Raw genomic sequence first — 57,671 nt, forward strand, 5'->3', positions numbered from 1 at the left:
GCGACCGCCTCCTCCTCGTGACAGCCGAGGCTGCGCAGCAGGTCGGTGGCGACGGTACGGATCTGGGCCACCACCACGCTGCCGGAGAAGCCGACCCCCTCGTCGTACGCCTCGGCCGCCCGGTCGACCGCCTTGAGGACCAACTGCTCGGACCGGTTCGTGTGGTGTCCGCTCTCCGCCTCGACCTGCAACAACGCCAGGGCGTCCCCGAAGTAGTGCACCGCGGCCGCCAGCCCGGCCGGGATCGGTTCGTCGTCGTGGACCGCGGTGGCCGCCCGGCGCAGCATCTCCTGGCCGCCCCCGACGGCCAGGTCGAGGTAGCGCGTACCACGTTGGTAGTGCTCGAACTCGGCTCGGCGGTGCCAACGGGCCGGCGACACCGCCACCGCCTCCCGGGCTCCGGAAACCGCGTCGTTGAGCAGGGCGAGTTGGGGGCCCAGCCCGTACAGCCCGTCCCGGGCCCCGGCCACCACCGTGGCGTCGCGCCGGGACATCCCGTCCGCGGCGTTGTGCAGGTGCTCGATCAGGTCGCCGAAGAGCGGGCGGGCGGCCCGTTGGATGATGCGCACCGGGTTGACCGGCAGCACGGCCACCACCACCACGGCCGAGACGGCGCCGATCACCGCGTCGATCACCCGCGGCACCTCCAACCCTCGCTGGATCGGCGAGAGGGTGGCGATCAGCACCGCCGTACCGCCGGCCTGGGTGACGACCGCGCCACCCCGGCTCATGGTCAACGCGAGCAGGATGGCCAGGGTGACCACGGTGCCGATCTGCCAGGGACCGGTGCCGATCACCATGATCAGGGCGTCACCCACCAACAGACCGGCCAGCACGCCAACCAGCAGTTCGAGAGTACGGCGGGTCCGCCGGCCGATCGCGGCGGCGATGGTGCCGACGGCGGCGCTGGGGGCGAACACCGGTGACGGGTGGTTCAACAGTTCGTGCGCCAGCGTCCAGGCGATCGCGGCGGCCACGCCCGCCTGAACGGCGAGGATCGCGTACAACTCCAGGCTCCGGCGTCGCTCCCGCCAGCCGATGCGTCGGCTGAGGCCCCCGACCGTGCTGGCGACCCCGGCCTGGACCCGGCCGCCGGCACGATGCGCCCAGCCGCTGTCGTCCTCCCCCGCCGCCACGCCGCCGACTACCCCGCCGGGCCCCGCTCATTCGCCGTCTGGCGACGCTCCCTCTCCGCGGGCGGCCGCCGATCGGTTCGACCCGGCATCCCCACCGCTCCGGTACGCCGGACCGACCTAAACCCTCCCGGTCGCACTTCTCTCACCTGGGCAGAGGGCCTTCATATCGTGCTATGTCGATTGACAAAGTTGATGATCCCAACTTATGGTGCGACCCGGCCGGATGTTTCCGGTGGCCCGGCGACGCCCGGCCAGCCACCCCGTTGACACCATCACCACGCGAGGAGCGTCATGGCTGGGCTGAAGGGCACACTACGCAGGACACGTTGGCGATTCGGCCTGGTCGCCAGCGCCGTCGCCGCACTACTCGCCGGGGCTGGCCTGATCAACGCCGGCACCGCCCACGCGGCGGCCGGATGCCGGGTGGCGTACTCCGCCCCCAGCCAGTGGCCGGGCGGGTTCACCGCGAACGTCGCCGTGACGAACCTCGGCGATCCGCTCAACGGCTGGCGGTTGACCTGGACCTTCCCCTCGGGGCAGCGGGTCACGCAGGCCTGGAACGCCACGGTCACCTCGTCCGGCAACGACGTCACCGCCAGCAACGTCAGCTACAACGCCGCCCTGGGCACCAACCAGACCGCGTCGTTCGGCTTCAACGGGTCGTGGTCCGGCAGCAACACGGCACCGACCACCTTCGCCCTCAACGGCGTCACCTGCACCGGCAGCGTCGGCACCACCCCGCCACCGACCACCACCCCGCCGCCGAGCACGCCACCGCCGAGCACCCCGCCACCGACCAGCCCGCCGCCGGCCGGCGACCCGATGGCCTACGTGGCCGCGATGCAGCCCGGCTGGAACCTCGGCAACACCTTCGACGCGGTCGGTGCCGACGAGACCGCGTGGGGCAACCCGCGCGTCACCGAGGCGCAGCTCGACGCCGTCCGGGCCCAGGGCTTCAACAGCATCCGGATCCCGGTGACCTGGAGCAACCACCACGGCCCCGCGCCGTCGTACACCATCGACGCGGCCTGGCTGAACCGCGTCAAGGAGGTCGTCGGCTGGGCCCTGGACGACGGCTTCTACGTGATGATCAACCTGCACCACGACTCGTGGCAGTGGATCCACGAGATGCCGACGAACCGGACCACGGTGCTCAACCGCTACAACGCGTTGTGGACCCAGATCGCCGCCGCGTTCCGGGACCACTCGCCGAGGCTGCACTTCGAGAGCGTCAACGAGCCGCAGTTCGCCAACAGCTCCGGCGACGCCCAGAACGCGGAGCTGCTGCACGAGCTGAACGTCAACTTCCACCGGATCGTGCGCGCCTCGGGCGGCACCAACGCCACCCGGATGCTGGTCCTGCCGACTCTGCACACCTCATCCGAACAGGCCCGGATCAACGAGTTGACCACGACGATCAACCAGCTCAACGACCGCAACCTGATCGCCACGGTGCACTTCTACGGCTACTGGCCGTTCAGCGTCAACGTCGCCGGTGGCACCCGCTTCGACGCCACGACCCAGCAGGATCTGACCGACTCGTTCGACCGGGTGCACAACGCCTTCGTGACCCGCAACATCCCGGTCGTCATCGGCGAGTACGGGCTGCTCGGCTTCGACCGACACACCGGCACCATCCAGCAGGGCGAGAAGCTCAAGTTCTTCGAGTTCCTCGGGCACTACGCGCGATCCAAGCGGATCACCACCCAGCTCTGGGACAATGGCCAGCACTTCGACCGGGTCGCCTTCCAGTGGAAGGACCCGGAGCTGTGGGCCCAGATCAAGTCGAGCTGGACGACCCGCTCCGGCACCGCGTCGTCCGACCAGGTGTACGTGCCGCGTACCGGCTCGATCACCGCGAAGTCGCTGACCCTCAACCTGAACGGCACCACCTTCTCCGGGTTGCGCCAGGGCAGCACGAATCTCACGCAGGGCACCGACTACACGGTCTCCGGCAACCAGCTCACCATCACCGCGAGCGCGCTGACCCGGTTGGTCGGCAACCGGGCGTACGGGGTCAACGCCAGCCTCCAGGCCCGTTTCTCGGCCGGTGTGCCCTGGCGGATCGACGTGATCACCTACGACACCCCCGTCCTGTCCAGCGCCACCGGAACGACGACCGCCTTCGCCATTCCGACCCAGTTCCGCGGCGACCAGCTCGCCACCATGGAGGCGAGGTACGCCGACGGCAGCAACGCCGGCCCGCACGACTGGACGTCGTTCAAGGAGTTCGACGTGGCCTTCAGCCCCGACTACCCGGGCAACCGGATCACGTTGACCGACACCTTCTTCGGCGAGGTCCGCGACGGCGCAGCCGTCACCCTCACCTTCCACTTCTGGAGTGGCGCACAGGTGACCTACCGCGTCACCCGGTCCGGCAGCACCGTCACCGGCGTCACCGGCTGAAGCAGCCGCGCCACCGGCCACCTCCCGGGTGGCCGGTGGCGCGCGGCGGTCATCATGGGTTCATGATCCGATTCCTGCTGAACGTGCTCTGGCTCATCTTCGGTGGTGGCCTCGTGCTGGCGATCGGCTACGGTATCGCCGCCCTGATCTGCTTCGTGCTCGTCGTCACCATCCCGTTCGGCGTTGCGTCGTTGCGGCTGGCGTCGTACTCGCTGTGGCCCTTCGGTCGGACCCTGGCACCCAAGCCCGGCGTCGGGGTGGCATCGGGTCTCGCCAACATCATCTGGGTGTTGCTGGCCGGTTGGTGGCTGGCGCTCTCGCACATCGTCGCCGGCGTCGGCCTCTGCCTGACCATCATCGGGATCCCGTTCGGCGTGGCCAACTTCAAGCTCGTCCCGGCGGCCATCTGGCCGTTGGGGCAGGAGGTGGTACCCGCACCGTGAGAGCCGAACGCGTGTTTCCGACAAACGACCTGACCGGTCGGGTGGCCGTCGTCACCGGGGCCAACCACGGCATCGGCGCGGCCACCGCCGTCGCGCTGGCCCAGTTGGGCGCAGCGGTGCTGGTCAGCTATCTACGGTTGGACGACCCACCGGACCCGGGCGTCCCCGACGCGTACCGACGCAACCGGGCCGGCGACGCGACCGAGGTGGTCGAGCGCGTCCGCGCCGTCGGTGGCCGGGTGCTGCCGGTCGAGGCGGACCTGGCGGACCCGGCCGTCCCGGCCCGGCTGTTCGACATCGCCGAGCGCGAGCTGGGCACGGTCGACATCCTGGTGAACAATGCCAGCGGCTGGCTGGCCGACACGTTCAAGCCAACCGCCGTCGACCGGCACGGACGGTCGTTGCGGCCGGTGAGCGCCGAATCCTTCGACGCCCAGTTCGCCGTGGACGCCCGCGCGGGCGCCCTGCTGATCGCCGAGTTCGCCCGTCGCAACGTCGCCGCGCGACGCGGCTGGGGGCGCGTCATCAGCCTCACTTCCGGTGGCAGTGACGGGTTCCCCGAGGAGGTCTCCTACGGTGCCGCCAAGGCGGCACTTGTCAACTACACCATGTCCGCGGCGCATGAGCTCGCACCGTTCGGTATCACCGCCAACGCCGTGCACCCGCCGGTCACCGACACCGGCTGGGTCAGCGAGGAGGTACGCGCCGCCGTCGCCGACGATCCTCACCTGCTGCGGGTGGCCGAGCCCGAGGAGGTCGCCGAGGTGATCGCCTTCCTCGCTGGGGAGAGCGGGCGACTGGTCACCGGCAACGTGGTCCAGTTGCGCTGACCGACTCACCAGTGGGCGCCGCCGCAGACACCTTCGGCATCCCGCGGCTCGACCTGCAAGGTGGCGTGCTCGATGCGGAAGCGATCGTGCAACATCTGGCGGGCGGCGGCCAGCACCGGGGCCAGGTCCGCACCGGTGTCCAGGGTGAGGTGTGCCGAGGCCACCTCCATTCCCGAGGTCAGGGTCCACACGTGCAGATCGTGCACGTCGGCGACACCATCGAGCCCACGCAGGCCGTCGCGTACCTCGGCGACGTCCACGTGCGGCGGCGCGGCCTGCACCAGCACCCGCAGCGCGGCGCGGGCGAGGCGGTAGGTGCGGGGCAGGATGAACAGGCCCACCCCGACGGCGACGATCGGGTCCGCGTACCACCAGCCGGTCAGCGCGATCACCCCGGCCGCGACCAGCACGCCCACCGAGGCGAGCAGGTCACCGAGGACCTCCAGGTAGGCGCCGCGCACGTTGAGGCTCTCCGTCGACCCGGCGCGCAGCAGCAGGAAGGCGACCACGTTGGCGACCAGCCCGCCGACGGCCACCGCCAGCATCGGGCCGACCAGCACCTCCGGCGGGTCGTCGAACCGCCGGAGCGCCTCCACCAGCACGTAGAGGGCCACCCCGGAGAGCAGCACCGCGTTGGCCAGCGCCGCCAGGACCTCCATCCGGTACAGGCCGAAGGTGCGCTGACCGTCCCGGGAGGCCCGGCTCGCGGCGGTGATCGCCGCGAGCGCCATGCCGATGCCCAGCACGTCGGTGAACATGTGCCCGGCGTCCGACAGCAGGGCCAGGGAACCGGTCACCCAGGCTCCGACCGCCTCCACCAGCATGAAGATCGCCAACAGGGCGAAGGCCGCCCACAGTCGCCCGCGGTGCTTCTCCCCCGCTCGGGCAACCTGCCGCCCGTGATCGTGCCCGGCGCCCACCCGTACCCCCTCTCGCCACCACCCAACTTATGCGTATATCGCAATGAGCGCAACTATCAGGCTGGTCATCGACGGGCCCGGCGGTGAGCCGTCAACGGTGCGGCGGGCCGTCAGCCATCGGCGGTCACCTGGTGGCGGACGGTCCCGGGCAGATCGACTCCGGCGACGCGGAGCCAGGTCTCCTGGAGAGCGGCGAGCCCCAGCCGGTCGACAAGGCGACGCAGGTGCTCCGGTGCCGGCCCGGTGGCCGGGTTGGGAAAGTCGTCGAACTGGGTCACGCAGCGCACCACATACTCCAGGGCCGACGCCAGGTCGCCCCGCCGCTCCGCGAGCAGGCCCAGCGAACCGTGGCATGAGGCAATGCCGATCCGGTTGCCGACGCGGGTGAAATCGGCGAGCGCCCGGCGGTACCACTCCTCAGCCGCCGCGTACCGTTCCCGCGCCTCCGCCAGGGTGCCCAGCGCGTGATGGGTCAGACCGAGCTGGCTGCTGTCCGCGGCCATGGTGGCCGCCGGGATCGCCCGCTGGTACCACTGCTCAGCGGTGTCCCAGCGCTCTGCCCGTTGGGCGAGCGCACCGAGTTCGTAGCAGACGAAGGCCGCGCCCAACAGGTCGCCGGCCTTCTCCCGGGCCACCAGCGCCTGGCTGTACCAACGCTCGGCGGCGTCGAAATCACCCCGGTAGTGGGCGACCTCGCCGAGAGCGACCAGCACCGTCGCGGTACCCCGCTGGTCGTGCATCCCTTCCCGGACCGCCAGCGCTTCCCGGTACCACCGCTCCGCCGCGTCGAAGTCCTGCCGCATCCACGCCACCTTGCCCAGCGACTGGCAGGAGGTGGCCACACCGGGCTGGTCGCCGGCCTCCCGGCTGCCGGACATCGACTTCTCGTACCACTGCTCCGCCTCGTCCCACCTACCCCTGGCCACGGCGATGTCGCCGTACCACTGGTGGACGCTCGCCACACCGTGCGGATACCCGAGTTCCTGCGCGACGCCCAGCACCTGCTCGAACCAGCGCCGCGCCTCGTCGTGCCGCCCAGCCTGCATGCACAACTGACCCAACTGGCCGGCGACGACCGCCAACTGCCGCTGGCGCTGGCTGCTCTCCGGCTGGTCGAGCAGCACGTCGTGGACCTTGTGGTACATGGCCTCCGCTGCCACCGGGTCGGCGTGCGGGGACCGGTTCAGCTGGGCACTGACGAAGAACAACCACAGGGCGCTGCCCTGCGCCGGGGTCCTTGGCGGTTCACCGTCGGCGTCCTCCACCGCGAGGCGTACCCGGTCGGCCCAGCCGTTGGCCTCGTCGGTCCGCCCGCTCCATCCCCACTCCTCGTTCATCAGCAGGCCGAGGTGCAGTGCCTGCGCCCACATCCCGGCGTCGAGCGCCCCGCGCAGCGCCTGCGTGAGGTTGGACCGGTGCAGGTAGGCGACCGCGTGCCCCCACAGCGGCTCCCCGCGCAGGAGCTGTTCATAACCCCAGGTGGCCAGAGCCGCCATCGCGTCGACCAGCGCGCGGCGCGCGTCGGCCAGTTCGGCCTCGAAGCTGTCGGCGGCGGCACGCCACTCGTTCAGGAAGTACGCCGGCAGCGCCGGGTGCAACCGGTAGGTGCCCGAGCCGCTGTCGACGAGCAGTCCGACACGGGTCGCCTCGTCGAGCACCGCCACCCACCCGTCGACGGTGACCTCGCGGAACCGCTCGGGAGCGTTCGGGTCGGCCGACAGCAGCGCCAGGACGTCGGCGTCGGTGACGCCCTGGAACAGCGCCGTCGCGGTCAACAGGCGGCGGCTGCGGGCCGGCAGCCGGGAGGTGGAGTAGGAGAGGCTGGCCGTCAGCGAACCGGTACGCCCGGTCCCGTACCCCTGGGGCAGCTCCGCCATGCCGCGCAGCCCGGCCAGCAGGACGTCAGAGTCGGTGGTCTCCAGATGCGGCAGCACCAGACGCATCGTCAGCGGATGCCCGTCGAGCCAGGCGAGCAGTTGCCGGAACGCCGGCTGGCTGCGCCTGCGTGCGGCGTCGGGGTAGGGGGCCAGCAGTCGGTCGGTGTACTCCGCGCTCTCCTCCGGCGCGAGACCGCCCAGCTCGATCCGCCGCACCTCGCCGAGCCTGGCCTCGTCGGTCCGGCTGGTCACCAGGACCACGCTGCGACCGAGGTCGGCCAGGAACTCCTGGAGTTCCCGCAGGTCGCGATCGCCGTCGCGGGTGTCGTCGGCACCGACCGCCTCGAAGTTGTCCCAAATGATCAATAGGCGCTCACGGCGTAGAAGTTGCTCGACCATCGCTCGTCGCCGCCGGTCCTCGGCGACCGCGAAGGCCGGGCCGAAGACCTGTAGGCCGATCTCGGTGACGAGACCGGCCACCCCGAAGGTGGGCACGCCGGGTTCGAAGGAGTACCAGATCACGTGCTCGGGCGACCGGACACCACCGGTGTCCCGCCACCAACGGCCGAACGCCTTGGCCAGCTCCGACTTGCCCACCCCGGCCGGCCCGTGCAGCAGGATGACCGGACAGGTGACGGCGGACGCCTCAAGCCGGTGGAACTCGTGGTCGCGCCCGACGAAAGTGCCGACGGCGGTGAGCGCGCGCTGCTCCGCCCCGGGCGCGGGCGGGCCCGGCCGGTCCGGGAACTGGACCTCAGCCCGCGCGTAGTGCACCGGGATCAGCCAGTCCTCCAGCGGACGCCGGCCGACCGGGCTCGGTCGTTCCGGGTGGCGCGCCATCCTGGCTCGGCCGGACACCACCGCCTCGGCCACCGTGGCACCCGAGAACAACCGCTGGTAGAAGGCGGTCATGAACTCGGCGGCGGCGACCGCGTACACCGTGTAGGCCATCGCCACGACGGCTGTGGCGCCACCGGCGACCAGCCGGGTGGCGACGGCCGCCTCCACGGTGGACCCCATGGCACCGGACTGACAGGCGTTGAGCACGACGACCGGAACCTGGGCATCGGCGAGTACCCGGGCCAGCTGCGCGGCCCGGACCCGCTCTGCCCCCACCCCCGGCTGCTCCAGCAGCAGCACCGCCTCCTCGGCCAGCTCGCCGTGGCAGTCCAGATGAACGATGTGGAACGGTCTACCCGCCGCCCGTGCCCCGATCAGCGTCTCCGCCAGGCGTTCCAACGTCGGTGGCCGCAGCACGACCACCTCGGCGCGGTGGTCGACGGCGGCCAGCATCGGGCGGGCGATGCTGCGGAACGCCACGTCCCGCTCACCGTCCGGGCGAGAGATGACCATGAGAACCCGTGGTCGCTCGTCGGCGACCGCGAACGCCGCAGCCTGCTCACCGGACGCCAACATCCGGGTGATGCGTACGCCGTCCAGGGCCAGCGGTGTCGGTCGGGTCGGGTCGGCGAGGAGTTCCCACGGCAGCCCCAGCCAGTCGGGGCGGTCAGATCGGAAGACGACCTCCGGTGTCGGCGAGGAGCGCAGCAGTTCGTACTCCTCGGCTGTGGCACCGAAGATCGCCGTGAACATCGACCGGCCCCACTCGGTCAGTCGGGCGGCGACCCGCTCGCCGCGCTCGACGTACGCTCCGAACGGGGCGCGCAGGAAGTCCTCCAGATACCACCGCAGATCGCCGAGGCATTCGTCGTCGAGGAGTACGAGATCCCCGACCGCGGGTGACACCACGGCCCGGTGCGGCTCGGGAAAACTGACTCGCACCGGTGGGTCACCGATTCCCGCCCTCGGCGATGATCTGGTCGACCACCACCTCGATAACCAGATCTCGTTGCTGGGCGGGCACCCCACCCTTCTCCGACAGCGCGACCCGGATCTGTCGCGCGACGACCTCCCGCTCGGCGCTGCTCCTGTTGGCGCGTCGGTCCTGGTAGATGGTCCACCCGAGCGTCGCCACCGCCACGATCAGCGACGCCACGGCCACCACGTCCACGTACCGGTCCGAGTTGCGGTCCGGGGCGTACAACTCGGCGAGCACATCGGCACGCAGCCGCTCGTCACCGCCGATCCGGTCGACAGCGGCCAGCGCGGCTCGCTCCACAGCGGCGGGTACCTCGGTCATGTCGGGTGCTCCTCTGCTCTGGTCCACGGCCCCAAGTGTCGTCGATGGTGGCACCCCACGGTGGTGTCGCTACCGGCCGTCCCGCACCATCGCGTACGAGCGGCAGGTGCCGCGCGGCGGGCGTCAGCGGGCGCGCCGGTTGGCACGCAGGGCGCCGAGGATCACCTTCGGTGTGACAAGCGAACTCGGGTGCTTGCGCATCGAGACGACGTCGTTGAACCGCCGGGCGGTGGCCACGTCGGTGACGGTCGCCGCGACGATCTGGCGGCTCACCCAGCTGGAGAGTCGGTAGCCGCGTGGATAGGGGCCGTCGACGTGCGGCAACGCCAGGTCGGCCGAGGTCGAGATCGACCAGGCGGCGTCGACCACGATCTTCTGAAGCGCGAAGAAGTGGTGGGCCGGCAGACCCAGGTCCGGACCGGGCCGCAGGTAGTGCGCCAGGCAGGCCGCGTGCAGCGCGGCGGCGGTGATGCCCTGCCCGTACACCGGGTTGAACGAGGCGACCGCGTCACCGACGCTGACCAGCCCGCCCGGCAGCCGGGTCACCGCGTGGAAGTCCCGACGCCGGCTGTCGGCGTGCCGGTAGGTCTGCACGTCGCCGAGGACCTCGCTGTCCGCGACCATCGCGAACTCCGGCGGGAACTGCTCGCGCAGCCGTCGGACGAAGTCCTCGGCGGTACGGCCGGGACGGTGCTCCCCGTAACCGGCCATCATCGCCATCCACCGACCGTCCTCGATCGCGAAGAACGCGGCACCGGCGACGTCCACGGACGTCGTCGGGCTGTGCAGCGCCAGCACCACCGTGTGCTCGGGCTCCGCCTCGTCGCGTCGGAACAGGGCGGTCGCGTAGTTGAGGTGCACAGTCATCCGCCGCAGCGCCGGCCGCTCCCACCCGGCCTCCGCCAGCCAGTCGGAGAGCCGGCTGGACCGCCCCATGGCGTCCACCACCAGGTCGGCGTGCTCGACACCGGGCGAGCCGCCGACGTCGCACCGGACGCCGCTGGTCACCGGGCCGTCGAACACCAGCCCGGTGGCCCGGGCGGCGATCGTCTTGACGTTGGGCAGTCGCAGCACCTGCTGCCGGATCAACGACTCCAGCAGCGGCCGGCTGCCGGCCAGGCTGTCGGCGTCGTCCGGTACGACGACCTTCAGCCGGCCGTCCAGGTAGTTCCGCCGGGCCGCCGGCGGAGCCTCGATCGCCCCCTGCGCCAGGGCCTGTTCCCGGAACCCGGGGAACAGCTGCTCCAACTGGAGGAAGCCACCGGGCAGCAGGGCGTGCAGTTGAGTCCCCTGTGGTACGCCCGGTCGTCCACCGGTCGCCTGTAGGTCGTCGCGGTCGATGACCACCACGCTCTCGGCGTAGTCGGAGAGCACCCGGGCGGCCAGCATGCCGGCGATGCTGCCGCCGATCACCACCGCCTTGCCCATGACAGGGGACGCCTGGTCGGGCGGTCGCACCGCGTTCAGCGCGGCGAGGACCCGAGCCGGAGAGAGGGACATCGTGCTCTCCAAAGGGGTACGAGGTGTGGCGCCTTTCCGCCTGCCGGCCAGTGACCGATGCTGGGGCAGACCGACGGAGCCGGGCGGTCGGCATGACGCCCAACGATCGTTGCACAGGGAGGGAACGCCAACGATGATTCGTCCCGGCTCCCGGCCACCTCTGTCTCCGGATGCCTCAGCTCCGCACGGCACCGTCCGGCGCCGACTCCTGGCCGGCACCGACCCGGTTGACCAGGTACCCGAAGGCGGCGGCCGTGAAGAACATGACGATGCCGTAAACGGCGCCGGGAATCGCCATCTGCGCGTTGTCGAGCAACGCCGGGCTGAGCGCGATGGTGATGGCCAGGGTGCTGTTGTGGATGCCGATCTCGAACCCGGCCGCCTTGGCGGCGCTGCGCTCGACCCCGGCCAGCCTCGGCACCCCGTACCCGATGCCGAGACTGAGCAGGTTGAACGCCAGCACGGCCAGCCCGACGGAGACGAAGTAGTCGGCGAGGTTGTCCCGCTCGCCGAGCACCGCGCCGGCGATCACCGCGACCAGGACCACCACCGACAGCACCCGTACCGGGCGGTCCAACCGCTGCGCGACCCGGGCCGACCGCGCCCGGATCAGCATCCCGAGGGCGACCGGGATCAGCACGATCGCGAACACCTGGAGCACCTTGTCGAACTGAAGCCCGATGCTCCGCGCGTCGCCGAGGAGGTACGCCGCCGACAGGTTGACCACGATCGGCAGGGTGAAGACCGCCAGCACCGAGTTGATGGCGGTCAGGGTGATGTTCAGGGCCACGTGACCGCCGAAGAGGTGGCTGTAGAGGTTGGCCGTGGTGCCGCCCGGCGAGGCGGCCAACAGCATCATCCCGACGCCAAGTTCGGGCGGCAGGTCGAAGGCGAGCACCAGGCCGAAGCAGAGCGCCGGTAGCAGCAGCACCTGGCACACCAGGGCGATGACGGCGGCCTTCGGGTGCCGGGCCACCCGGCGGAAGTCGCCGGTGGTCAGGCCGAGACCCAGACCGAGCATGATGATGCCGAGGGCGACGGGTAGTCCGATCAAGGTCAGGGCGGAGTCCATGACACGACATCGTTACCACCGGGTAACGAACTGGCAATCCTCCATGTGGCCGGGGTAGCCGTCAGAACTGGACGACGCGCCCCACCCGTGGCGGGGTGACGCCCGCGAGCACGTCGAGCCAGGCCCGCTCCAGCGCGGCCGGGCCGGTGCCGAGCTGGACCTCGAGCCATCCGCCGGCCACCTCCGCGAAGCGCCGCCAGGCGTCGGCGAACCGCTGGTCGAGCCCGTCGCGACCCCAGTCCAGGCGGCGTTTGCGCATCTGCACCGGGGCGAAGAAGACCTCTCCGGCGGCGTCGGCGTTCGGAATCTGGTTGGTCAGGCCGACCGCGATGTCGCGGACCAGCCGGTCACCGAGGCGCCGCCGCAGGGCGGCCCGGGTCGCGGGCGCACCGGACAGGTCGAGGTAGGCGGTCGGCACCGGGTCGAGCGCGGCGATCCCGTCGTACGGCAGCACCTCGTCGTAGCAGCCGAGCGACCGGGTGAACGCGAGGTTGCCGGGCGAGGTGAGCCCGACCAGGCGCGGGCCGCGCCCGCGCAGTTCGACTGCGGCGGCGTACGCGGTCTTGCTGGATGCCGACGAGAAGACCAGCGACGTCGCGCCGTAGCAGTCGTTGTCGACGATCTGGTCGGCCAGCATGAACGAGGTGAAGAAGAGCGGCCGGAACAGGATCAGCAGATCCTCCTGGTCGGTCCGGTACGCCGGGTCACCGACGGTCGAGCGGTACCCGTTGTACGGCGAGGGCAGCTCCGCCCGGTGCACGCTGGCGTCCCGGAACCCGGTCGCGTCCACCCTCGACGGCCGCACCACCAGGTGCCCGGCCGGTGGAAGGTAGCCGTACACCCGCTGCCCCACCTCGACCTCGGCGACGGTCGAGGCGACCACCTCGGCGAAGCCCCACAACGGCGGCAGCCCCCACTGCCCGCCCAGCCCGTGCCGGCCGGGCGGGAAGAACTCCCAGTACCGCATCGACTCGCCGAGCACCGCGTAGGTGACGTTGTTGGCGGTCAGCCCGACGCGGTCCACGCGCAACAGCGCCTCGCCGTCGGACAGCTCCGGCACGGCCCACTCCACCAAGGTGGTGCGACTCAGCTCGGCACGGGCCACGGCGAACGTCCAGGAAGCAGCCATGCTGAGACGCTAGGCAGTCAGAGCCATCGAAACAAGATGCACTGCTAGTGCAAAATCCCACTCCGCGTCGACACCGCACAACCTTTCCTGGCGGCCCGGGGTCTTCCTGTCATGGACGATGCCCAGGCAGGGCTGGAGGGCACAGGTGACCGATGACGGCTTCCGCGAGTTCGTCGAGATCCGGTACGCGGACCTGATCCGGACCGCGTACCTGCTGACCGGGTCCCGGCACGCGGCCGAGGATCTGGTGCAGATCGCGCTGATGCGGGCGATGGGCCGGTGGCGGCAGGTGGACGAACCGATGGCGTACGTCCGGCGGATCATGGTCAACGAGCGGACCAAGATCTGGCGGCGGTTCGGTTCCCGGGAGTTTCTCGCCGGTGTCACGGATTCCTGGCGGCCCCAGAGCGAACCCGGCCGGGACATCGCCCAGGATGTCGTGGTCCGCGACGAGATGCTCGCCGCGTTGCATGACCTGCCACCCCGGATGCGCGCGGTGCTGGTGCTGCGCTACTGGGAGGACCTCTCCGAGAGCCAGGTCGCCGAGGCGCTCGGATGCTCGGTCGGCACTGTGAAGAGTCAGTCCTCGCGGGCACTCGCCCGGCTACGGAAGGTGCTGCCGGCAGCATCGCCCCGGCCGGTGACGCCGGCACGACCGGCACCGCGACCGGACGTCGACAAGGCTTCGCTGGCCGCGGTACCGGACGCGTCGAACAGGAGGGACCCGAGCGATGGCCGATGAGATCAGGCAGGCGCTGGCCCGGCTCGCCGAACCGGTGGTGCCCGAGCCCGACCCGTACCAGCGGTTGCTCCGTCGCGTACGGCGACGCCGGCGGCGACAGGCGGCGTTGACGGGTGTGGCCGCCCTGGTGTTGGCCATGGTGACCATACCGCCCGTGGGTCTTGCAAGCCTGCTGAGGACCGACGAGTCCACGCTGGCCACGGCGGCGTACCAGCCGGCGAGTCCGATCGACGATCCGATGGTGCGCCGGCTGCTCGACTCACCCACGCGCGGCAGTCTGGCCGGCGACACGGCGCTGATCGCCACCATCGAACGGGAGTACCGGGCCGCCCGCGCCGACCTCCTCGTCGATCCGTCGTTGGACGAGGTGCGGGTGCTGTTCGCCGACGACATGCCAGGCACATCCCGCGTTGTGGTGGTGGCCTATCTGAACGACTCGCACGCACTGATTCGCCAGAGCACCGGCCCGGAGGGTGCGTCCGTGACGGAACTGCTCGACCAGACCGGGACGCCGGACGAGCCACAGGAGTTGACCCCGTACCTCTTTTTCGGACGGTACGCCCCTACGGGCGACGACCACGTCGCCGATCTCGCGGTCGGCCTGGCACCGGCCGGTTGCCGCGTGGAGGTCTCCAACGCCGGTCGGCTCCAGCCGGACGGCTCCGTCGTCCGGTCCTGGGCCCCGATCAACACCGACGGTTACGTGGTGCAGGCGGGTGAGCCGGCCGGACGGTGGCAGTTCACCTGCGACGGGACCGTGCGGTACTCCGGCCCGGCCGTCCAGGCCAGCGTGCGGACGAACCTGACGATCAAGGAGGCGCAGGAAACCGACCTCGGCAAAACCGCCGTCCGCGAGCTGCGCGACGTGCTCGACGGCGAAGGACTCGTCGGCTCGACGCCCGAGGTGCTCTGGACCGGTCGGTTGCCCACCTGGGTCCCCGACGCGCCGGCAGCCGTCCTGGTCCGGTCCTGTTCGCTCGATGGCGGTTGCGCCGCGCTACTCAAGGCCGACGCTCGCGCGCTTGCGCAATCGCACCCAGCGGTTCCGCCCGACCACCGGACAGGCATCGGCAGCGCCGCCCTCGTCGCCGTGCCGTTGCCGGGCGAGACCGCCGGTGTGCTGGTGGCCGGGCCGGAATCGGCAGCGCGCGCCGAGCTGGTCGACGCGCGGGGGTCGACGGTGACCGATGGACCGCTGAACGACGGAATCGGTGTCTTCAAGATCGACCATCGCAAGGTCGCGGGGGTAAAGGTCTTCGACAGTGCGGACCAGCCGTTGCTCACCGCTGCCACGCCTCGTCTCAGGACCGACAGCGACCAGCTCGCCGAGCCGACGGTCTGGGCCTGGTGAGGAGCCGCCCCCGAACCCGTCAGGTTCGGGGGCGCGCCGGCAGTCGGGCCGGGTGCGCTATGCCGCCATGCGGCGGGTCAGTTCGGCTGCCCGGTACGCCGCGACCTGCCGGGCCTGGCCGGCCACGAACCGCCGCAACGGTGCCGGCGCGTGGGCGGTGACCCGTTCGTCGACCCGGGTGCCCTCCGGCACCGGGGTCAGCTCCACCACCGCGCGCAGGGACACCCAGCCCGGGCTGCGCACCTCGCTGACCAGCGGGCCGCGCGGCGGCGTCGAGACCATGCGTACCCGGATGCGGTTGTCCCACCGCAACGGCCCGACCAGCCGGAACCGCTCGACGGCGAGGTAGTCGGCGGTCGCGCGGCCCTCGGCGTCGTGACCGTGCCGCACGTCGTCGACCGCCACGATCAGCGGCGACAGTCCGATGTAGCTGCGCGGATCGGCCAGGTGGGCGTACACCACGTCGGGCGGGGCCGCGACGGTGCTGGTGGTCTCGAACGCGATTGGCGGCTTCCGGTCCTCGGGCACGCACCATGGTGACACGCCGGCGACGCGACCATGTTCCGCCGCCGGCGTGCCCGACAGGTCAGGACGGCTCGGCCGCCTTGGCCAGCCCGCGCTCGACGGCCGCGATGAGCTGCGGACGCAACTCCTCGGGCCGGATGATGGCGTCCACCGAGCCGACCTCGACCGCACGCTGGATGCTGTGCACGCCGTCGAACTCGGCGGCCACCTCGGCCAGCTTCTCCGCCCGCACCGACGCGCGCACGTCCATCAGCTGCGTCACCAGCGCCGCCCGCTGCCCGCCGGTCGCCGCCGCCACGCGCGCCTCCAGATCTGCCACCCGCGGATCCTTCGCCGTACGCGCGTTCACGTCACCGGCGAACACCACCGCCGCAGCCGGCGCGCCGCCGATGACGGAGGCGAACGAACCCTCCACCGCGAGGACCGTCATGTTCGGGTTGAGCGCCTTGGAGAAGACCACGAACGCGCCACCGTGGTACCGCGAGATCACACAGAAGACGATCGGCCCGTCGAAGTTGACGATCGCCCGGCCGATCTCCGCGCCGTACTCCAGCTGCAACTGTCGCATCGACTCCGGCGAGCCGTCGAAGCCGGAGAGGTTGGCCAGCACCACCAGCGGCCGGTTTCCGCTGGCCGCGTTGATCGCTCGGGCCGTCTTCTTCGACGAGCGCGGGAAGAGCGTGCCGGCGGTGTAGGTGTCCGGCCCGTCGGTGGGCGGGAATCCGCGCCGGGGCACCGAGCGGGATTCGATGCCGAGCAGGCACACCGGGATGCCGCCGAGGTGCACGTCCTGCACGACCGCCGTCTCGGCGTCGGCCATGCCCGCCCAGCGTTCCAGGACCGCATGATCCTGGTCGGCCAGGGCCCGCATCAGCGTACGGATGTCGAAGGCCTTCTTGCGGTCGGGGTTGCGCTCCCGGGAGAAGATCTCGCCGACGGTGGTGAAGTCGCTGTCCGGCACGCTGTGCGGGTAGTCGGAGATGTCGCGGTCGACCGGGTCGGTGGTGACCGCCCGACGTGGCCGGCTCTCGCCCGGCGCCACGTAGGCGTGGTCGTGGTACGCCATCAGGACCTGGTGAGCACCGCGCAGGTTCGGCGCCCAGTACTGGGCCTGACCGTTGGGGCCCATCACCCGGTCGTAGCCGCCGATGCCGAAGTTGTCCTCGGCGGACACCCCACCGGAGAAGTCCAGCGACTGCTTGCCGGTCAGCACCATCGCCGAATCCGGCGTCATCACCAGGATGCCCCGGGTGTGCATGAGCATCGTGGCCTCGGCGTTCCAGTACGGCTGGGCGCCCACGGTGATGCCCGCGACGACGATGTTGATCTCACCACCGGCCTGGGTGAACTCGACGATCCGCTTGAGCGCGGCGGCCACCCAGTCCATGTTCTCGGTGCCCGAACTCATCGAGATCCGCGCGCCGGCCGACAGCGCGAACCAGTCGACCGGTACGCGCATCCGCTCGGCCAGGTCGAGCGCGGCGATCACCCGCGCACACTCCGGCTCGGCCAGCGCGCCCAGCGCCCTGGTCGGGTCGCCGAGCAGCACCACCCGGGTGACACCTTCCGGATAGCGTTCGGTGGGCGTGCTCGCCACCCCGACGACGATGCCCGCCCGGTTGTGCCCCTTCGGCCGCTGCACCGGGACCAGCTCGCCGGACTCGGTCAGGTCGTACTCGACGAAACTGCCGTTGCGGCCGGCCAACATCTCGGTCAGTTCGTACGGGTAGGTCGTGCCGCGCCGCCGAGCCGACAGCACCTTCTGCCGGTAGTCGTCGAGCGGCTCAATCAGCTCCGCCGTCGGCTCGGTGACGGAGATCCGCATGCCCTCGTCGTAGGAGATCTGCACCGCGATGTCGGTCAGCTCGCCGGTGTCCTCGTCCCGCTGGCGGCCGAGGAACAGCACCTCCTCCAGCCCGGCGTCCGCCGTGATCGGCAGCACCCGCTGGGCGACGGTGTTCAGCTCCTCGATGCTCAGGTCGTTCGGCGGCCAGACGAAGAGGGTGATCCGGTTGGTGTCGAACCGCTTCTTCGCCGGGCGCTGCGCCTGTACCTTGCGGATCGCGTCGAGACAGGCGTCGAGCGCGCCCTCGACCGCGGGCAGCGCGAGGATCCGGCCGTCGGTGTCGCGCAGCGGGGTGAGGTCGCGTACCTGGGCCATCGCGGCCAGCCGCTCGTCGGCCGGATTGTCCGGCGCGACGCAGTGGAAGAGGTACACCTCCTCGTCGGCCGAGGGCAGCCGGGTCAGGTCGAAGTGGCGTAGCCGGGGCAGTTGCAGACGCTGGGCGATCAGCGGGTGCAGGCCCCGGATCACCCGGTCCTCACCGAGATCGGGCCGGAAGGTGAAGTGATGGTGCATCTCGGCGCCGTTGCGCCCGGCCACCGAGATCGTCACCCGCTGGAGCACGTTCAGCAGGCCGGCCTGGTCGAGCACCTCCCGCAGGGTCGTGGCCATCGCCTCCGCGTCGGGCTGCTCGGCCCAGGTCAGGTACACGTCGGCGACCGACGGCGCGGCACCCTGGCCGGGCACCGGCGACGCCGAGCCGGCATCGTCGCCACCCGCTCCGACCAGCGCGGCGACCTTGGTCAGGGTCGCCGACAGGCCGGCGAAGTCCGTGGCCGCGGCAACCAGGCGGAAGCGTTCGCCGTCCCGGTCGTACCCGGCGGTGAAGAACGACTGCCCGGTCACCTCGACGGCTCGGGCGTCGCTCGCGCCACGGCTGCCGTAGTAGCGGCGGCTGAGCACTTCGAGCATCGGGCCGTGGTCGACGCCCGGCCGGCCGATGCGCTGGGCGAGCAGCCGGACCAGCGGCTCGGGCGAGGCGACCATCGTCGCGATCCGCTCCGCCCGGTCCGCCGCGTCGGGGTTGCGGTCGAGATAACGCAGGTTGCCGCGGACGTCGGCGTACACCTCGGCCCGCTTGCGTCGCAGCATCGGCTGCGCCGCCCAACGGAACACCACGCTGCGGGCGAGGTCGCCGACCACCGGGAAACGGCGCTGGGTGGCGAAGATCAGGTGCTCCAACGCCTGACCGACCAGCTCGCGCAGGCTTTCGGCCGGCGGCGGCTCGGTCAGCCACCGTTGCAGGAAGGTGACGATCACCTTCACGTCGGCCGCCGCCCGCTGCTGGGCCAGGAAGATCCGGAAGACGGCCTCCTCCAGTTCCGGCGTCCGTTCGAAGTCCTCGACGCCGTAGTGGGCGAGCACCCGGGCGAGACGCTGGCGGAACGTCTCCGGCAGCGCCGCCCGTTCGACGTCGAGGAACTGGAGGTAGCTGTGGAAGTACTCGCGCGGGCTGTGCACCCGGGTGTCGGCCTTGGTCTCCTCGCCGGCCGGACGGTTGCGGCTCAGCTCGGACAGGTCGGCGAAGACCTGGAGCAGCTCGACCTCCTCCTCCAGCGGCCGGTGCGGCAGCTCGGCGCGGGCTGCCAGGTACGCGGCGAGGGCTCGGCGTTCGTCACGCGGATCCAGGTCGTAGCCGAGCAGCAGGCTGCGCAGCTCGGCGATGCCGCGTGCCACGCGGTCCCCGGCGGACAGCCCGGTGGGCTCGGACGGCAGCTCCAGGTCGACGGCCGTGGACTCGGTGGCCTCGCTCGCGGCACCGTCACCGAGCGGTTCCAGGCGCAACAGCGGTGCGCCGGTCTCCACCTGACTGCCGACGGAGACCAGGCACTCGCGCACCTTCGCCGCGAACGGGGCACGCAGCACGGTCTCCATCTTCATGCTCTCCAGGACCAGCACCGGCGCGCCGGCCTCGACCTCGTCGCCCACGGCGAGCGGGGTCGCGACGACCAGCGCGGGTGACAGGGAGCGCAGCACGCCGCCCTCGTCCCGGCTGACCCGGTGCGTGATGCCGTCCACCTCGACCAGGTGGATGGGCCCGTGCGTGTCGGTGACCAGCCGGAACCGTCGGCCGTTGACCAGGATCCGTCCACTGTGCTCGTCGAAGCGCTCCAGCTCGACGTCCACCGTCGAGGTGTCACCGACGCCGACCCGGAACCGGTGCGGGCCGGTCTGCGCGACGGAGACCCGGTAGGTCGCGCCGCGCAGCTTCAGGTCGATCGGCCGGCCGCTGACGTGCTGGACCTGGGGACGGCCGCCGTGCGCGGTGGAGAGCAACCGCTGCCGCTCGACGTGCGCCTCGTCCTCGTACGCCTCGATGGCGGCGGCGGCCAGCGCGACGCCGGAGTGCCGGGTGGAGACCAGGCGGCCCTGCGCGCGGACCCGGTCGATCCAGCCGGTGTCGGCGCTGGCGTCGATGACCTCGGGCTGGTCCAGCAGGTCGAGGAGGAAGCTCTTGTTGCTCGCACCGCCCTCGATGATCACCGTGGTCTCGGCGACCGCGCGACGCAGCCGGCTCAGCGCCTCGTCGCGGCTGCGACCGTACGCGATGATCTTCGCGATCATCGAGTCGAAGTCGGCGGGGATCACGTCACCCTCGCTGACCCCGGTGTCCACCCGCACGCCGGGCCCACTGGGCAGCACCAGTCGCACGATCCGGCCGGGCGACGGCGCGAAGTCCCGGTCGGGGTCCTCGGCGTTGAGTCGGGCTTCGACGGCGTGCCCCGCCTCGGTCGGGATCCGGTCGCCGAGCCGGCCACCGGCGGCCACCTGGATCTGCGCCTTGACCAGGTCGAAGTCGGTGGTGGCCTCGGTGATCGGGTGCTCCACCTGCAACCGGGTGTTGACCTCCAGGAAGGCGAACATCCGGTCACCCGGGTGGTAGAGGAACTCCACAGTGCCCGCACCGCGGTAGTCCACGGCCAGCGCGAGCCGCTCGGCCGCCTCCTTCAGCTCGCGAGTCTGCTCGGTGGAGAGCACCGGCGAGGCGGACTCCTCGATCACCTTCTGGTTGCGCCGCTGCACCGAGCAGTCCCGTACGCCCAGCGCCCACGCGGTGCCCTGGCCGTCGGCGATCACCTGAACCTCGACGTGCCGCGCACCGGTGACCAGCCGTTCCAGGAAGACCACACCGCTGCCGAAGGCGCGTTGGGCCTCAAGGCTCGTGCGCTCGTACGCCTCGGCAAGTTCGGTGTCGCTACGCACCACCCGGATGCCCCGGCCACCCCCGCCCGCAGTGGCCTTGAGCATCAGCGGGTAGCCGATCTCGACCGCGGCCCGCTGGGCCGCGTCGAGGCTCTCCACCGCGCCACGACTCCACGGCGCCACCGGGACGCCGACCTCCTCGGCGATCAGCTTCGCGCCGATCTTGTCGCCGAGCTTGCGCATCGCCTCCGGGCTCGGGCCGATGAAGGTGACGCCGTTCTTCTCGCACAGCTCGGCGAAGGCCGGATCCTCGGCCACGAAGCCCCAGCCCACCCAGGCCGCGTCGGCACCGGTGTCGTGCAGCGCCCGTTCGAGGATCCGGTGGTCCAGGTAGGGTCGCGCCGACGCGGGTCCGAGGCAGTAGCTGTGGTCGGCCTCGCGTACGAAGGTGGCCGAACGCTCCGCCTCGGTGTAGAGCGCGACGGTCTCGATCGGCGGGGCGTCGGTCTCGGCGTTGAGCTCGCGAACAGCGTGGATCAGCCGCATGGCGGCCTCTCCCCGGTTGACGATGGCGATGCGGCTGAACACCGAGCGGGCCTCCGAAGATCGTCCCTGACAGGAGGGACTCTCCCTCGGACAGGGGGTCCCGTTGAACCAACCTTCGTGGCTACCGGCGGGTAAGGAAGACGTGGGAACTGCCACCTCCGGACAACGGATTTTGTGGAAAACCACCAACGCCGCCCTCCGACGCCGGTTGCGGGTGGCCCGGGTCACCCCGAACGGGCCTCGGACGACCACGTCCAGTCGAGGCGACAAACACCCTGCGTGGCGGTGACATCTCTCAAGATCATTAACGTTTCCCTGCCGGACCTGGTGCTATACGGTCAGCGGGTGAGAGTTGAGCGTCACTGGTGGAACGGCGACCACACCCCGCGCGGACGTCGCGACGTCTACATCCGTACCGACGGCGAGTCGTGGGAGGTCGAGGCCCGGGCCGGCGGCGGCACCGGCCGCTCGAAGATCTACCCCTGCCCCGGCCGCAAGTCGGCGGAGATCCTGGCCGGCGCGTGGATGGGCGGTCAGAGCCGCTGGCGGGTCGTGGCACCCTCCTGAACCTCACCGGCAGCCTGCCCGCCACCGGTCGGGTAGGCTGATCGTGCGACCCGCCTGACCGCGGGTCCGATTCGATGTCCCGAGCCCCGCGCCTTCGACGCGCCAGGCCACGGCCGGCACCACTGCGCCGGGGCGGGACATCCCCTTCTACGTTCGGAGCCTTCATGGCGGCACGCCGCCCGCAGCAACAGCAGACCACCCCGCCCACCGTCCCGACCTTCGCCGAGCTGGGCGTGCCCGCCGCACTTACCCGCGTGCTGGCCGCGACCGGGGTGGACCGGCCGTTCCCGATCCAGGCCGCGACTCTGCCCGACGCCCTCGCCGGTCGCGACGTGCTCGGTCGGGGCCGCACCGGTTCGGGCAAGACGTACGCCTTCGTCCTGGCCGTGCTCACCCGGCTCGCCGCCACCGCCGCGCCGCGCCGGCCCGGACGCCCCCGGGCGCTCATCCTCGCGCCCACCCGGGAGCTGGCCACCCAGATCGACAGCGTGATGGCGCCGCTGGCCCAGGCACTGTCGCTGCGGACGATGACCGTCTTCGGCGGTGTCGCCGCTCGGCCGCAGATCACCGGGTTGCGCGCCGGGGTCGACGTCCTGGTGGCCTGCCCGGGTCGGCTCGCCGACCACGTACAGGCCGGACACGCCCACCTGGACGCCGTCGAGATCAGCGTGCTCGACGAGGCCGATCACATGGCCGACCTGGGGTTCCTGCCGACGGTACGCCGACTGCTGGAGCTGACCCCGCGCACCGGGCAACGGCTGCTCTTCTCCGCCACCCTGGACTCCGGCGTCGATGTGCTCGTCCGGCGTTTCCTCACCGATCCGGTGGTGCACAGCGTCGACTCGACCAAATCGCCGGTCGCCGCGATGACGCACCACGTGCTGCACGTGCACGCCGAGGACCGGTTCGCCGTCTTGGTCGACCTGACCGCCGCGCCGGGACGGACGGTGGTGTTCACCCGCACCAAGCGGGGTGCCAAGACCCTCACCCGCCGGCTGGTCGCGGCCGGGGTGGCCGCGGTGGAGCTGCACGGCAATCTGGCTCAGGGCGCCCGTACCAGGAACCTCAAGGCGTTCTCCGACGGTACGGTGCGGACACTGGTGGCCACCGACATCGCGGCCCGGGGCATCCACGTCGACGACGTGGCCCTCGTGGTGCACGCCGATCCACCCGTGGAGCACAAGGCGTACCTGCACCGCTCGGGGCGTACGGCCCGGGCCGGCGCGGCCGGGACCGTGGTGACCCTGATGACCGACACGCAGGCCCCGGAGGTACGGGAGCTGACCCGCAAGGCGGGCATCGCGGCGACCACCACTCGACTGCGCCCAGGGGACGCGCTGCTGCGCGAACTCGCGCCAGGGGAACGGACACTGGCGGTCGCGCCGGCCGCGCCGGCTGCCCGGCCAACGGCCGCCCGTCGGGAGGCGTCACCCGCCTCCGCCGGCCGCAACCGGCGCGGCGGCAAGTCCGCCCAGGCCAGCTCGACCCGGTCCGCTTCAGCCAACTCGGGGCGGCCCGTTCCGGCCGGTTCCGGGCGGTCCGCCTCGGCCGCCTCGGCGCGCTCCGGCGTTGCCCGGTCGGGTGCGGCGGCCTTCTCCGCCCGGGCCCGGCCCGGTGGACGTGGCGGCGGTCGCTGAGCGACACAGCCCGTCCGGTACGCCCCGGCCGACAACCCTGAACAACGCTTGCGAAAGCCCGCCGGCAGCGCCGGCGGGCTTTTCTTGCGCCACCCGAATACCTAGAACTACTATGCCTCATAGTTCTAGGTATTGGTGGTGGGAGAATCTCATGAAAGTCACCAAGGATCTCGTCGCCGCCTCGGCGACGCCGATGGTGCTCGGCATCCTGGCCGACGGGGAGAGCTACGGGTACGCGATCCTCAGACGCATCAACGAGCTGTCCGCCGGCGAGTTGGACTGGACCGAAGGGTTGCTCTATCCCCTGCTGCACCGGCTCGAACGGCTCGGTCACGTGGAGTCGAGCTGGCAGTCGGTCCCCGGGGAACGGCGACGCAAGTACTACCGCATCACCGACAGCGGCCTCGCCGAACTCGCCGAGCAACGTCGCCAGTGGGACACCGTGGTGAGCGCCCTCAAGGCGATCTGGGTCGACCCCGGCGACGTACGGCGCTCGACGACGATTCCCCTCGGAGGTCTGGCATGACCGCGCCCGGCGGGCCGGACGGCAGCACGGCATCCACCGGCCCGGACGGCGCGACCGCGCCAGGCGACCCCGAGGCCACGACGACAGCAGCCGGCCAGGAAGGGTTGGAGGCCCAGTTCGCCCAGTGGCGTCACTACGTACGACGCCGCCCGGAACTGCAACGCTCCGACGTCGATGAACTGGAGGACCACCTTCGCGGCTCGGTCGACGAGCTCATCGCCGCCGGCCTGCGCCCCGACGAGGCGTTCCTGGTCGCGGTCAAACGGCTCGGCGGCCTGGACGAGTTGTCCCGCGAGTTCGCCCGGGAACACTCGGAGCGGCTGTGGAAGCAACTGGTGCTCACCGGCGGCACCGACGACCCGGGGACGGGCAACGAGTCCCGGCGCGACCTGGTCGCGATGATCGTCTGTGCGGTCGGCGCAGCCGTGTCGATCAAGCTGCCAGCGCTGTTCGGCCTGGGTTTCCAACAGGACGGCGCCTTCTACGCACCCAACTTCGCGCTGTTCACGCTGCCCTGGCTGGCCGCGTACCTGGCCTGGCGCCGCCGGGTTGGCAGGGCGCTGATCGGGGTGATGGTCGCCCTGTTCGCGCTCGGTGCGGTGGCCGCCAACGTCTACTCCCTCGCGGAGGACTCCCAGTCGCTGGTGCTGACCACCATCCACCTGCCGATAGCCCTGTGGCTCGTGGTCGGTCTGGCCTATGTCTCCGACGATCTGCGCTCGTCGCGACGACGCATGGACTTCATCAGATTCACCGGCGAATGCTTCGTCTATTTCGTCCTCATCGCCCTCGGCGGTGGCGTGCTGACCGCCTTCACGGTCGGCACCTTCCAGGCCATCGGGATCGACCCCGAGGGCTTCGTCTCGGAATGGTTGCTGCCGTGCGGCGTGGTGGCCGCGGTGGTCGTGGCGGGCTGGCTCGTCGAGGCCAAGCAGAGCGTCGTCGAGAACATCGCGCCGGTACTCACCCGCCTGTTCACGCCGCTGTTCACCGCCGCGCTGCTGGCCTTCCTGGTCGCCATCGTCTGGACCACCGCCGGCATCAACGTCGAGCGGGAGGCACTGATCCTGTTCGACCTGCTGCTGGTCGTGGTGCTGGGGCTGCTGCTCTACTCGATCTCGGCCCGCGACCCGCTGGCCCCGCCCGGCCTGTTCGACAGGTTGCAGCTCGCCCTCGTGGTCAGCGCGCTCATCATCGACGTGCTGGTGCTGTGGGCGATCACCGAGCGGATCACCGAGTACGGCACCACCCCGAACAAGGCCGCGGCACTCGGTGAGAACGTCATCCTGCTGGCCAACCTCGCCTGGTCGGCGTGGCTGATGCTGGGATTCCTCCGTCGGCGCACCCCGTTCGCGGCCCTGGAACGCTGGCAGACCGGCTACCTACCGGTGTACGCCGGTTGGGCCTGGGTCGTGGTGCTGCTCTTCCCCCCGCTGTTCAGCTACCTCTGATCCGCCGCGCACCCCGAGCGGCCACCGCGTGCGGACAATCATCACCGCGACCCGTCCGAACGAGGTGGCCGCTCTTCGCGGCAAGAGTCGAACGACACGAATACCACCCTGTTCGGCGACGAAGGTTGGCTTATATAGCATCGATGCTATGGCTTGGGGTACCGTTGAGTTAGAGCCGGAAGTCGAAAAGTGGTTGGAGGGCCTGCCGGCCGCACTGTTTGCTCGTGCGGCATTCTACGTCGACCTACTGGCCGAACAAGGGCCACTGTTGGGCGAGCCGTACACGAAACAGCTGGAGGGGAAGCTACGCGAGTTGCGGTTCTACCTGGAGCGGCAAGCAGTCAGGATCACCTACTGGATCGCGTCGGACAAGCGGATCATCTTGCTGACCGTCTTTCACAAGACGCGTATGCGCGACGAGCGAGAGGTCGACCGAGCACGCCGGGTACTGGCCAGATGCATTGATGAGGCGCACCGTGTCGTGGAGAAGGAGGGCTAGATCATGGGCGGGCGTAGTGATTGGGCCTCGCTGCGGGAGCGGCGGATGGCCGAGCCGGGGGCGGCGGAGGCGTACGACGCGACGCGGTTGGCGTTCGAACTTGGTTGTGCGATTCGAGAGCTTCGTGAGCGCCGAGGTTGGAGCCAGGCACAGCTTGCCAAGGAATCGGGGATGACGCAGTCGGCGGTCGCCCGGTTCGAGGCCGGCGGCACCGTCCCGACCCTGCCCGTGTTGGAGCGGTTGGCGGCGGCCTTGGACGTGAGCCTCAGCGTCAGTTTCGAGCCACGCGACGCGGCGGCCTGAGTCACCGGCGATCGCCTGCTGATCAGGCTCCGGGCTGATGCACGCTGGTCGGCGGGCCGAAGGCGACCGGCACCCCCGGTGAGTAGAGCACGCTGCTCGGCGGCCCCTGCGGTGCCGGCAGCCCGGCGGCGGTCACCAGTTCGTCGTCCAGGGCGAGCAGTTCCGCGTGGTGCAGCGGCCAGCGTGGGTGCCAGTTCGGCAGGTGCCGGGTACGTCCGTACGCCCGGGTGTGCAGGCCCCAGCGGGCGGTGAGGAAGTGGTCCAGCGGCGTCGGCTCGACGATCGGCCCACCGACCCGGACCTCGATCCGGCTGGTCGTGCCGGTCGGGCCCGGCCAGCGACGCCGGCACCGGTAGCTGAGCCGATCACCGTCGCGCTCCAGCTTCATCGCCGACCACAGGTACGGCAGCCGCAGGGTCGCCCGGGCGACCAGCACCGGCACCAACCGGGAGGCGTCGAGCGAGCGGAAGACCACGGCCCGTCGGCCGGAGCCGTCCACGGAGTACAACCGGACGTTGGTCTCCCAGAAACTGCCGAAGTACGGTACGCCGGGTCCGAATCCCAGCCCCAGACCGACCATCCGGAAGCCGATCAGCCCGACGTAGGTCAGCCCGTCGAGCGTGTCGGGGCGGGTGCCGGCCGGCAGCAGCGGTGCGACCCGCGCCGGCTCAACCGGCCAGTGCAGGAAGATCAGGTCATCCCAGCGTTGCCGAAGGATCGCGCGGCGAAACCCTCGGATGGGCGCGACGTCGACCGGCTCGATGTCCACGTACCGATCCTGCCGGATCGGCCGACGCCGCGGCACCCGGCGCGATCCGCGGTCAGGTACCGGGGTGACGGCTGCTCATCCGGTTTCCGCCGGCCCGCTTCGCCGCGTACATCGCACCGTCCGCGTGCGCCAGGGTCTCCCCGAGGGTGTACGCGGAACCGCCGGCCACCCCGACGCTTACCGTCACCTGCCACGCAGCCATCCCGGCCACGGCGTCGACGGCCCGCTGGGCGACCTGCTCAGCGGCACCGAGACCCGCCCCCGGCAGGATCGCGACGAACTCGTCACCGCCCAGCCGGGCGACGAAGTCGTCCCGGCGGACACTGGCCGCGACCACCTGCGCCACCGCCCGCAGCACGTCGTCGCCGGTGGCGTGCCCCAGCGAGTCGTTGATGTCCTTGAACCGGTCCACGTCCACGATCAGCACCGCCACCGGATCGGTCCCGGCCGCCGTGGGAGTGGCCAGGCGCTCCAGGAAGCTGTCCAGGCCCCGCCGGTTGGCCACCCCGGTGAGCGGGTCGATCCGCGCGGCCCGTTCGGCCCGCTCGTGCTGCCACCGCAGCACGTCGTACGACTGCATGGTCACCGCCGCGTGCAGCCAGCGATGTCGCTGACGCCACAGCAGTTCCGCGAGCGCGTCGCCGTAGGTGAGGCCCGGCAACGCGTCGCGTGCCCCGGTCTTCGCCAGCAGCACCGCGTGCGTACGGTGCAGCGCCGCCGTGATCAACCAGTCGTTGTCGGGAGAGAGGCCGGTCACCGCCTCCTCGATGACCCGCAGCGCCTCATCCGGCCGTCCGGACCGGCTGAGCGCGACGGCGTGGAACGGCCGGCACAGCAGTTGCTCCTGGTGTCGCTGTTCGACGCCGTGCTCCCGCAACGACGCCAGTACCCGGGGGATGTCCTCCGCCGCACCGGCCGGGTCCTGGCGGTCGGCGCGGGCGCACGCCGCGAACAGCGACGCCGAGAGCCGCCACACCTCCGCCTTGGGGCCGGAGGCTTCCGTCATCGCCCGCGCCGCGTGCTCCTCGGCCACCGTGGTGTGTTTCTCCGCCTCGGCCACCTGACCCACCTGATACAGCTCCAGGGCCCACATGAGGTTGAGTTCCGCGAGGTTGCACAGCCACATGGCCCGGTTGCCGTTGTCCGGGTACCCGGGTCGGCAGGTCGTCTCGTATGCCGCCTGGAACTGTGGCGCCGCCAGCTCGTAGAGGCGCAGCTTCGCGTACCCGATCGCCAGCCCGGTGCGGGCGTTGCCCTCGATCACCGGATCCGGTTCGCCGGCCAGCAGGGCCGTCTCCGCGCGGACGAGGTCCCGCAGGACGGCCTCGATGTCGTACTCGGCGATGTCCTGGTCGCCGAGGCGGAGCCGCCGGTCGGCGCGCAGTGACAGCGCGCAGGAGCGCCACCCGGCGCTGTGCTCCCGCTCGGCGGCGACAAGCATCAGATCGGCGGCGGTGATCGCGGCGCGCAGGTCGCCGAGCCGGGTCAGCGCCACGACGCGCACGAAGTGCATCGCCGCCGGACCGTCGCGCAGTTCCCCGGTCGGTTCCCGTAGCGCCGCGACCGCCTCCGCCAGCACCTGGGCCGCGCCACCGGCCTGCGCCTCCTCCAGTAGCCGCAGGGCTCGGAGGGTCACATCGTCCATGCGGTCTCCTCCGCACCCGCCCAGGGAAGAACAGCCCGATGGTACGGTAATCAGCTCACTTCGATAGTCTCCGACCGGTTTGGACTCTGTGCCAGCGGTCGCCAGGCGGCGAGAGCGACAACCGCCATCGTCACCCCGGCGATCCAGAACGGGGCCGTGCTGCCCCAGGTGCCGGCGATCAGGCCGCCGAGGAGGGAGCCGACCGCCGCCCCGCCGAGATCGAGCACCGCGTACGCGCTGCCGACCCGGCCGAGCAGGTGGGACGGCACCAGCCGTTGCCGCAGCGACGCGACGGTTATTCCCCAGACCATGCCGTGCGCGCTGAACACGACCAGGACGACCACCACGACCCATACTGCCGTCGTGGTCGCCAGGATCAGATGGGTGACCATCTCGATGACCAGCCCGACCCGCAGCACCATGGTTCGTCCGACCGTCCGGACCAGCCGGGTCGCCAGCGCGGTGCCGGCCAGCCCGCCGACCGCGAACGCGGTGAGCAGGAAGCCGTAACCGACGTCGGAGACGCCCAGCCGCTGCCGGCAGTAGAGCACGAACACCGCGAACGCCGCGCAGAAGGCGACGTTGCCCACGCCCATGCTCAGGGCCAGCGTCCGTAGCAACCGATGCCGCCACAGCCACCGCACCCCCTCGGCGATCGAGCGGACCACCGACGCGTGCGTCGTGGCCGCCGGTGCCGGGGCCGGCCGCAGCCTCGCCAGCAGCACCGCGGCGACGGCGAACGTGAGTGCGTTGAGGCCGAACGGTGCCGCCGCGGCGATGACGAACAGCCCGGCGCCCAACGGCTTGGCCACGAACTGGTTGCCGATCGTGAACGTGGCGTGGAGCCGCGCGTTCGCGCTCGGCAGCCGGTCGGTGGCGACCACGGATGGCAACAGCGCACCCATGGCGGTGTCGGCCAGCGTCTCCCCCGTACCGAGCAGGAAGAGCACCACGTAGAAGATGACCACCGTGACGGTGTCGGTGGCGATGGTGACGGTCAGCGTGGCGAGCGCGACGGCCCGCACCAGGTTCACCGCCACCACCAGACGACGCCGGTCGAGCCGGTCCACGTAGGCACCGCTGAGCAGGGCGAACAACAACCAGGGCAGCTGTTGTACGAAGACTGCACCGGCTATCAGCGCCGGGCTGTCGGTGATGGAGGCGACCAGCAGTGGGCCGGCCGCCATGGTGACGCCGTCGCCGATGTTGGACACCGCCGAGGCGGTCCAGAGTTTGGCGAAGTCCGCGCCCAGACGCGCGGATACCAGGGCACGCAAGATTGCTCCTCGAACTGGAAGGGAAACGGCCGTCAGGGGACCGCTCCGCAGCGAGGAGCACCGCACCGTCGGTGGATCCGGCGGTGGACCGCACGAATCAGCGCACGGGGAACTCTCGCGCCGGAGCGGAGGCCGTGACCAGGTCGAAGCGCATGTCAACTCCTGTCGTCGACGGATGTCGAAGCGGAGGATATTTCCCCGAGCCCGTACTCCGACAGCGGGTTTCGCCGGGCCGCGACCGCGACGCCGGTCGATACAGTGACCCGGTGGAGCAGATCAGCCGCCGGCGGTTCCTCGACGAGGTGGCGGCCGTCACCCGGGACCGGCAGGCCACCACCCACCTCTACCTGATGCTGCGCGAGGGCGGCGGCATCGGCGTGCAGTGGGAGCAGCCCGGTCTCGACCATCTGCGGGAGTTCCGCGTGGTCGACCCGGACGGGCCCGTCTGCCCGCACTGCCTGATCATCGAGACGGTCCTGACACTGGCCCCGGTCCTGCCGCTCGACATGCTGCGGACGGCCCGGGCTCGGGTGCAGTACGAGCGGATCCTGCGCGCCGGCATGCTGCCGGCACCAGCGTTCGCCCGACAGTCGGTGAGTCGTGAGGTCACCTGGCTGGGGGACTGCCACGGCGCGACCGGCGATCCGCACACCGACGCGGACTGCGCCGAACACGCGGCGATCGGTCCGTCCGTCGTCACCGACCCGCTCGACGTGGATCCCGTCGCGCCGCTGCCCCGCGCGCTGCTTGAGCTGACCGACGCCACCGACGTCCGGGAACGGCTGCGGCTCGCCCGCGACTGGCGGGACACCGCAGCCGAGGTTGCCCGGCGCAGCCGATGGGCGGCAACGACCTGGGGCTTCCTGCGGAGTTCCGCGGTCCTGGGCGTCCCTACGGCCGGACGGCCGGGGATGGTCTACGCCCTCGACCCGGCCGCGGCGACCGACGACCGTCCCTTCACCGAGGTCGCCGCGACGGCGATGCGGTCGCTCTCCGGTCGGGATGACCTGGTCTACGCCGACCGGGTCTGCCTGGTACCCGACCCGGTGCCCGGCGGCGAGCGGATGCCCAGCTTCGCCGGTGCGGTGGACGTGGCGGCCGGGCAACCGGTACGCACGTTGCGGCTGCCGTCGAGCCGCCGGCCGCTGAGTCGGCTGGGCCGCGGGATCCTGCTGTTGTTCGAGGCGCGGCACGTGATGCTGATCCGTCACGTCCAGCGCGCCCCGGACTGGGAGTCGGAGGCGGCGCTGCACCTCTTCGAGTTCGGCATGTTGGAGGAACTCGGCGGGCCCGCGTACACCTCGGCCGTCGCCGCGTACCTCGACGCGCTGCGCCGCGAGGGCGAGTTGCTGGCCCGACCGCAGAAGGTCCTTGACCGCCGCGAGCGCAGGGCGCTCGCCGGCATCTTCGGCGGCCTCGACGACGAGGAACTGCACCTGTGGGGATCGGTCGCCTACCGCAACGCGATCATGGTCATGCTGGGCAGCCAGTCCGCCTTCGCCGAACACCTTCGACGTCAGGCGTCCTGACCCAGCGGCGGCCAGTCCGCGTGGCCGGGACCGGGTGGGTGGGGTCGGCACGCCGCCCCACCCACCCGGATCGTCAGTTACGCAGATTCCACTGCTGGTTGGCGCCGCCGTGGCAGGCCCAGAGGTGGACCACCGTGCCGTTTGTGGTGCCGTAGCCGCTGGCGTCGAGGCACAGTCCGGACTGCGCACCGGTGATGGTGCCGTTGGCGTTGACGTTCCACTGCTGGTTGACCTGGCCGTTGCAGTCCCAGATGATCGCCAGGGTGCCGTTGCTGGTGCCCTGCCCCGAAGCGTCGAGGCACTTGTTGCCGTACACCATGAGTTGCTTGCTGGCGGTGTACGTCCAGCGCTGGTTCGTCCCGCCGTGGCAGTCCCAGAGCTTCGCCTGGGCACCGTTGGTGGTGCTCGCACCTTCGACGTCCACGCACCGGCCGGACTGGGTACCGACGATCTGCACGTTCTGCGTGCTGCTGCCGCCCTGCGGACCGGCACCGGCCATCACCGCCTGGGCGCCGGAGGGCCAGTTGCCGTTGGTCACCGTCACGTTTCCGGACACGACGTTGCCCCGGTCGCCGTTTGTCACGTTGGTGCTGCCGTTCGTCGACCAGTTGTTGGTGACGGTGAAGTTGCCCATGTTCTCGGCGTACCAGTAGTTGGCGGTGGCCCAGGTGCCGGTGGACGAGAACACGTTGTTGCGGGCGGTGTAGTACCGGGATCCCTCGTCGAAGTAGACGCCGAAGTAGCCGTTGGTCCGCAGGCAGTAGTTGTCGCTGATCAACCCGCCCGGGTTCGCCGACAGGGTGTAGATGCACCCGCCGTCGTTCATCTGCTGCATCACGTCGTGCACGTAGTTGCCGATGAGCCGGTTGTTGGACGCGGTGGTGGCCGTCGTGTAGCGCGGCTGGTAGTTGTACAGGCCACGGCCGGCGTAGTGCTCGCTGCCGCCCGCGTCGTTGGAGCCCCAGCCGTACCCGATGGACATGCCGGTGTACGGCATGTTGTAGACCTCGTTGTACGACACCGTGGAGTTGGTGACGTAGGTGGTGAGCACCGAGACGATGCCCCGGTACTCGATGCCCAGGTCGTGCAGGCGGTTGTTGCTGATGGTGATGTCCCGGTTGACCATCCGCTGGTCACTGGGGTGATGGGCGTCGGCGCGTACGCCACCGACGACGATGCCGCCGGCCGCGTTGCGGGCGATCTCGGAGCGGGTGATGGTGATGTTGCTGGCGCCCAGGCCCACGCCGCTGGCGTGGGCGTTGGCGTCGTTGCCGATGCCGATCGCCGTCTGCCCGAGGTTGACGAACTGGGAGTCGCTGAAGGTGATGTTGTTGGCGGCCGAGACCTGCACGGCGGCCGGCATCTGCTGCCAGTTCGGCCGGGTGGCCTCGAACTGCGGGCAGCCGTTGTGGCAGGAGGAGAAGCTGGGCCAGTTCCAGTTGCCGTAGATGTAGGCGCCGGTCTGCTGGTCCACGTAGCCCTGGTTGCTGCTGGCCCCCAGCCAGGTCGTGCCGGTGAAGGTGATCCCGGTGAACGAGATGTGGTGGGCCGGCGAGGCGTAGGTCCCGCCGAGGTTGACCAGGGACTGCTGCGTCGGCAGTTCCACGCTCACGCTGCTCATGTTCTGGCCGGCGAGCGGAATGTAGTTCAGCGCGCCGCTGCCCGGGTCGAGGTACCACTCCCCGGGCGAGTCCAGGAACTCGTAGGCGTTGGCCAGGTAGAGCGGCCCGGCGCGGTGCGGGCTGGTGAAGGTGTCGTACCCGAAGTTGTTGTTGCTCCAGCCGGGCTGCTGCATCCGGATCAGGTTGCCGCTGATGCTCTGCACCGACACGTACCGGTCGGTGAACGAGTTGACGCTCTCCATCTGGATGCGGCTCTGGTTGGCCAGGTTGTTGAGGTAGCTCAGGGCGCCGCTGGTGAACCGCATGCCGGTGCTGTCCGCGGTGAAGTCCGCCCGGTTGACCTGGGTACGGGCCCGGGTGGCGAGCGCACCGTTGACGTACAGCTGGCGGGTGTCGGTGCCGGCGCCGACGTTGGCCCGCCAGATGTTGCGGCCGGCGTCCACCTGCGTCCAGCCGGTGACCGCCCGCGCGCCGCTGATCACGGGACGGGCCGACGGTGCCGCCTGCCAGATCACCCGGTAGCCGTTGGCGCCGGAGTCGGCGGCGGTGAACCGCAGCGGTGCGGAGAGCCGATAGACGCCGTCAGCCAGTTGCACGACGATGTCGCCCGACATCGAGCTGTTCATCGAGCGGACGGCGGTCTGCGCACCGGCCAACGAACACGGCTGGGTGGCGGTGCAACTGCTGCCGCCACCGGAGGGGGACGCGTAGAGGGTGGTGGTCGCGGCGAGCGCGGGGGCGGCGAACGTGGTCACTGCGGCCACGGTGGCCGCGGCGGTCAGCGCCACCGTCGCGGCCGCGGCCAGCACCCGTCGGGGTGTGCCGGGGGGTGGAGGTACGGACACGGGGGTCTCCTTACCTGGACGGGCGGTGCGATGTGGTGGGTGGTATGTGGACGGCAGTTCATCATACGAATGATGTCTGCGCAAGGATCGACTGAGATCACGCCGGTGACCGGGCGTAGGGCGGCGCAGCTCAGCCGAGGATGCTCCGGAGATAGGCCAGCCCGTCCCCCGCGAGCCGGTCCGGTGACGGGGCGAGCGGGCGCCAGATCGAGGCGGCGGTCGCGATCGTCGCGTTGTCCGGGGTGAACGACTCGATGCAGATCGCACCCCAGTAGCCGGTGGCGGCCAGGGCGGCGAGGAGCCGGGGCCAGTCCAGGTGATCCGACCCGGGCGCACCCCGGTTGGTGCCGCTGACCTGTACGTGCTTGATGTGCGGACCCGCCGCGGCCAGCGCCGCGTACGGGTTCGCCTCCTCGATGTTCATATGGTAGGTGTCGATCATGAGGCCGACGTTCGTCGGCAGACCGTCGATCATCTCCACGGTCTGTTCGATCGTGTTGACCACACTGGTTTCGTACCGGTTGAGCGCCTCCACCCCGATGGACACCCCCCGATCGGCGGCCCGGTCGGCAACCGGTACCAGCGCCCGACGGAAATCCGAGTAACAGGTCGCGCGTTCCGTCGGCGTCATCGGCCAGGTCCGGCCCACCGACGCGTAGACCGGGCCACCGACGCACGGCGCACCGATGACCGCCGCACTGTCCACGCAGCTGTTCAGGTACGCCACCGTGGCCTCCACCACGGCGGGGGCGGCATTGACGAGTTCCCGCCCGGGCGGGGTGACCGCACAGACGCCGGCCGCGTCCAGTCCGTACCTGGCGAGCAGGTCCCGGACGCGGTACGGATCCCAGTCACCTGGCTGCTCGATCGGCAGTTCGACCGCGTCGAAGCCGAGCGCCGCGATCCGGGGGATCAATGCGGTCAGGGCCTCGTCGTCGACCGGCGAGGTCCACACCCAGGGATTGACACCGACGGCACGCAACGGACGCCTACTTCCAGCGCTGCGGGTAACCCGGCAGGTCGGTGCAGCCGCACATCGCGTAGTGCAGCGGCGGCATGTTCGGGTCGAGATAGCTGTCCAGGTTCTCCTGGGTGATCGTCGGCTGGGGCAGCTTCCACGGGTCGGACACCTGCTGGCCGTCGAGGATTCGCAGCGCCGCGATGATCGGCGTACGCCACTGGTAGGTCGGGTACGTGGGCGCGATCGCGGTGAGCCCCTCGTCCTTCCACATCTTCAGGAAGTCGAGCTGGTCCTCGCCGTTGATCGGCGGCACCGGCTGACCGGCGTCCTGGAACGCCTCCACCGCCGCGACGGCGACCGCGCCCGCGTCCATCCAGACGCCGTCGATGGTGCCGTGCCGCTGGATGTAGTCGTTGACGATCTTCTTGGTCTTGGCCGGGTCGCCATCGGTGAACTCGACCCCGACCACGTCGACCTGCGCCTTGTCGAACGCGACCTTGGCCGCGGACCACCGGGTCTCCAGCACGTCGACGCCGGGCAGGATACGCAGCGCGAGAACCTTGCCGCCGGGCTTCATCCGCTGGCTGACGAACTCGGCTCCGACGTGCCCGAACCCGTACCCGCCGATCGGGTTGATGAACGTCACCGGGCAGTCGGTGTCGACGCCACGGTCGAAGACGATGACCGGCAGGCCGGCGTCGCAGGCCGCCGTCACGGCCGGAGTGAGCGTGGCGGTGGTGTTCGGCGAGACGATGAGCGCGTCACAGCCCTTGCCGAGCAGGTCGTTGATGTCGGCGATCTGCTTCTGGTCCTTGCCTTCGGCGTCGACGTGGACGAACTCCTTGATCCGGTCGCCCTGCGCCTCGACCTCGGCCTGCATGGTCTTGAAGCCGACCTGACGCCACGGGTTGTTCAACGCCGCGTTCGAGAAGCAGATCTTGTAGGGGCCGTCCTTCTTGAACTTGGCGGTGTCCACCATCTTCGGGTTGAGCACCTGCTCCCACGGCTTGTCGGCCGGACCGGTCGGTGCGGCGTCGAGCAGCGCGAGTTCGTTGTCGTAGTCGGCCTGCACGAAGAACTTCGACTGCTCGCCGGTGCCGGCCCCGGCCGGTGGCGCGGACGAGCCGTCCGAAGGGGTCGCAGCGGGCTCGTCGGTGGCACAGCCGGCGAGGGACACCAGGAGAAGCGCGGCCGTGGCCGCCATGCGTCGTTTCATTGAGAAATCCCCTTATCTCGACGTGGAACGTCGGCTCGAGACCGCCACGGCGAACAGGATGATGGCGCCCTGAACGGTCGGTCTGAGGGCGCCGGAGACGCCGTAGAAATTCATGAGCGTGAAGAGCAGTTCGAGGGTCAGCGCGCCGAGCATCGCGCCGATGACCGCGCCACGTCCGCCACCCAGGGCGACCCCGCCCAGGACGACCGCGGTGATGGCGCCGAACTCCAGACCGGCACCGGCCTGGAAGGACACGCCGCTGTAGCCGCCGATCAGGATGGCCGCGATGGCGGCGGCGAGGCCGCTCAGCATGAAGGCGATGGTCCGGGTACGGCGTACCCGGGCGCCGCTCAGCTCCGCCGTACGCGGATTGTCCCCGACCGCCACCAGGATCCGGCCGAAGTCGGAACGCATCAGCAGCACCGCGAGCGTCGCGAGGACCAGCAGGACCACCAGGGCGTACGGGATGCGGCCGAACACCGGCACGTCCTCGAACGCCCGCCGGCCGAAGCGACGGAACTCCTCGGAGAGCCCGCCCTTGGGCGCACCGTTGGACCAGAGATAGACCGCTCCCACCAGGATCAGGAACATGCCGAGGGTGGTGATGAACGAGGGCACCCGCAGTCGCGTCGTGATCAGGCCGTTGACCAGCCCGACGAGCACCCCGCCAGCGAGCAGCACCAGCACCACCGGCCAGGTCCGCGACGGATCGCTGTCGATCAGCCGGGCGGCGACCACGACCTGTGCGGTGACCAGCGAGCCGACGGACAGGTCGAACTCGCCGGAGACGATCACGAAGTACTGACCCGCGGCGAGCAGGATGAGCGGCGCCGAGCGGCCGAGGAACGACATCAGGGAGGCCGGCGCCAGAAAGTCGGGCTGGCGCACGGCGACCAGAACCAGCAGCACCGCGAGTATCGCGAGCAGGGGCAGGAGGCCGCCGGTGCGTACCCGGGTCAGCTGGGGCGGCAGCGGGCGACGCTGGACGAGCTGCATGTCAGACGGCCGCCTTTCGCATGGCCCGACGGGCGTAGACGGCCACGGCGGCGATGATGATGGCCCCCCGGATCACCTGCTTGAAGAAGGCGTCCACTTCGAGCTGGTTGAAGATGGCGTCGATGCTGGCGAGCAACAGCACACCGCCGAGCGTGCCGAGGACGCCACCACGGCCGCCGGCGAGAGCGGTGCCGCCGATGACCACGGCGGCGATCGACTCCAGGTCGTAGAGACCTTCGGTGCCCACCCGGGGGGCACCCGAGCCGAGCCGACTGGCCAGGTAGATCCCGGCGAGTCCGGCGCAGAGCGAGCAGAGCACGTGCGCGATGACCAGAACCCGGTCGTTGCGGACGCCGGAGAGTCGGGCGACCTCCGGGTCACCGCCGACGGCGACCAGATGGTGACCGAACCGGGTCCGCGTCAGCGCGAACCAGCATGCCCCGGTCACGGCGAGCAGGAGCAGAAAAGACAGTGGTACGGGGCCGATGCGTTGGTAGCCGAGGCTCTGCACGAGCCCGGGCGAGGTGCTGCCGGCCGGACCGTCGTAGCCGTTGTCGAGGTACCCCTTGAGCAGCAGCCCGACGCCGAGGGTGGCAATGAAGGCATTGATCCGCAGCCTGGTGACGAGCAGCCCGTTGAGCAGCCCGACAGCGGCACTGACCGTGAGCGCCAGACCGACCGCGGGCAGCAGCGCGCCGTCGCTGCCGTTCATCGTCTCGGCCGCGACGAGGGTGCTCAGGCTGATCACATAGGCCACCGAGAGGTCGAGCGACCCACCGAGGATGACCAGGGTCTGACCGACCGCGACGAGGCCCAGCCCGGCGGCGACGTGCAGCAGGCTCACCGTCGTCGACTGATTGAACAGCTGACCGCCGTCGATCATGACGATCAGCCAACCGAGCGCCAGCGTGATGGTCAGCGCCACGAACACGCCAGGTACCGGCCGTCGCGCCGGCCGCAGCGACAGTAGACTCACGCCGCCGCCTCGCTTCGCTCACCGGCGGCGCGAGGCGCCAGACTGCTGAGCCCAATGGTTCGCTCGCTCCGCTCACTCACGCCGCCGCCTCGCTTCGCTCACCGGCGGCGCGAGGCGCCAGACTGCTGAGCCCAATGGTTCGCTCGCTCCGCTCACTCACGCCGCCGCCTCCCGTGCCGTTCCGACCGCCAGGGCGACGACGTCCTCCTCGGTGGCGCCGGCGGGCAGCTCACCGGCGACGCGGCCGTCGCGCATGACGAGCATCCGGTCACTCATGCCGAGCAGCTCCGGCAGCTCGGACGAGATCATCAGCACCGCCGCACCCGCCCGGGCGAGCCGACGGACAAGATCGTGGATAGCCGACTTGGCACCCACGTCGATGCCCCGGGTCGGTTCGTCGAAGAGCAGGATCAGCGGGTCGAGCGCGAGCCACCTGGCCAGCACCACCTTCTGCTGGTTGCCGCCGGACAGAAATCGGATCTCCTGGTCGTCACCGGCGGCCCGGACCTCCACTGCGGCAAGCAGCTCGCGGACGCGCAGGGTGCGCGCGGCGCGACCCGAGCGGGCCGGGAAGACCGCCCGGCTCGCGAGCAGCGCGTTGTCGAGCACCGATTGCCGGGCGACGATGCCCTCGCCCTTGCGGTCCTCGGTGACGTACGCGAGGCCGGCCCGCGTCGCCGCGCGCGGGGAGCGCAGCCGGGTCGGCCTGCCGTCGATCGTGACCACGCCGGTGGTGAACGGCTCCACCCCGAACAGCGCACGGGCCAGCGCCGAGCGTCCGGAGCCCTGAAGGCCACCGATCCCCAGCACCTCACCGGCGCGCAGCTCCAGGTCGACGTCGCGTAGTTTGCGGTTCCCGCCAGCCCGCACGGCCAGCCGTACCGCGCCGATGTCTCCCGGAGCGGCCCGATCCGGGTAGTAGCTGGACAGCTCCCGGCCGACCATCTGGCGTACCAGGTCCTCCGGTGTGGCGTCGGCGGTGCGCATCGTCCGCACCAGGCGGCCGTCCTTGAGGACCGTGATCCGGTCGGACAGGTCGAAGACCTCGGTCAACCGGTGCGAGACGTACAGCAGGCCGATGCCCTGCTGTTGCAGCCGTCGTACCAGGCCGTAGAGCAGTTCGACCTCGTGGTCGGCCAGTGCGGCGGTGGGCTCGTCCATGATGAGCAGGCGCGCGTCGAGCGCGAGCGCCTTGGCGATCTCGACCACCTGCTGCTGAGCGACCCCGAGGCGGCCCACCACGGCATCGGCGGGCAGTTCCGTCTCCCCGATGGTGGCCAGCAGCTCCGCGGTGCGGCTGAGCATCTGTCGCCGGTCGACCAGGCCGCGCCGCTTCGGCTCATGGCCCAGGTACACGTTCTCGGCGACGGTGCGCTCCGGCAGGAGGTTGAACTCCTGGTGGATGATGCCGATGCCGGCCCGCTGGGCGTCACGCGGGCCACCGAACACGCGTGGCCGCCCGGCGAACTCGACGGTGCCGCCGTCCGGCGCGTACCCACCCGAGACGATCTTCATCAGGGTGGACTTGCCGGCGCCGTTCTCACCCACCACGGCGTGCACCTCGCCCGGGGCGACGTCGAGATCGACACCGTCGAGGACGGGTACCCCGAAGAAGGACTTGCTTATGCCCCGCAGGGTCAGCAGCGCCGGGGGTCGAGCTGACATCAAGAATCCTCACGGATAGTAATCGCCAAGGGCATCGGTGCGCCACCTCAAAGTTCACTTAGGACCGGCCGGTCACCTGGCTTTAGTTATCGAAAGCGAAGCTTCCTGTTGTCGTGCTCAAACTTTCGCTTGACATGACCGAAACATCACACGTATGAAGATAGATGCTCGGGGATGGGTACGCAATCCCCGATCTTCCCGGACTACCGACTGGGCCAATGACAGGCAAAGACGCCGGGTCAGGTCCACTGGGGAACGCGGGCGCCGATGATCAGTCCCATCCATGTTGTCGCTAACATCAATTTATGTCCATATCCATACTATTTAGGCTCCTTGCCACCACGGGGCCCGGAACCCACCCGGGCGTGACTCTGCGTCACATCCAGCAGCGTCACGTCGGTACGACGATCCGTGCGACGACGACCGCGCGCGCATCCCGTCGTGCCACACCAGGCACCACCCGACGTGCCGTGGGAGGTGACCGGACTCGTGGTCGCGCCCCCTGTTGCTCCACCCCGACGAGGAGACGGCATGCGTCGTAAGACAGCCATCATCGGACTGATCACCGGTCTGTTACTGGCGCTCGCGCTGGTCCAGCCGGCATCAGCGGCTCCGGAGTTCCGCGCCCTGTTGTTCACCAAGACCACCGGTTACCGGCACGACTCGATCCCGGCCGGGGTCTCGATGTTCCAGCAGCAGGCCGCGTCCGACAATTTCGAGCTGGTACACAGTGAGGACTCCAGCGTCTTCACCGCAGCGAACCTGGCCACCTTCGATGTCCTGATCATGTTCCAGACGTCCGGCATGGTGTGGACCTCGGCCAGCCAGCGCCAGGCGGTGGAGGGCTACCTCGCCAGCGGCAAGGGCATCGTGGCCATCCACAACGCCACCGACATGGGCATCGAGGGCGAGTACCCCTGGTGGGACCAGACCATCAACGCGGGTGCGCACATGCCGGAGCACTCTCCCGGCGTCCTGCCCGGCACCGCCATCGTGGCCGACAAGAAGCACCCGTCGACGGCCAGCCTGCCGGATCGCTGGAACCGCAGCGAGGAGTGGTACAACTTCGACAAGAACCCGCGCGGTGAGGTGCACGTCCTGGTCACCGCCGACGAACGCACGTACAACCCGGGCCCCCGGGCGATGGGCTCCGACCACCCGATCTCCTGGTGTCGTAACACCGGCGGTGGCCGGGTCTGGGCCACCGCGATGGGCCACGCCGCGGCGTCCTACAGCGAGACCCACTTCCGCAATCACGTCCTCGGCGGGGTGAAGTGGGCCGCCGGCAACGAGCCGGGCGACTGCGGTGGCACCGTCTGGGGCAACTTCGAGAAGCGGACCCTCGACAGCAACACCGTCGACCCGATGGCGCTGGCCGTGGCACCCGACGGGCGGGTGCTGTACGTCCAGCGTGGCGGCCAGGTCAAGATCTTCAAGCCGAGCACCAACAGCACGGTGACCGCCGGCACGCTCAGTGTCTACACCGGAGGTGAGGACGGGCTGACCGGGCTGGCCCTCGACCCGAACTTCGCCAGCAACGGGTACGTCTACCTGTACCACGCGCCGGCCAGCAGCTCGACCGACGTCAACCGGGTCTCCCGCTACACGCTCAACGGCGACACGTTGAACATGTCCAGCGGCGTGACCATCATCGACGTACCGGCCTACCGGGACCGGACCTATCCCGAGCCCGGTCACACCGGTGGGTACATCGCGTTCGGGCCGGACGGCAACCTGTACATCGGCACCGGCGACGACGTCGCGCCGAACCTCGACCCCAACTGGCAGGGCTACGCCCCGCTGGACTGGCGCCCGGGCAAGCACATGCTCGACTCGGCTCGTACCGCCGGCAACACCAACGACCTGCGCGGCAAGCTGCTGCGCATCCGGCCCTCCGCCGGTGGCGGCTACACCATCCCGTCGGGCAACCTCTACCCCCAGGGGACGGCGCAGACCCGGCCCGAGATCTACGCGATGGGCTTCCGCAACCCGTTCCGCTTCTCGATCGACCCGGCCAACGGCTGGGTCTACCTGGCCGACTACGGACCGGACCGGAACCCACCGACCACCAACCGGGGCCCCGAGGGCCTCGTCGAACTCAACGTGATCAAGACGCCGGGCAACTACGGCTGGCCGTTCTGTCACGGCGACAACCAGCCGTACGCGCCGTACAACCCGGACACCGGCGTGGTGGGTGCCAAGTTCAACTGCGCCGCACCGGTCAACAACTCGCCAAACAACACCGGCCTGACCAACCTCCGGCCGGTCGTCGCGCCCAACATGTGGTACGGCTACGGCGCCTCGCAGAACTTCCCCGAGGTGGGCTCGGGTGGCTCGGCGCCGATGGGCGGGCCGGTCTACCGCTACGACCCGGAGAACCCTTCGGCGACGAAGTTCCCGCCGTACTACGACGGCGTGCACTTCTTCTACGAGTGGTCGCGTGACTACATCAAGGAGATGCACTTCGACTCGGCGTCGGCGGTCACCCGGACCAACCCGTTCCTGCCCAACACCCGGTTCAACAGCCCGATGGACCTCGAGTTCGGCCCGGACGGCTCGCTCTACCTGCTGGAGTGGGGCACCAACTTCGGTGGTGGCAACAGCGACTCCGGCCTCTACCGGATCGACTACGTCCAGGGCGGCCGATCACCGATCGCCAAGGCCACCGGCACGCCCACCAGCGGCAACGCCCCGTTGACCGTGCAGTTCTCCAGCGCCGGGTCGGCGGATCCCGACCCCGGTGACACGATCAGCTACCAGTGGACGTTCGGCGACGGCACCACCTCGACGGCGGCCAACCCGTCGAAGGTCTACACCAGCAACGGCAACTACACGGCTCAGTTGAAGGTCACCGACAGCTCGGGCAAGACCGCCTTCGCCAACGTGCCTATCACCGTCGGCAACACCGCTCCGGTGGTCACCATCACCACGCCGGCCAACGGTGGCATGCTCACCTTCGGCGACCGGGTGTCGTACCAGATCACCGTCACCGACCCGGGCGGCGCGGCGATCGACTGCAGCAAGGTCTTCCTCAACCCGGCGCTCGGGCACGACGACCACGCGCACGAGACCACCGACTACGCCGGCTGTTCCGGGACCATCCCCACCGACCTGCTCGGCGGGCACCCCGACGGCGCCAACCTGTTCTACGTGCTCAACGCGCGGTACACCGACAACGGTGGCGCGGGCGGCGCGGCCCCACTCACCGGCCGTGCCCAGGTGATCCTCCAACCCAAGCACAAGCAGGCCGAGTACTACAGCAGTCAGTCCGGCACCCGGGTCATCGACCAGGCCGGCGCGGAGAGCGGCAAGCGCATCGGGGACATCTCCAACAACGACTGGGTGGCTTTCACCCCGATGAGCCTGTCCGGCATCAACACCGTGAGCTACCGGCTGTCGTCGCCCTCCGGCGGCGGATCGATCGAGTTGCGGGCCGGATCGCCGACCGGCACGCTGCTGGCCACCACTCCGGTGCCGAGCACCGGCGGCTGGGACAACTACCAGTCCACGCCGCCGGTGAACGTCACCCCGCTCGCCGGTACCCACACCCTGTACCTGGTGTTCAAGCACAGCGCCAACAACTGGTTCGACCTCGACTCGCACACCTTCGGCGGTCCGGGAGTGGGCGTCGGTGACACCGGTGGTGGGATAGCCGGCCGCACGTGGACGCTCACCGCCCAACACAGCAACAAGCTGATGGACGTCAGCGGCGTCTCCACCGCCGACGGCGCGCAGATCCACCAGTGGGCGTCGACCGGTGGCAACAACCAGAAGTGGCAGGCGGTCGACGCCGGCGGCGGCGCCGTCTACCTCCGGGCCGTGCACAGCAACAAGTGCGCGGAGATCGTCGGTGGCTCCACCACCCCCGGCGCCTTCCTCCAGCAGGCCACCTGCAACAACGGCAACCAGCAGAAGTTCACCGTCGCGTCCACCGGCACCACCGGGGTCTACACGGTGAAGAGCGTGCTGAGCGGGCTCTGCATCGATGTCAACGGCGGTGCCACCACCGACGGCGCCCGCCTGTTGCAGTGGACCTGCCACAGCGGCACCAACCAGCAGTGGCGGTTCAGCCTGGCCTGATCGTCGCGACCATCGCGACCGTCAAGGACGCCCCGGTCGGGACCGGTTTCCGGAAAGCGGAGCCGGTCCCGCGCCGGTGCGGTCACGCCCGCCAACGCGATGTGTGCTCGACGTCGTCATATCCGATCTTCGAGCGTCATCCTGCCGAGGCGAGCAGCCCGGCGGTGGCCAGTGACCGCCACAACTCGTCGGGCACGACCGCGGCCGAGCGCCGTACGGTCTCCGTCATCTGCGTCCCGTTACGCACACCTACCACCGTCGAGACCACGGCCGGGTGCCGACGCACGAAGGCCAGCGCCGCCTGCGGCAGGGTGACACCATGGTGGTCACAGACCTCGGCGATCCGCCGGGCCCGCTCGATCAGCTCCGGTGGCGCCTGCTGGTAGTTGTAGAGCGCGTCGGCGGGTGGGTGGTCCCGGGACAGCAGTCCCGAGTTGTAGACACCCGCGATCACCACACCCACTCCCCGGCTCTGCGCGAGCGGCAACAGGTCACCGGCCGCGCCCTGTTCGAGCAGGGTGTACCGACCGGCACACATCATCACGTCCACGTCGGTCTCCCGGACGAACCGCGCGAGCATCGCCGACTGGTTCATGCCGGCCCCGATCGCACCGACCACGCCCTGGTCACGCAACTCGACCAGGGCGGGCACGGCCTCGGTGGCGGCCTGCTCCCAGTGATCGTCGGGGTCATGCAGGTAGGCGATGTCGATCCGGTCCAGGCCGGTGCGCTCCAGGCTGGCCTCGATGCTGCGGCGTACCCCGTCGCGGCTGAAGTCCCAGACCCGACCATGGCTCGCGGGAACGTCGAACCCCTCGGGGTCGCGCAGGTGCTCGTTCTGCGGCGACGGCACCAGGAGTCGCCCCACCTTCGTCGACACCACGTACTCGTCGCGCGGCCGGTGCCGCAGGGCGCTGCCCAGGCGACGTTCGGACAGCCCGAGGCCGTAGTGCGGCGCGGTGTCGTAGTACCGCACGCCCGCATCCCAGGCGGTGTCGACGGCGGCGACGAACTCCTCGTCCGTGGTCGCCCGGTAAAGGTTGCCGCCCTGGGCAGCGCCGAAGCCCAACTCGGTGAGGCCGATCGCCGGACGACGCGGCAGTACGTGCTTCCTCATTACGCCCCCAGTCGGTAAGAACGACGGGCGGTACCCTCCCAGAACGCTGCGCGGTCGGTCGGGTCGAGGTCGCCCAGCAGTTCCGTGACCGCCTCGATCCAGCGAGGGTACGAGCTGGCGAGCAGGCACACCGGCCAGTCCGAGCCGAACATCAGCCGCTGCGGCCCGAACACGTCGAGTGCGTGGTCGACGGCAGGTCGGAGATCAGCCGTCGACCAGGGGGACCGGGGCACCTCGGTCGTCAGGCCGGACACCTTCGCCGTCGTGTTGGCTGCTTCGGCGAGCGCCCGCAGGTCGCGCTTCCAGTCGTCGAACTCTGGGGTGCCCAGTGCGGGCTTGCCGAGGTGGTCGAGGACGAAGCTCACCTCGGGCAGGTCCTGGGCCAACCGGGCGGCCATGGGCAGCTGGTGTTGCCGCACCAGCAGGTCGAAGACCAGGCCGGCGGCACCCACCGCGGCGATGCCCCGGCGGACGTCCGGGCGATCGAGGTAGGCCGGGTCGGTCTCGCTCTGCACGAGATGACGGATGCCGACCAGGCGCTGCCCGCCGGGCGCGGCGCGCAGCCGGTCGAGACGGTCGGCGACGTCGTCGGCCGTCAGGTCGACCCAACCGACGACACCGCCGACCAGCACGTCGTCGGCCGCGACCCGGAGCAGGTCCACGGTCTCCCTCGCCGAGGCGATGGACTGTACGACGACGGTGCTGGTGACACCCGCCGCCCGGGCCAGCGGGGCCAGGTCGGCCAGCTCGAAGTCGGCGTCGATGGCCGCCATGGTCACCGGGTCGATCCACGGCTGCGGATGCCGTGCCCGGACCCACAGGTGGTGGTGGGCGTCGACGATGCCGGCCGCCCCCGGAGCTGCGTCGGTCATCGGCCCAACCACCCTCCGTCGACCGGCAGCACGATCCCGTTGACGTAGTCGGAGGCCGCCGAGGCCAGAAACACCGTGGCACCACCGAGGTCATCGGCGGCACCCCACCGACCGGCCGGTATCCGGGCGAGAATCGCCTGGTCGCGCTCGGGGTCCTCGCGCAGAGCCCGGGTATTGTCGGTGGCGATGTAGCCAGGGGCGATGGCGTTCACGTTCACCCCGTGCGCCGCCCACTCGTTCGCCAGGGCCTTGGTGAGACCGGCCACGCCCGACTTCGAGGCGGCGTACCCGGGCACCGTGATGCCGCCTTGGAAGCTGAGCAGGGACGCGGTAAAAATGATCTTCCCGTGGCCGCGTTCGACCATTGTCCGACCGATCTCCCGACTCAGCACGAACTGGCTGTTCAGGTTCACCTCGATCACATGGTCCCAGAGTTCGTCGGGGTGATCGACGGCCGGGGCGCGGGCGATCGTACCGCCGTTGTTGACCAGGATGTCGATCGGTCCGAGCGCGACAAGCTCGCCGGCCAGCCGGCGCACGGCCGTACGATCGGCCAGATCGGCGCGCAGCCCGGTGAACCGTCGACCGGTGGCGCGCACCCGGCGCTCCACCTCGCTCCCCTCCGGCTCCAGGTGCGCGGAGACACCCACGACGTCGGCACCGGCCCGGGCCAGCGCCTCGGCCATGGCCAGGCCGATACCCCGCCGGGCGCCGGTCACCACGGCGGTCCGCCCGGACAGGTCGAACGGATTCGTCACCGGTTGCCCTCCCGCCAGTCCAGTAGCACCTTCATCACACCGCCACCCTCCAGCGCGGTGAACGCCGCAGTCGCCGCCTCAGGCGGGTCGACCCGGGAGATCAGCTGCCGTGCCGGGATCGCGCCGGAGGCGACCAACCTGATCGCCTCCGCCATGTCGTCGCGCTGGTAGAGGCGGGCACCCAGCAGCTCCAGCTCGCGCCAGAAGAACCGGTGCAGGTTCACCTCCCGGGGTCGGGGATGGATCGCCACCATCACCAGCCGCCCCCGGACAGCCAGCACCTCGACCGCGGTGGCGACACCCGCCGCGGCACCGGAGACCTCGAAGGCGACGTCGGCACCCGCGCCGTCGGTCCGGTCGGCGACAAACGCCGCCACGTCGATCGCGGCCGGATCGACCGCCTCGATGCCGATGTCGCCCGCCACGGCGCGTCGAGTCGGGTCCGGCTCGACGAGCAGTACCCGCGCACCGCGACCCTGGGCGACGGTGCCGATGAGCACCCCGATCGGCCCCCCGCCCACGACGACCACGTGATCGCCCGAGGCCACCTCGCCACGCCGTACGTCGTGCACGGCGACGGCGACCGGTTCGACGAGTGCTCCCTGGTCGAGCGGCAGCTCCTCCGGCAGCGGCAGGACCAGTTCCGCCGGCACGTTCCAGACTGACTGCATGGCGCCGGGCGAGTCGATGCCGAGGAAGTTCATGGCGTGGCAGATGTGCGAGTTACCGCGCCGACAGGCGGCACACTGTCCGCACCATCTGGTCGGCAGCACCGTCACCGGCTGGCCGACGGACCAGCCGGTGACGCCCTCGCCCAGCGCCGCGATCCGCCCGGACATCTCGTGCCCGATGATCGCGGCGGCACCGACCCGGGAGTCCATGTCTCCGTGGTAGATATGCAGGTCGGTGCCGCAGATCCCGGTGTAGGCCACCGATATCCCCAACTCACCGCGCCCGGGTGCCGCCGGCTCACGTTCCTCGATCCCGAGATGCCGTGCTCCCCGGTAGACCACTGCCTTCATCGATCCTCCGTATCAATGCCGCACGCCGCTCGCGTCACCGGCCACCACCGTCGGTCCCGTTCAGTGACTTCCGGTCGGCGACACCTGGTTGCTGTTGTGTGCCGGGGTGACAGCCCGGGTCAGCGGGAAACCAGCGGTGGCGGGCAGGACGCCGTCCGTCGCCGCCAGCAGCCGTCGCCCGGCCTGCTCCGGCCGGACGTTCGGGCCGTCGTCGGCCGGCGCCTGGGGGTGCCGGTCCACGGCCTGAATCCGCTGTTCGTCCACGCGAAGGCCGAGTCCGGGTGAGTCACCAAGGACGAAGCACCCGTCTTCGACGTGCGCGTCGACGGAGACACCGACCGGCGGCCAGAGATCCTGCAACTCGCTGGTCAGGTGGTTCGGCACCGAGGTGGCGGCGTGCAGCAGCCCGAGCGGGCTGTTGCCGATCGGGCTGACCGGCAGGTCGTAGGCGTGTGCCAGGGCGGACACCCGTAGGAAGTGGGTGACTCCCCCGACCGCGGACGTCTGGACGACGTCGACCGCGCCGGCGGCGATCAGCGGGCGGTACTGCTCCAGCCCGGTGAGGTTCTCCCCCGTGGCGACGGAGGCGCGCACCCCCCGGCCGACGGCGGCGAGCCCTTCGGCGTCCCAGCGCCGGACCGGCTCCTCGATCCAGATGAGGTCGAGGGTGCGTTCGAGTTCGCAGACGTGCCGGACGGCCTGCTTGCGGGTCCACGCCTCGTTGACGTCGAGCATCAGACCCGGCCGCAGTCCGTGGCCGGCCTCGGCCAGGACCTCCTTGACCAGGTGGAGCCGGTGTCGGTCATGCTCGATGTCGAGACCGCCCTTGAGCTTGGCGGCCCGCAGCCCGTGCTCGGCGTAACGGATGTAGGCCGAGACGAGTTCCTCGTCGCTCAGGGCGATGTCGAGCCCGGACGCGTACGCCGGAACCCGGCGGTCGCGGCCGCCCAGCAAGCGCCACAGCGGCTGGCCGGCCGCCTGCGCCTTGATGTCCCACAGTGCCGTGTCGAGTGCGCCGATGGTGCCGAACACCGGGCCGGCGTGACCGGCCTTGAAGGTGTGGCGCAGCATGCGGTCGTAGAGCGTCGTCACCGCACGGGGATCTTCACCGTCGATGGCCGCGAAGATCCGCTCGATCTCGACGTGCGGGCCGATGCCGACACCCGACAGCCCTTCGTCGGTCTCCACTACGACGATCGGCACCGGGACCCTCCCGTCGGCGAAGACGCCGTTGGCGTCGCCGACCGGGCGCCCCCATTCCTGGACCGTGGTGAGCGTCCGATAACCGGTGATGCGCATTTCAGCCCTTCGTGGAGCCGGCGGCGACGCCGTCGGCGATCTGGCGCTGGAGAAAGAGGTAGACCACGAGGACCGGTATCGCGGCGATCAGCACCCCGGAGGCGAAGGTGGGGATGTCGTCGGAGTACTGGCCACGCAGCGAGGTCACGCCGACCATGAGCGTGCGGTGATCCGCCGACGGCATCATCACCAGCGACATCAGGACGTCGTTCCAGCAGAACAACGCGTTGAGGATGCCGACCGACAGCAGGGCCGGGGTGCCCAACGGCAGCATGATCCGGCGATACACGCCGTACACACTGTTGCCGTCGATCCTGGCCGCGTCGATGATCTCCCGCGGAATGGTCTTGTAGTAACTCGTCATCAGAAAGACGGTGAAGGGCAGGAACTGGGCCACGAAGACCAGGACCAGTCCGGGGTACGTGTCGATGAGGGCGGTGTCGGCCATGATCCGGGCGAGCGGCACCATGATCACCTGGAACGGCACGAAGAGGCCCGCGAGGCAGCCCAGGAACAGCGCCGAGGAGCCACGGAACCGAAGCTGGCTCAGGGCGAAGCCGGCCATCGACCCGAGCAACAGCAGCAGGACGACTGACGACGTCACCACGATCAGGGAGTTGACGAAGTACCGGTCCATGCCGACGCTGTTCCACGCCGCGCTGATGTTGTCCCAGCGCAGGGTGTCGGTCAGGGAGAACCGGTCGAGGATGTAGTCGCGCCGGGTCTTCATCGCCACGTTGACGGTGAACAGCAGTGGGTAGATCGTCGCCAGCGCGAGCAGCGACATCGGGATGGCCAGCAGCCACCGACTCAGTCGTACCCGGGACATCAGTCCTCACCTCCCGCCCGCCTGAGCAGCTTCACCTGGAGCAGCCCCACGACGAGCATGATCACGAAGAGCACCGTCGACGCGGCCGAGGCGAGGGCGGGCCGATTCATCTGGCCCTGCTGGATCCAGATGTAGTACTCCGGGAGATAGGTGGACCCTTCCGGCCCGCCGCTGGTCATCACGTAGAGCAGGCCGAACATCGAGGTCAGCATCCCGACCATGGTGGTCACGGCGACGAACGCGATGGTGCGGGACAGACCTGGGATGATCACGTGCCGGATGACCTGGGGCAGTGCGGCACCGTCCACCCGGGCCGCGTCCAACAGCGCGGCGTCCAGGGTCGCGAAGCCGGCCAGGAACACCACAAGTGCCATTCCGAAGGTGGCCCAGATGTGTACGCCGACCACCACGAACATCGCGACGTCGGGATCCCCGAGCCAGTCCACCGGGCTGATGCCGACCGCCTCGAACACGGCGTTGACCGGGCCGTCGAAGGCGAGCAGCAGATTGAAGATCGCGCCGACAATGACCGGTGAGAGCACCGCCGGGAAGAAGTAGACGCTGCGGTAGAAGCGGTGCCCGGGCACCCGGAGGTAGATGAACGTCGCGAGCAGCCCGGGGATCGCCACCGCCACCGGAAGCAGCAGCACCAGCAGGCCGACGTTGCCCAGCGCGGTGCGGAACAACGGGTCATCGATCAACTCAAGGTAGTTGTCGAGGCCCACCGTCTGACCGTTGCGCTCGCCGTCTCCGGTGAAGGAGAAGTTGACGCCGAGCAGCAACGGATACAGCCGCAGCACCACGATGATCAGAATGGCGGGTGCGACCAGGACGTAAGGGGCGAAGCGCTCGGCCCGCGAGCCGCCGCGGACGGACCGTGAGCCGGCACCACGACGGGGGCCGGCGGACCCGGCCGCCGCCCCGTCGGTCCGTCCGGGAGGAACCGGACGGACCGACGGCTCTGCGTTTCCGATCGGCACGAAATCAGCCCGCCTGGTCGGAAGCTGCCAGCTGCTTCACCGCCTCGTCGACGCTGATCGAGCCGCTGAGCAGTTGCTGGGAGACCCGTCCCATCAGGTCCAGGGTCTTCGAGGAGAGCGCCACGTGCAGGGCGGGCTTACCGCTTTGCAGCGCGGCGACGATCGTGGCGGCGGCCGGACCGGCCTGCGACACGTCGATGGTGGTGTCGGCGGCGATCGCACCGGCGTCGGCGTAGAACGCCTGGAGCGCCTCGGTCGACGTCAGCGATCGCACCAGGTCGGCGGCGACCTTGGGATCCTTGGTCCACTTCGCCACCGCGTACCCGATACCACCGTCATAGGCCAGGCTCGGCGTGGTGCCGGCGGTGACCACCGGAGCGCTCATCACGCCGAGCTTTTCGGGCGTCAGGAACTCGTTGAAGTCCTTCCAGTGGCCCACGTCCGACATCAGCCCGATGACGTGCGCGGCCTTGGCGGACTGGAAGAGCGCGAACGAGTCGTTGAACATCGCGGTCGAGTTGGCCCCGTCGTTGTTCAGGCCGGCGTCGCCGGCTTCCTTCCAGAGCTCGAAGATCCGCTTCACGTTGGGCGAGTTCCAGTCGCGCTTGCCCGCGATCCAGTCGTCGTACTCCTGAGCGGTGAGAATGCCGGAGCCCAGCGCCGACATCCAGAACTGGATTCCGGCGCCTTCCTTGTTGCCCAGGGCGAAGCACTTGGCGCCGGCCTTGCCGATGGCGGCACAGTCAGCGAGGAACTTGTCCCAGGTGGTGGCGGGACTCGCCGGATCGAGCCCGGCCTTCTCGTAGAGCGCCTTGTTGTAGTAGATGGGGTGCCCCTGCAGCGTCACCGGACCGGCGTACACCTTGCCGTCCTTGCTGAAGGCGTCCCAACCGGCGAGCCGCTGCTTGTCCTCGGCCACGTACTCGTCGAGGGGCACCAGCGCATCGACCCGGTCGCGGATCTGACCGCCGCCGTTGAACAGCATCACGTCCGGGCCCTTGCCGGACTGAATGGCCGCGCCGAGAAGCGTGTAGTACTGGTCGAACGGCTGCGCGACGAACTCGACCGTCACGTCGGGGTGCTTGGCGGCGAAGTCGGCCTTCGCCTTCTCGATGTAAGGTCCGGCGGAAGGCTCGCCGGACTTCCAGTCCCACACCACCAGTTTGTCGTTTCCGCCACCGGACGAGGGACCCGTATCGGTGGCACTTCCACAACCTGCCGTCGCCAGTCCCACAACGAGGACGGCTGACCACAATGCTCGTTGTTTCATCGTTGTTCACCTCTGAGGGGAATGGCTGACGGCCTGCCGCAGCCAACGTGATCAAGAACGTAACTCGTATGACGTCTGACGTCAACAGTCCGCCGTACACTGGCCCTGGACGTCGTGGCACGACGAGCCAATCGGAGGGGGACATGACGCCATCGCAGGAGACGGCCCTGGAAAATCTGGCCGCCCCGGCCTGGGCGCGCCGCCCCACCAATCTCGCCACGGCGGTCACCGCCGAGCTGGTGGAACGCATCGTTCGCGGGGTGCATCCGTCCGGCACGGCGTTACCCCCCGAGCCCGTGCTCTGCGAGACCTTCTCCGTCAGCCGGACCGTCGTCCGCGAGGCGGTGAAGATTCTCCAGGAGAAGGGTCTGGTGCAGGTCCGTCAGGGTGCCGGCACCATGGTCACCCCGCCCTCGATGTGGGACATGCTCGACGAACTCGTCCTCGCGGCCACCATCGCCGAGGACGACAGCCTCGCCATCCTCGACGACCTCGTGGTCACCCGACGCCTGCTGGAATCCGACATGGCGAACGTCGCCGCCCGGGTAGCCGGCCAGGAGACTCTCGACCGGCTGCGCGCCCTGGTGGACCGGATGGACGAGCTGGTCGGCGATCACGTCACCTACCACGAGCACGACCGGGCCTTCCACGACACGATCATGCAGGCGTCCGGGAACCGCATCGCCCGTGGCGTCGTACGAGCGCTGGAGAGCCAGGTGGTGAACACCGCCCGGTACATGGGTCGCACCGAGCGTTCCCTGTGCGTGGCGTCGAACCGCGGGCACCGCCGCATCTACGAGCGGATCGCCGCCCACGACCCGGAAGGGGCGGCGGCGGCGATGTTCACCCACATCACCGAGGCCTGGGTGGTCCGCCGCAGCGGCTCGGGCAAGCCGGCCCGCCTGCAACGCTGACCTGGGACACGACGGGTCGGCGGGCCCGGCCCCCTGGCTCCCACTGCCGCCAGGAGACCGCGACCCGCCGTCGCGCTCGGCCCAATCAGGAGAACTGGGCGAAGAAACGCCAGATCTCACCCTTGGTCCAGGTGGTGATGCCGCTCTCGGCGTAGGTCCCGTCCACCGGGCCCGGCATGTGCCCGTTGTCGAAGGCCGCCCACTGCACCGGGTACCCGGCTCGGCAACCGGAGTAGGCCGTGGTGATGTGCGTACGGCTGCCCGCACCCGGCTCCGGCGGGTTCTGGGCGTTGCACCCGTTGTTCCGGACGAAGGTGTCGCGCAGCCCTCGGCCCTGGCCGATGCTGAGGACGTTGTCCGAGATGCCGTGCAGACCGAAGTACGCGATCGGCTGGGTACCGCCACTGCAACCGCTGATCTGCGCGCCGGCGATCACGGCGACCGCCCGGAAGACCGTGGCCCGTGCACAGGCGAGGGCATAGCTCATGCCACCGCCCCAGCTGAAGCCGAGGGCGAAGCGCTGCGTCGTGTTGACGCAGAGGTCGCTCTCGATCCGGCGGATCATGTCGTCGACGAACGTGACGTCCTCGCCACCGGCGTTGCCCCAACCGTTACCGAGACCCTGCGGCGCGACCAGGATCGCGCTGTTGTTCGACTGCTCCTGCTGACCGTAGTAGGACCAGGCGCTCCCACTGGTACCGCCGGAGGAGATCTCCTGCATGGTGCCACCACGCCAGTGGAAGGCGAAGATCAGCCGGTACGCGTTGTTGTTGTTGTAGTTGGCCGGCAGGCGCAGGATGAACTGGCGGCTCTTGCCGTTGCTCTGGATGGTGTGCGTGCCGTTGTACAGCGTCGGGGCCTTGCCGCACCCGGTGCCACCGGTCGGTGGTGGCGACGTGGGGCCACCCTCGTCGACCCGAGCCAGCTGCCACTGCTGGTTGCCGCCGTTCCAGTCGGCGTACTGCACAACGTTCGCGCCATCCGCAGTGGAGGCACCCTGCACCTCGACAACCTTACCGCTGTGCCGACTCACCAACCGAACATGACCACCGTCCGAGTCAGCCAACCGAAACTGCTGATTCGCGCCATTGTGGTCCGACCACTGCACGATCGCCGCACCGTCAGCGGTCGACGCGTTCGACACGTCCAGAACCTTGCCCGAATGCCGCGACTTCAACCGATAGAAGCCACCACCGGAATCCACGAACTGCCACTGCTGATTCGCGCCGTCATTACGCGTCCACTGACTGATCCGCGCACCGTCATTGGTCGCCAGACCGTACACATCCAACGCCTTACCACTGTTGCGATTGACCAGCACATACCAGGCATTGGGGTCCACGGTCGCCGCCGCCGCGGGTGCCGCATTGATGGCGACGAGGCTGCCGGCCGCCAGGACCGCGGCGGCCGCCGCCGCCAGCCCCGACCGCCAACCGCGTCTGGGTGGAGAGGCGGGACGAACCTCACCGATGGCCTTCATGGTCCACTCCTTCGATCGGGGTCACCCACGCGCAGCCGTGGATGCCCTGGGGATGTGCCGGCGTCAGGTGGTGGCGTCAGCACGGTGGGGTGGTGCGAAAGGTCTGGTCACCGGCGCCACCGGCCAGCATGACGACGCGCCCACGGTCGCGGCTGGCCGGCGCGGGACCACGGCGGAGAATCGGGCTCCCGGCAGCCACAACACCCGCTCGTGACAGCGAAGTTAGCGTTAACGACGTCATACGTCAAACGACAGAGGTCTATCGGTTGCCGGGTGTTCGTGGGCCGGTCGGGAACCGCGCAGGGGCACGGAACGCCCCGCCCACCGGGCCCGGTGGCGACTGCCGGGCCCGGACGACGGTCACGGCGTCCAGTACAGATGCGGGTTCACCCGCCCCGACCAGTCGAAGACGGCCATGTTGTCCCAGCCGTTGCCGGTTCCGTTGATGTCCGCCGGATCCCACCCGTTGCCGCGTACGGCGTGCCAGGTCGGCTCCCAGTAGAAGACGCCTACCGCACCGGCGTTGCGTGCGGTGTTCTGCACCCAACTGAACTGCTGCGCCTGCCCGGACCAGGTGGCCGGGATGTTGTCGCAGCGCGCGGTGCCGGGGATCACGTTCGGCTGGTGGTCGGCGTCGGCGGTGGTGAACGGGTACGCCGTCTCGGCGATCACCACCGGTTTGCCGTAGCGGGCCTTCACGTCGGCGATGACGTTGTACAGGTTGGCCAACGTGCCGTGCCACATGCAGTAGTAGGACAAGGCGGTGACGTCCCAGGTGACGCCCTGCGCCCGGATTCCGTCGTAGAACCAGCGGGCGTTGGCGTTGCTGTCCGCGTTCGCCGTGTGGATCCACACCTGGGTGCCGCCGTGGCACGCCTTGGTGGCCTGGTAGCCACGCTTGAGCAGGCTCGCCAGCGGGGCGAAGTCGTTGTTGACCACCTGTCCGGCGGGCCAGAGCATCCCCACGTTGATCTCGTTGCCGATCTGCACCGCGTCCGGCGTGGTGCCCTGCGCCTTCAGCGCGCTGCACACGTCGTAGGTGTAGTTGTAGACGTCGGCCTGCAACTGACTCAGCGAGTGGCCGGCCCAGACCGCAGGCGGATACTGCTTGCCCGGATCCGCCCAGGTGTCCGAGTAGTGGAAGTCGATCAGCAGCTTGAAGCCCTTGGCCTTGATCGCCCTGGCCTGCTGAAGCACCTTGGCCTTGTTGTTGTAGCCGCTGGCCGGGTTGTTCCAGATCCGCAGCCGCAGGTAGTTGACCCCCTTCGAGGCGAGGATGTCGTACGGGTCGGCCTGCGCGCCGGAGGCGTTGTAGTAGCGGGCCCCGAGATCGAGGCTGCGTTGCAGGGAGGAGACGTCCGCGCCGCGCATGGCGAGGGTGTTGGCCGCCTGCGCGGGAGCGGTGAGGGCCAGCGGGGCCGCGAGGACGACCACTGCCGCGAGGACCCGGAGGGACGGTTTCATGGCGCTCCTTCACATCCAGGGATGCGGTGCCCGACGGATTCGGGCACGTCCGGCGGGACTGCCGGACGGTCTCGGGACCAGGTGAGGTGGTGATGGATATCGATGGATCAAGCGTGACAGTCAGGGTGACCCATACCGACGCTCCCGCACCAGCCCCCGACCGTCGGTCTGCGGTGACCCGGACCCCGCGAGACGGTCAGGCGAGAAAGCGGTGCAGCGCGGCGGTCAGGTCGTCCGGGTTCTCCTCGGCGACGTGGTGTCCGGACTCGATCGGGTGGCCACGCAGGTCGTCGACCCAGGGACGCCAGACGGCGAGCGGGTCGCCGTACAGCTCCTCCATGTCGTCGCGGGTCGACCAGAGCAGCAGGGTCGGGCACCGGACCGTGCGACCGGCTCGCCGGTCGGCCTCCTCGTGCGCCCGGTCGACCCCGAGGCCGGCGCGGTAGTCCTCCAGCATCGCCCGCACGGTCGCCGGGTCGTGGATGGCCTGCCGGAACTCCCGGTGGTTGTCGACTCCCATGCGCTCCGGCCGCGCCTTCTCCGCGTACCAGGCGTCGGGATCGGCACCGATGGCCCGCTCGGGCTTGTCCGGCTGGGCGAAGAAGAACCAGTGGTACCAACTCCGGGCGAACGTCGCGTCGCACCTGGCAAGGGCCTCGCTGATGGGCACTCCGTCGATGACCACCAGCCGACTGACGGTGTCGGGATGGTCCAGGGTCAGGCGTAGTGCCACGTAGCACCCGCGATCGTGCCCGACCGGGGCGAACGTCGCGTGACCGAGCGTACGCATGAGTCGGACCAGGTCCGTCGCCACCACGCGCTTGGACTGCTGGGAGTGGTCCGGCAGAATTCGCGCCTTGCCGGACTGCCCGTAGCCCCGCATGTCGGGACAGACCACGGTGAACCCGTGGTCCACCAGCCGCGGGGCGACCCGATGCCAGGTCGATCCGGTACGTGGATGCCCGTGCACGAGCAGCACGGCAGGCCCATGCCCGGCGTGCCGGACCCGGAGTTCCACCTCTCCCACATCGACCCGCTCGTCGGTGAATCCGTCGAACATACGCGACCAGTACCCACGTCGGCCGCCGCCCCAACAGGCGGGTACGCGACGATGTTACATCGAATATCTTGCATGCATCGATGGCTGTCATGTATGAAGGCTTAGGAATCGTTCAGGTTCCGCTTCCTGGGAGGAGCGACGATGAAACCTGCCCTGCGCCGCCTACGCACCGCGACCGTCACACTCGCCGCCTGCACACTCGGCCTGTCCCTGCTGTCGGCCCCGGCCGCGGCATATCCGGTGCAGCCGATCACGCCCCTTTCCGACCGGGCGCCCGAGTCGGACCAGTTCTCGGCCGAGGGTGTGACGACCGTCGGTGAGCTGCGCACCGTCGACGGTTCGTTGTCGTACGCCCGCGCCGGCCGGACCCAGATCATTCAGCACCCCGGCGCCACGTACATCAAGGTGCACTTCAGCTCGCTGCGGCTGGCTCCCGGG

At 70.0% G+C, this 57,671-nt stretch carries 44 protein-coding genes (2 of these 44 running past the window's edge); 15 read left to right on the forward strand and 29 right to left on the reverse strand.

Annotation, left to right across the window (positions count from 1 at the left end; translation table 11 throughout):
• Positions 1-1,136 carry the 5' portion of an aromatic acid exporter family protein gene (locus KBX50_RS06355; protein WP_210935419.1) on the reverse strand. 88 nt of this gene lie to the left of the window's left edge, so 1,136 of the gene's 1,224 nt are visible here — the first part of the coding sequence; the start codon lies at positions 1,134-1,136; its stop codon lies beyond the left edge, outside the window.
• Positions 1,137-1,427: 291 nt separating this feature from the next.
• Here KBX50_RS06355 and KBX50_RS06360 point away from each other — a divergent pair, with 291 nt between their 5' ends.
• The 3 genes from KBX50_RS06360 (at position 1,428) to KBX50_RS06370 (ending at position 4,815) form a co-directional block, all read left to right on the forward strand.
• On the forward strand, positions 1,428-3,542 hold the full coding sequence (locus tag KBX50_RS06360; RefSeq protein ID WP_210935421.1) for a cellulase family glycosylhydrolase: 2,115 nt from the start codon (positions 1,428-1,430) through the stop codon (positions 3,540-3,542).
• 62 nt (positions 3,543-3,604) lie between these two features.
• On the forward strand, positions 3,605-3,985 hold the full coding sequence (locus tag KBX50_RS06365) for a YccF domain-containing protein (RefSeq protein ID WP_093403068.1): 381 nt from the start codon (positions 3,605-3,607) through the stop codon (positions 3,983-3,985).
• Positions 3,982-4,815, forward strand: coding sequence for an SDR family NAD(P)-dependent oxidoreductase (locus tag KBX50_RS06370; protein WP_210935423.1), 834 nt, complete (start codon positions 3,982-3,984; stop codon positions 4,813-4,815). The genes KBX50_RS06365 and KBX50_RS06370 overlap by 4 nt, the downstream gene beginning before the upstream one ends.
• Before the next feature lie 5 nt (positions 4,816-4,820).
• Here the strand turns inward: KBX50_RS06370 and KBX50_RS06375 are convergent, their stop codons facing one another.
• From KBX50_RS06375 to KBX50_RS06400, 6 genes are all read right to left on the reverse strand, one after another.
• Complete coding sequence (locus tag KBX50_RS06375) at positions 4,821-5,735, reverse strand: cation diffusion facilitator family transporter (RefSeq protein ID WP_210935426.1); 915 nt, start codon at positions 5,733-5,735, stop codon at positions 4,821-4,823.
• A 110-nt stretch (positions 5,736-5,845) separates the two neighbouring features.
• Positions 5,846-9,394: a tetratricopeptide repeat protein gene (locus KBX50_RS06380; protein WP_210935428.1), complete on the reverse strand. Its 3,549-nt coding sequence runs from the start codon at positions 9,392-9,394 to the stop codon at positions 5,846-5,848.
• 7 nt (positions 9,395-9,401) lie between these two features.
• Positions 9,402-9,752 (reverse strand): hypothetical protein, encoded by a 351-nt coding sequence (locus tag KBX50_RS06385; protein WP_210935430.1) that lies wholly within the window; start codon positions 9,750-9,752, stop codon positions 9,402-9,404.
• 123 nt (positions 9,753-9,875) lie between these two features.
• A complete protein-coding gene (locus KBX50_RS06390) occupies positions 9,876-11,252 on the reverse strand; it encodes an NAD(P)/FAD-dependent oxidoreductase (protein WP_210935432.1) in 1,377 nt (458 codons plus the stop codon).
• A gap of 175 nt (positions 11,253-11,427) precedes the next feature.
• Positions 11,428-12,324 carry a bile acid:sodium symporter family protein gene (locus KBX50_RS06395; protein ID WP_210935433.1) on the reverse strand — a complete coding sequence of 299 codons (897 nt, stop codon included), beginning with the start codon at positions 12,322-12,324 and terminating at the stop codon, positions 11,428-11,430.
• Between the two features lie 61 nt (positions 12,325-12,385).
• Complete coding sequence (locus KBX50_RS06400; RefSeq protein ID WP_210935434.1) at positions 12,386-13,453, reverse strand: DUF2855 family protein; 1,068 nt, start codon at positions 13,451-13,453, stop codon at positions 12,386-12,388.
• A 145-nt stretch (positions 13,454-13,598) separates the two neighbouring features.
• Between KBX50_RS06400 and KBX50_RS06405 the strand changes: the two genes are divergently transcribed.
• Complete coding sequence (locus KBX50_RS06405; protein ID WP_307870861.1) at positions 13,599-14,195, forward strand: SigE family RNA polymerase sigma factor; 597 nt, start codon at positions 13,599-13,601, stop codon at positions 14,193-14,195.
• On the forward strand, positions 14,185-15,546 hold the full coding sequence (locus tag KBX50_RS06410; protein WP_210935436.1) for a hypothetical protein: 1,362 nt from the start codon (positions 14,185-14,187) through the stop codon (positions 15,544-15,546). The genes KBX50_RS06405 and KBX50_RS06410 overlap by 11 nt, the downstream gene beginning before the upstream one ends.
• Before the next feature lie 57 nt (positions 15,547-15,603).
• On the opposite strand, the gene KBX50_RS06415 is transcribed toward KBX50_RS06410, so the two are convergent.
• The gene (locus KBX50_RS06415; protein WP_307870862.1) at positions 15,604-16,074 is read right to left on the reverse strand and encodes an SRPBCC family protein; all 471 of its coding nucleotides are present in this window, start codon (positions 16,072-16,074) and stop codon (positions 15,604-15,606) included.
• 58 nt (positions 16,075-16,132) lie between these two features.
• A complete protein-coding gene (locus KBX50_RS06420) occupies positions 16,133-21,646 on the reverse strand; it encodes a biotin carboxylase N-terminal domain-containing protein (RefSeq protein ID WP_210935440.1) in 5,514 nt (1,837 codons plus the stop codon).
• Positions 21,647-21,949: 303 nt separating this feature from the next.
• On the opposite strand from KBX50_RS06420, the gene KBX50_RS06425 reads away from it, so the two are divergent.
• From KBX50_RS06425 to KBX50_RS06450, 6 genes are all read left to right on the forward strand, one after another.
• Positions 21,950-22,171, forward strand: a complete 222-nt coding sequence (locus KBX50_RS06425) for a hypothetical protein (protein ID WP_099851929.1) — start codon at positions 21,950-21,952, stop codon at positions 22,169-22,171.
• Positions 22,172-22,335: 164 nt separating this feature from the next.
• Positions 22,336-23,808, forward strand: coding sequence for a DEAD/DEAH box helicase (locus KBX50_RS06430; RefSeq protein ID WP_210935442.1), 1,473 nt, complete (start codon positions 22,336-22,338; stop codon positions 23,806-23,808).
• A gap of 151 nt (positions 23,809-23,959) precedes the next feature.
• Entirely contained in the window at positions 23,960-24,334 is a 375-nt protein-coding gene (locus KBX50_RS06435) for a PadR family transcriptional regulator (RefSeq protein WP_210935444.1), read from the forward strand.
• The gene (locus KBX50_RS06440; protein WP_247673199.1) at positions 24,331-25,785 is read left to right on the forward strand and encodes a permease prefix domain 1-containing protein; all 1,455 of its coding nucleotides are present in this window, start codon (positions 24,331-24,333) and stop codon (positions 25,783-25,785) included. Before KBX50_RS06435 ends, KBX50_RS06440 begins: the two co-directional genes overlap by 4 nt.
• A 148-nt stretch (positions 25,786-25,933) precedes the next feature.
• Positions 25,934-26,284, forward strand: a complete 351-nt coding sequence (locus KBX50_RS06445; protein ID WP_210935446.1) for a type II toxin-antitoxin system RelE/ParE family toxin — start codon at positions 25,934-25,936, stop codon at positions 26,282-26,284.
• 3 nt (positions 26,285-26,287) lie between these two features.
• On the forward strand, positions 26,288-26,587 hold the full coding sequence (locus tag KBX50_RS06450; RefSeq protein ID WP_210935448.1) for a helix-turn-helix transcriptional regulator: 300 nt from the start codon (positions 26,288-26,290) through the stop codon (positions 26,585-26,587).
• Positions 26,588-26,609: 22 nt separating this feature from the next.
• On the opposite strand, the gene KBX50_RS06455 is transcribed toward KBX50_RS06450, so the two are convergent.
• The 3 genes from KBX50_RS06455 to KBX50_RS06465 are packed head-to-tail and all read right to left on the reverse strand — an operon-like array spanning position 26,610 to position 30,278.
• The gene (locus KBX50_RS06455; protein WP_210935450.1) at positions 26,610-27,356 is read right to left on the reverse strand and encodes a YqjF family protein; all 747 of its coding nucleotides are present in this window, start codon (positions 27,354-27,356) and stop codon (positions 26,610-26,612) included.
• Positions 27,357-27,408: 52 nt separating this feature from the next.
• Positions 27,409-29,001, reverse strand: a complete 1,593-nt coding sequence (locus KBX50_RS06460; protein ID WP_210935453.1) for a diguanylate cyclase — start codon at positions 28,999-29,001, stop codon at positions 27,409-27,411.
• 50 nt (positions 29,002-29,051) lie between these two features.
• Positions 29,052-30,278, reverse strand: coding sequence for an MFS transporter (locus KBX50_RS06465; RefSeq protein WP_210935455.1), 1,227 nt, complete (start codon positions 30,276-30,278; stop codon positions 29,052-29,054).
• A 266-nt stretch (positions 30,279-30,544) separates the two neighbouring features.
• Here KBX50_RS06465 and KBX50_RS06470 point away from each other — a divergent pair, with 266 nt between their 5' ends.
• Positions 30,545-31,807: a hypothetical protein gene (locus KBX50_RS06470; protein WP_210935457.1), complete on the forward strand. Its 1,263-nt coding sequence runs from the start codon at positions 30,545-30,547 to the stop codon at positions 31,805-31,807.
• Positions 31,808-31,880: 73 nt separating this feature from the next.
• On the opposite strand, the gene KBX50_RS06475 is transcribed toward KBX50_RS06470, so the two are convergent.
• The 6 genes from KBX50_RS06475 to KBX50_RS06500 form a co-directional block, all read right to left on the reverse strand.
• The gene (locus KBX50_RS06475) at positions 31,881-34,274 is read right to left on the reverse strand and encodes an RICIN domain-containing protein (RefSeq protein ID WP_210935459.1); all 2,394 of its coding nucleotides are present in this window, start codon (positions 34,272-34,274) and stop codon (positions 31,881-31,883) included.
• Between the two features lie 130 nt (positions 34,275-34,404).
• Positions 34,405-35,256, reverse strand: a complete 852-nt coding sequence (locus KBX50_RS06480) for a sugar phosphate isomerase/epimerase (protein WP_210935461.1) — start codon at positions 35,254-35,256, stop codon at positions 34,405-34,407.
• 7 nt (positions 35,257-35,263) lie between these two features.
• Complete coding sequence (locus KBX50_RS06485) at positions 35,264-36,451, reverse strand: substrate-binding domain-containing protein (RefSeq protein ID WP_247673200.1); 1,188 nt, start codon at positions 36,449-36,451, stop codon at positions 35,264-35,266.
• A 12-nt stretch (positions 36,452-36,463) separates the two neighbouring features.
• A complete protein-coding gene (locus KBX50_RS06490; RefSeq protein ID WP_210935463.1) occupies positions 36,464-37,447 on the reverse strand; it encodes an ABC transporter permease in 984 nt (327 codons plus the stop codon).
• A 1-nt stretch (position 37,448) separates the two neighbouring features.
• The gene (locus KBX50_RS06495) at positions 37,449-38,423 is read right to left on the reverse strand and encodes an ABC transporter permease (RefSeq protein ID WP_210935465.1); all 975 of its coding nucleotides are present in this window, start codon (positions 38,421-38,423) and stop codon (positions 37,449-37,451) included.
• Positions 38,424-38,579: 156 nt separating this feature from the next.
• A complete protein-coding gene (locus tag KBX50_RS06500; protein WP_210935467.1) occupies positions 38,580-40,088 on the reverse strand; it encodes a sugar ABC transporter ATP-binding protein in 1,509 nt (502 codons plus the stop codon).
• A 531-nt stretch (positions 40,089-40,619) separates the two neighbouring features.
• Between KBX50_RS06500 and KBX50_RS06505 the strand changes: the two genes are divergently transcribed.
• The gene (locus tag KBX50_RS06505; RefSeq protein ID WP_210935469.1) at positions 40,620-44,168 is read left to right on the forward strand and encodes a ThuA domain-containing protein; all 3,549 of its coding nucleotides are present in this window, start codon (positions 40,620-40,622) and stop codon (positions 44,166-44,168) included.
• A 136-nt stretch (positions 44,169-44,304) separates the two neighbouring features.
• Here the strand turns inward: KBX50_RS06505 and KBX50_RS06510 are convergent, their stop codons facing one another.
• The 8 genes from KBX50_RS06510 to KBX50_RS06545 form a co-directional block, all read right to left on the reverse strand.
• Positions 44,305-45,285 carry an aldo/keto reductase gene (locus KBX50_RS06510; RefSeq protein WP_210935472.1) on the reverse strand — a complete coding sequence of 327 codons (981 nt, stop codon included), beginning with the start codon at positions 45,283-45,285 and terminating at the stop codon, positions 44,305-44,307.
• On the reverse strand, positions 45,285-46,157 hold the full coding sequence (locus KBX50_RS06515) for an amidohydrolase (protein WP_210935473.1): 873 nt from the start codon (positions 46,155-46,157) through the stop codon (positions 45,285-45,287). The genes KBX50_RS06510 and KBX50_RS06515 overlap by 1 nt, the downstream gene beginning before the upstream one ends.
• Positions 46,154-46,915, reverse strand: a complete 762-nt coding sequence (gene kduD, locus KBX50_RS06520; protein WP_210935474.1) for a 2-dehydro-3-deoxy-D-gluconate 5-dehydrogenase KduD — start codon at positions 46,913-46,915, stop codon at positions 46,154-46,156. The genes KBX50_RS06515 and kduD overlap by 4 nt, the downstream gene beginning before the upstream one ends.
• Positions 46,912-47,937 carry a zinc-binding dehydrogenase gene (locus KBX50_RS06525; RefSeq protein WP_210935475.1) on the reverse strand — a complete coding sequence of 342 codons (1,026 nt, stop codon included), beginning with the start codon at positions 47,935-47,937 and terminating at the stop codon, positions 46,912-46,914. Before KBX50_RS06525 ends, kduD begins: the two co-directional genes overlap by 4 nt.
• Before the next feature lie 60 nt (positions 47,938-47,997).
• Positions 47,998-49,236 carry a mandelate racemase/muconate lactonizing enzyme family protein gene (locus KBX50_RS06530; protein WP_210935476.1) on the reverse strand — a complete coding sequence of 413 codons (1,239 nt, stop codon included), beginning with the start codon at positions 49,234-49,236 and terminating at the stop codon, positions 47,998-48,000.
• Between the two features lies 1 nt (position 49,237).
• Positions 49,238-50,065, reverse strand: coding sequence for a carbohydrate ABC transporter permease (locus KBX50_RS06535; RefSeq protein ID WP_210935477.1), 828 nt, complete (start codon positions 50,063-50,065; stop codon positions 49,238-49,240).
• Positions 50,065-50,868 (reverse strand): sugar ABC transporter permease, encoded by an 804-nt coding sequence (locus tag KBX50_RS06540; protein ID WP_307870864.1) that lies wholly within the window; start codon positions 50,866-50,868, stop codon positions 50,065-50,067. Before KBX50_RS06540 ends, KBX50_RS06535 begins: the two co-directional genes overlap by 1 nt.
• Before the next feature lie 181 nt (positions 50,869-51,049).
• Complete coding sequence (locus KBX50_RS06545; protein ID WP_307870865.1) at positions 51,050-52,204, reverse strand: extracellular solute-binding protein; 1,155 nt, start codon at positions 52,202-52,204, stop codon at positions 51,050-51,052.
• A 254-nt stretch (positions 52,205-52,458) separates the two neighbouring features.
• Between KBX50_RS06545 and KBX50_RS06550 the strand changes: the two genes are divergently transcribed.
• On the forward strand, positions 52,459-53,229 hold the full coding sequence (locus KBX50_RS06550) for a FadR/GntR family transcriptional regulator (protein ID WP_247673201.1): 771 nt from the start codon (positions 52,459-52,461) through the stop codon (positions 53,227-53,229).
• Between the two features lie 85 nt (positions 53,230-53,314).
• Here the strand turns inward: KBX50_RS06550 and KBX50_RS06555 are convergent, their stop codons facing one another.
• The 3 genes from KBX50_RS06555 to KBX50_RS06565 form a co-directional block, all read right to left on the reverse strand.
• Positions 53,315-54,709: an RICIN domain-containing protein gene (locus KBX50_RS06555; RefSeq protein WP_210935484.1), complete on the reverse strand. Its 1,395-nt coding sequence runs from the start codon at positions 54,707-54,709 to the stop codon at positions 53,315-53,317.
• A gap of 360 nt (positions 54,710-55,069) precedes the next feature.
• Positions 55,070-56,173 carry a glycosyl hydrolase 53 family protein gene (locus tag KBX50_RS06560; protein ID WP_210935485.1) on the reverse strand — a complete coding sequence of 368 codons (1,104 nt, stop codon included), beginning with the start codon at positions 56,171-56,173 and terminating at the stop codon, positions 55,070-55,072.
• Positions 56,174-56,369: 196 nt separating this feature from the next.
• Positions 56,370-57,233: an alpha/beta fold hydrolase gene (locus KBX50_RS06565; RefSeq protein ID WP_210935486.1), complete on the reverse strand. Its 864-nt coding sequence runs from the start codon at positions 57,231-57,233 to the stop codon at positions 56,370-56,372.
• A 141-nt stretch (positions 57,234-57,374) separates the two neighbouring features.
• On the opposite strand from KBX50_RS06565, the gene KBX50_RS06570 reads away from it, so the two are divergent.
• A protein-coding gene (locus KBX50_RS06570; protein ID WP_210935487.1) for a serine protease crosses the window boundary here: on the forward strand, positions 57,375-57,671 show its 5' end (the start). It continues 930 nt past the right edge of the window; only the first 297 of its 1,227 coding nucleotides appear in the window; the start codon lies at positions 57,375-57,377; its stop codon lies beyond the right edge, outside the window.

This window comes from Micromonospora sp. C51 (genome assembly GCF_018070435.1).
GTDB lineage: Bacteria > Actinomycetota > Actinomycetes > Mycobacteriales > Micromonosporaceae > Micromonospora > Micromonospora sediminimaris.

Bases quoted from the DNA above. Each gene is read 5' to 3' on its own strand.
- KBX50_RS06360 (WP_210935421.1), top strand. From the start codon at position 1,428: ATGGCTGGGCTGAAGGGCACACTACGCAGGACACGTTGGCGATTCGGC.
- KBX50_RS06365 (WP_093403068.1), top strand. From the start codon at position 3,605: ATGATCCGATTCCTGCTGAACGTGCTCTGGCTCATCTTCGGTGGTGGC.
- KBX50_RS06385 (WP_210935430.1), bottom strand. From the start codon at position 9,752: ATGACCGAGGTACCCGCCGCTGTGGAGCGAGCCGCGCTGGCCGCTGTC.
- KBX50_RS06390 (WP_210935432.1), bottom strand. From the start codon at position 11,252: ATGTCCCTCTCTCCGGCTCGGGTCCTCGCCGCGCTGAACGCGGTGCGA.
- KBX50_RS06395 (WP_210935433.1), bottom strand. From the start codon at position 12,324: ATGGACTCCGCCCTGACCTTGATCGGACTACCCGTCGCCCTCGGCATC.
- KBX50_RS06400 (WP_210935434.1), bottom strand. From the start codon at position 13,453: ATGGCTGCTTCCTGGACGTTCGCCGTGGCCCGTGCCGAGCTGAGTCGC.
- KBX50_RS06410 (WP_210935436.1), top strand. From the start codon at position 14,185: ATGGCCGATGAGATCAGGCAGGCGCTGGCCCGGCTCGCCGAACCGGTG.
- KBX50_RS06430 (WP_210935442.1), top strand. From the start codon at position 22,336: ATGGCGGCACGCCGCCCGCAGCAACAGCAGACCACCCCGCCCACCGTC.
- KBX50_RS06435 (WP_210935444.1), top strand. From the start codon at position 23,960: ATGAAAGTCACCAAGGATCTCGTCGCCGCCTCGGCGACGCCGATGGTG.
- KBX50_RS06440 (WP_247673199.1), top strand. From the start codon at position 24,331: ATGACCGCGCCCGGCGGGCCGGACGGCAGCACGGCATCCACCGGCCCG.
- KBX50_RS06445 (WP_210935446.1), top strand. From the start codon at position 25,934: ATGGCTTGGGGTACCGTTGAGTTAGAGCCGGAAGTCGAAAAGTGGTTG.
- KBX50_RS06450 (WP_210935448.1), top strand. From the start codon at position 26,288: ATGGGCGGGCGTAGTGATTGGGCCTCGCTGCGGGAGCGGCGGATGGCC.
- KBX50_RS06460 (WP_210935453.1), bottom strand. From the start codon at position 29,001: ATGGACGATGTGACCCTCCGAGCCCTGCGGCTACTGGAGGAGGCGCAG.
- KBX50_RS06485 (WP_247673200.1), bottom strand. From the start codon at position 36,451: ATGAAACGACGCATGGCGGCCACGGCCGCGCTTCTCCTGGTGTCCCTC.
- KBX50_RS06490 (WP_210935463.1), bottom strand. From the start codon at position 37,447: ATGCAGCTCGTCCAGCGTCGCCCGCTGCCGCCCCAGCTGACCCGGGTA.
- KBX50_RS06500 (WP_210935467.1), bottom strand. From the start codon at position 40,088: ATGTCAGCTCGACCCCCGGCGCTGCTGACCCTGCGGGGCATAAGCAAG.
- KBX50_RS06505 (WP_210935469.1), top strand. From the start codon at position 40,620: ATGCGTCGTAAGACAGCCATCATCGGACTGATCACCGGTCTGTTACTG.
- KBX50_RS06510 (WP_210935472.1), bottom strand. From the start codon at position 45,285: ATGAGGAAGCACGTACTGCCGCGTCGTCCGGCGATCGGCCTCACCGAG.
- KBX50_RS06515 (WP_210935473.1), bottom strand. From the start codon at position 46,157: ATGACCGACGCAGCTCCGGGGGCGGCCGGCATCGTCGACGCCCACCAC.
- KBX50_RS06525 (WP_210935475.1), bottom strand. From the start codon at position 47,937: ATGAAGGCAGTGGTCTACCGGGGAGCACGGCATCTCGGGATCGAGGAA.
- KBX50_RS06530 (WP_210935476.1), bottom strand. From the start codon at position 49,236: ATGCGCATCACCGGTTATCGGACGCTCACCACGGTCCAGGAATGGGGG.
- KBX50_RS06535 (WP_210935477.1), bottom strand. From the start codon at position 50,065: ATGTCCCGGGTACGACTGAGTCGGTGGCTGCTGGCCATCCCGATGTCG.
- KBX50_RS06550 (WP_247673201.1), top strand. From the start codon at position 52,459: ATGACGCCATCGCAGGAGACGGCCCTGGAAAATCTGGCCGCCCCGGCC.
- KBX50_RS06555 (WP_210935484.1), bottom strand. From the start codon at position 54,709: ATGAAGGCCATCGGTGAGGTTCGTCCCGCCTCTCCACCCAGACGCGGT.
- KBX50_RS06560 (WP_210935485.1), bottom strand. From the start codon at position 56,173: ATGAAACCGTCCCTCCGGGTCCTCGCGGCAGTGGTCGTCCTCGCGGCC.
- KBX50_RS06565 (WP_210935486.1), bottom strand. From the start codon at position 57,233: ATGTTCGACGGATTCACCGACGAGCGGGTCGATGTGGGAGAGGTGGAA.